Raw genomic sequence first — 54,818 nt, forward strand, 5'->3', positions numbered from 1 at the left:
GCCTGGTCGATCGTCCGCGCCAGCGCAATTTGCTGCTGATCGGCCTCGGCGGCGTCGGCATGATGGGCCTGTCATTCGCGCAGGCGATGTTCAAGCAGCCGATCACGGTTGCCGATCTCAGCCCCGCGGCGCGCGAGACCGCGCTGAAGAATGGCGCGGCGGCCGCCTATGACCCGGCAGAGCCCGATGTCGTCAAGCGCATGCTGAAGGAGAGCGACGGTGGCTTCGACGGCGTCGTCGACTTTGCCGGCAACGAGAAGTCGATGGCGTTTGCGGTGTCGACGGTCGCGCGCGGCGGCAAGATCGTGGTGTCCGGCCTGATGGGCGGCCAGTTCACGCTGCCGATGGTGCAGTGGGTGTACAAGCGCATGACCATCGAAGGCTTCATGGTGGGCACGCTGGCCGAAGGTCAGGAATTGATGGCGCTGGCCCGCGCCGGCAAGATCAAGCCGACGCCGATGAAGGAAGAGCCGATGGCCGATGTCCAGAAATGGATCGACGAGCTGCGCGCCGGCAAGGTCGTGGGACGCATCGTCTTGAAGAACTAGAGCATGATCCGGAAAATGTGACGCGGTTTTCCGAAAGATCATGCTGACACATGACGTCCCGCCGGTGCTGCTACCGCCGGCGGGTGCTGCCGCTCCGGTGGAACCCGCTTTCGAACGAAGCCATCGTTCGGTTCGTGTTCCGCAGCCACCGGCCCGCCGCAATTGCGGCACCCCGCGAGCCCCAATTAAGCCCTACCCGTTCCGGATTTGCGGCGCATTGCGACCCAACTCTTTGCCGAGATTGGGATCTCCAGCGTTTGCGTAAAAAAAGAGATACCGGGGACGCGTATGTCAAATCGTTCAGCGAAATTCGCTGCGGCGCTTGCCGCCAGCATGCTGGCCGGCGCCAGTTTCGGCGCCATGGCCCAGACCGCCGCCAATACGGCCAATAGCACCAACACGGCGGACACCTGTCTGTCCGCGCCCAAGGGAACCGCGCCTGCGGGAAGCCACTGGTTCTACCATCTCGATCGCAGCAAGAAGAAGTGCTGGTATCTAGGCGAGGCCAAGAACAAGGCGGCCAAGACGGCGACCACGACCGCACAGCAGCCGCCAGCGGCAGCCGCGCCCGATACCACAACGGCCGACGCGACGCCGCCACAGAGCCAGGCAGCGCCGCAGAGCCAGCCCGCGCCGCAGCAGCCGGCGATGCGCAAATCCGTCGCCGATGCCCATGCCGAATGGCCCTCACCGCAGGTCGCGGCCGTGCCTGCGCCAAGCGCCGACGCCACCCAGGCCGGTGGAACGGCAGCCGCGACCGATCCGGCAGCACCGGGTGCCAACGCCCAGCCGTCCGACGTGAACGCCAGGTGGCTGGATGCCTCGAGCATGGCCGGAACCAACGGAACCCGGCGCGCCGCGGACCCGCCGACCGTGGTCGCGCAGGCTGACGCGACACCGCAACAGGCGGCCGCGCCGGCGCCTGCCGCCACAGCCGAGGCGTCGGTGGAGAAATCATCGTCGACGCAGATGTTGCTGATCGTGATGGTTGGAGCGCTGGCGCTGGCCGGCATGGTCAGCGCGCTCGTGTTCGGGCTGACCCGCAGGCGCTCGGCGCCCTACCAGACCGAGGACGAGTGGCACGCGCCGTGGGATTCGCTGCACACCGAGCCGGCGCCCCCGATGGCAGTTGTCAGCCGGGACCGTCCGCTGCGTCTGTCCGAGGCTGCGCCGCGCCGCGCCGAGACACCCGTGCCGCGCCATGCCGAGACGCCTCCCGCTCCACGCCGCGCCGAGACGTCGGCTGCTCGCCGGGAGACTGCGCGCGATCGGGACCAAAGAGAGCAAGACAACAAGCAGATCGCCGCGATGCTGCAGCGGCTTGCGCGCAGCGCTGCAAACTAAGGCATGATCCGGAAAAGCGTGAAGCGGTTTTCCGAAAAGATCATGCCCCAACAAGAAGCCAAAGCGCGATGACGACCCAACCGGATTTCATCGCGCTTTAGCGTGCGCTGAAGGAAATGACCGTGATGCGATCCCCCGCGATCGCGTCACGGCTTCAACCTGCTACTTCTCGAGCTGACGCTGCAGGCCGCGCACGAATTCGGTGAGGCCGGTGCGGCGCTCGCGCTTGAGGCGCTCGGCCTTCAGGATCGACTGCACCTCGGCAAATGCATCGTCGACGTTGTGGTTGACGACGATGTAGTCGTATTCCGCCCAATGGCTCAGCTCATGACTGGCGCGGCTCATCCGTCCGCGGATGACCTCTTCCGAATCCTGCGCCCGGGTATGCAGCCGCTTCTCGAGATCGGCGGCCGACGGCGGCAGGATGAACACCCGCACCACGTCGGCGCTGGCTTTCTGGTGGAGCTGTTGCGTGCCCTGCCAGTCGATATCGAACAGAACGTCCCGCCCCACCGACAGGGCGGCCTCGACCGGCGCGCGCGGCGTGCCGTAGCGGTTGTCGAATACGGTGGCCCATTCGAGCAGTTCACCGTGCTCGACCATCGTCCCGAACTTCTTCTTGTCGACGAAGAAATAGTCGCGGCCCTCGACCTCGCCCGGCCGCATCGGCCGCGTCGTCGCCGACACCGACATCTTCAGGCCCGGCTCGTGCTCCAGCAGCATGCGCGACAGCGTGGTCTTGCCGGCGCCCGAGGGCGACGACAGGACGAACATCAGTCCGCGCCGCTCAACGCCGTCAAAACCCTGCGCCGTCATCATTCACTCCAGATTCTGTACCTGTTCGCGGAACTGCTCGACCACGTTCTTCATTTCAAGCCCGGTGTTGGTCAGCTCGACGTCATTCGACTTCGAGCAGCAGGTGTTCACCTCGCGATTGAATTCCTGGGCGAGGAAGTCGAGCCGGCGTCCGACCGGACCGCCCTTGCCGATCATCTCGCGTGCCTGGGCGATGTGCGAGGCGATGCGGTCGAGCTCCTCGCGGATGTCGGCCTTGGTGGCGATCAGGATCGCCTCCTGGTTCAGGCGGTCGGCATCGAAGCGGTCGGAGGTCTCGAGCAGGGCCGCGATCTGCTCGGCAAGCCGCGCCTTGATCGCCTCGGGCTTGCGGCCGGGAGCGGTCTCGGCGCGCTTGGCGAGCCGCTCGATCTCGTCCATCCGCTGCATCAGGATCTGCCCCAGCGCATCGCCCTCGCGGCGGCGCATCTCGACAAGGCTGCCGAGCGCCTGCTCGAAGGCCATCGCCGCCGCCTCGCGCGCCGCCTTGTCCTCGTCCTCGTTGCTCTCGGGCTCGACCACCTCGATGACGCCCTTGATGCCGAGCAGTCCGTCGATGCTCGGTGCCACCGCGTCGATCCGCTGCGCGAGCGTGCCGGCGACCTTCACCACGGCGGCGAGCACGTCCTCATTGATCCGGATCGTCTGCGCCGCGTCGGTGCGCTTGACGCTGAGATTGGCGTAGACCGTGCCGCGCGACAGCAGCTCGCCGGCCCGCTTCTTGGCAAGCGCTTCCAGTTCGTCCCAGCCCGGCGGAAGCCGCAACCGCAGGTCAAAGCCCTTGGCATTGACCGACTTCAGCTCCCACTCGAACGTATAGGGACCGCTTGCGCCATGGCTTCGGGCAAAGCCAGTCATGCTCGACAGCGCCATCGCGTGAACTCTCCAACAGAAGGATATGGGACTCACCCGGAGCCTGCGAGACTCGTGGGGAGCCGGTGCGACCTTAAAACGGATTCCGTGAAAGTGGAATTACGTTCCACCTCCGGAAACGCAGAGCTACAGCATGATCCGGAAAAGTGTGAAGCGGTTTTCCGAAAGATCGTGCTCAAACAAGAAGCTAAAGCGCGACGATCGCATCGCGCTTTAGCGCTGCACCACCGGCGGCGAATTGGTCTGCTGGGCTGCGCCCTGCCGACCGCGCGGCGGCTTCTTTTGATTGGTGGGCTTCGGCGTCGTCGCCGTGGGATTGGTGTCGGCGCCGGGCGCCGCGGCGGCAGGCGCCGGATCATCCGCGGGCTCGACCGTGTCATTCTGGATCTGCTTCTCCGACGCGCGCAGCTTGGCGACGTTCTTCGCGTGCTGGTCGTAGGTTTCGGTGAAGGCGTGGCCGCCGGTTCCATCGGCGACGAAAAACAGGTCGCGGGTACGCGCCGGGTTGGCGGTCGCCTCCAGCGAGGCGCGGCCGGGATTGGCGATCGGCCCGGGCGGCAGGCCGTCGATCACATAGGTGTTGTAGGGCGAGGGCTGCGTGATCTCGCTGCGCTTGATCGGACGGCCCAGCGTTCCCTTGCCGCCCACCAGTCCGTAGATGATGGTCGGATCGGACTGCAGCTTCATCCGCTGGCGCAGGCGGTTGACGAACACGGCGGCGACGCGGCTGCGCTCGTCGGCGCGGCCGGTCTCCTTCTCGACGATCGAGGCCAGCGTCACCAGCTGGTCCGGCGATTTCAGCGGCGTGTCGGTGTTGCGGCGTTCCCAGATTTCGGCGAGCACGCGCTTCTGCGCCTGCTGCAGGCGCTGGATCACCTGGTCGCGCGTGGTGCCGCGCGGGAATTTGTAGGTCTCCGGCAGCAGAGTGCCCTCGCGCGGGATCTCGCGCACCGAGCCGGTGAAGATGTCGTTGTCGGAGAGCCGCGTCACGATCTGCTCGGAAGTCAGGCCTTCCGGTATCGTGATGGCGTGCTGCACCACCTTGCCGTCGACGATGGTGGCGATGACGTCGCGCAGGCTGGCATTCTTCTGGAACGAATATTCGCCGGGCTTGAGATCGGAGCTTGCCTTCAGCGCGAACACGCCGCCGATGAAGACCCACGGGTTGACGTTGATCACGCCTTCACGCGAGAGCACGTCGGCGATGTCTCGCTTGCCGGCGCGCGCCGGGATGTTGACGATCTTGTCTTCCTGCAGCGGTCCCGGCGATTCCAGCGCCTGCTTGCCGTAGTAATACGTCGCTCCGGCGCCGATCATCAGGATGATCAGGATGGTGAAGATGGCATTGCCGACGATCACGAAGGGATTGCGGGCGCGATCCGAGCGCTTGGGCGGCGGCGGAAGCTGTTCGGGCTCCAGCGCGGCGCGTGGACTCCTCGGTGAAATGGGCGGCCTCTCACTCATCGATGCAAACCAATATCCTGCCGGTTGAATCGTGGCCGGACAAACCCCTGCCCTGCCAATAGCATACGCCCGCTATTAGGAGTCACCGCGGAATACGGCAAAACGGTGGACTAGTTCTAAAGACCTACTAATTGGTCACGCGCTGCACGATCACGGAGGCGTTTGTGCCGCCGAAACCGAAGGAATTGGACAGCGCCACATTGACGTCACGCTTGCGCGACGTATGCGGCACAAGATCGATCGCCGTTTGCACCGACGGATTGTCGAGATTGATGGTCGGCGGCACCACGTTATCGCGAATCGCCAGGATCGCGAAGATCGCCTCGATCGCGCCGGCCGCACCGAGCAGATGTCCGGTCGCGGACTTGGTCGACGACATCGAAACCTTCGAGGCCGCATTGCCGAGCAGACGCTCGACCGCGCCGAGCTCAATCTCGTCGCCGACCTGCGTCGAGGTGCCGTGCGCATTGATGTAGTCGAGGTCGGATGCCGCGAGGCCGGCGCGCTTCAGCGCCATGCTCATGCTGCGGAAGCCGCCATTGCCGTCCGGCGGCGGCGAGGTGATATGGAAGGCATCGCCCGACAGGCCATAGCCGGTGACCTCGGCATAGATCTTCGCGCCGCGGCGCTTCGCGTGCTCGTATTCCTCGAGCACGAGGACGCCGGCGCCCTCGCCCATCACGAAGCCGTCGCGATCCTTGTCATACGGCCGCGATGCCTTTTGCGGAGTGTCGTTGAAGCCGGTGGACAGCGCACGCGCCGCGCAGAAGCCGGCGATGCCGATGCGCGAGATCGGCGATTCGGCGCCGCCCGCGACCATCACCTCGGCGTCGCCGAGCGCGATCAGCCGCGCTGCGTCGCCGACCGCATGCGCGCCGGTTGAGCACGCCGTGACCACTGCATGATTGGGCCCCTTCAGGCCGTGCTCGATCGAGACGTAGCCGGAGGCCAGGTTGATCAGGCGGCCCGGAATGAAGAACGGAGAGACCCTGCGCGGTCCGCGCTCCTTCAGCAGCACCGCGGTCTCGGCAATGCCGGTGAGGCCGCCGATGCCGGAGCCGATCATCGTGCCGGTGGCGAACTGGTCCTCATCCGACTTCGGATGCCAGTTGGCATCGTCCAGCGCCTGCTTGGCCGCGCACATCGCATAGAGGATGAAGTCGTCGACCTTGCGCTGATCCTTCGGCTCCATCCACTGGTCGGGATTGAAGGTGCCGTTGGAGCCGTCGCCGCGCGGAATGTAGCAGGCGACCTGGCTCGGCAGGTCAGACACGTCGAACGTGTCGATCGTCTTGCCGCCGCTGTCTCCGGCGAGGATACGCGCCCAAGTTGCGTCAACGCCGCAGCCGAGCGGTGTAAGCATGCCCAGCCCCGTGACGACAACTCGTCTCATTTCCACGTCTCCGGCCAGCAATGCGCGGCTGATAATAAGAAGCCGGGGGACCGCTCGATCGCGGTCCGTCCGGCCCCGTCAAATTCGCGATCGGCGTCAGCTCTTCGCGTTCTTCTCAAGAAACTTGGTCGCGTCGCCGACGGTCAGAATGGTCTCCGCCGCGTCGTCGGGAATCTCGCAACCGAATTCTTCTTCAAATGCCATCACGAGCTCGACTGTGTCGAGGCTGTCGGCGCCGAGGTCATCGATGAAGCTCGCGCTATCGACCACCTTCTCGGGTTCGACACCAAGGTGCTCGACCACAATCTTCTTAACCCGCTCGCCAATCTCACTCATCGTTCAACCTCGTTGTTCCATTGGACCCGACCCCAAGACGATACGAGCCATCGTGGTCGTCTCGATTACTCAGTCGCGCATAGTCTTGATTCGGCCCGGTCGTAGCCGACTAAAGCCCCGGCGAACGGCAGGCGTCGCCACGCCAATATACAGGGTTTCAAAATCCTGCAATGGCGTTCTTTGCCCATCCATGGGGGGTTCAGCTACCATACTTCCAAAGCCTTGACTACACGCCTGAACCGGCTCTCGAAAACGGCTTTTCGCCGCATTGCGAGAGCCAGCAAGCAGCTCAAATCATAGCCATCCCGCCGTTGACGTGAATCGTCTGTCCGGTGACGTAGGCGGCCTCGTTCGAGGCCAGATAGACCGCCGCAGCGGCGATGTCCTCGGGCGTTCCGAGGCGCGCCGCAGGAACCTTCGCAAGGATGGTTTCGCGCTGCTTGTCGTTGAGCGCATCCGTCATCGGCGTCTTGATGAAACCCGGCGCGATGCAATTGGCGGTCACGCCGCGCTTGGCGTATTCGGCGCCTAGCGTCTTGATCAGGCCGATGATGCCGGCCTTCGACGCGGTGTAGTTGCCCTGCCCCGGATTGCCGGTGACGCCGACGATCGAGGTGATCGCGATGATGCGGCCGAAGCGCTTGCGCATCATCAGTTTGGTCGCGGCGCGCGCAAGGCGGAACGTCGCGGTCAGGTTGACCGCGATCACGTCGTCCCAATCCTCGTCGCGCAACTGCACGAACAGGTTGTCGCGGGTGATGCCGGCGTTGGCGATCAGGATGTCGACCTGCCCCATCGCGGCTTCCGCTGCCGGCACCAGCGCCTCGACGTCATCCTTGCTGGAGAGATTGCAGGGCAGCACGTGCACGCGCTCGCCGAGCTTGGCCGCAAAGCCGTCCAGCACCTCACGCCGCGTCCCCGAGATCGCGACCGTCGCGCCCTGCGCATGCAGCGCCTGCGCGATCGCGCCGCCGATGCCGCCGGTTGCGCCCGTGACGAGCGCCGTCTTGCCAGTCAGATCAAACATCGAATTCTCCTTCCGGCTGCTTCAAGCCGAAGCTGCGAGCGCGTCCTTGGCCGCAGCGATATCGTTCGGACCGCCGACGGACACGCCGACCGCGCCGTCGGCAATGCGCTTGACGAGGCCGCTCAGCACCTTGCCGGCGCCGATCTCGAAGAACCGCGTCACGCCCTGCCCTGCCATATAGGCAACCGACTCGCGCCAGCGCACCGTCCCCGTGACCTGTTCGATCAGGCGGCGGCGGATCTCGTCGGGATCGGTGATGGCGGAGGCCAGCACGTTGGAGACGAGCGGCGCCGCAGGCGCCTTGATGGTCACGCCGGACAGCGCCTCTGCCATCGCATCGGCCGCGGGCTGCATCAGCTTGCAGTGGAACGGCGCCGACACCGGCAGCAGCATGGCGCGCTTGGCGCCCTTGGTCTTGGCGATTTCGACCGCCCGATCGACCGCGGCCTTGTCGCCGGAGACCACCACCTGGCCGCCGCCATTGTCGTTGGCGGCCTGGCAGACTTGTCCCTGCGCCGCCTCGTTGGCGACCGCCACGGCGGTTTCGTAGTCGAGACCGAGCAGCGCGGCCATCGCACCGACGCCGACGGGCACCGCCTTCTGCATCGCGAGCCCGCGGGTGCGGAGCAGCCGCGCGGTGTCGCTGACGGAGAGGCTCCCGGCGGCGGCCAGCGCCGAATACTCGCCGAGCGAGTGCCCGGCAACGAAGGCCGCGTTGCGGCCGACCGAGAAGCCGGCCTCGCTCTCGAGCACGCGCAAAGTGGCGATCGACACCGCCATTAGCGCCGGCTGGGCATTTTCGGTGAGCTGCAATGTCTCACCGGGACCATCCCAGATGATCGCGGTCAGCTTCTCGCCCAGCGCGGAATCGACCTCGTCGAACACCGCCTTGGCCGCCGGAAAGGCGTCGGCCAGGGCCTTGCCCATGCCAACCGCCTGCGAGCCCTGCCCGGGAAACGTAAATGCTGCCGTCATCGGCGATCCCTACCTTGTTGAGCGTGATCTCCGCGCAGGCGCTTTACGCCTGCCGCAGGGGAAAACGGTATCCGCGTCGCGCAAAACGCGCCACAGCGGGTCCGGGCCACTCCTTGCAAACCAAGCCTTAACAACCAGCCTTGGCAATCAGGCCTTGGCAACCAAGCCATGGCAACCAAGCCATGGCAACCAAGCCATGGCAACCAAGCCATGGCAACCAAGCCATGGCAACCGGCCTCGGACCGGGCCGTAAGACACTGACGGAGGCGGTGCTGTCAAGCCGCGACGGAGGAACCCTGGGGATGCCGGTCCGGCTCCGGGCTAGAACCCGCCGGCATTCTGGTCGGCGTTAACCTTGGCGCCGGCCCTCGCCCGGCGTGCACTGTTGACCAGCTGGCCCGGACGATCCTCGTTGGCGGGCCTGGCGGTCGCAAGCCGCAGCACGGCGGCGTAGCCCGGCTGCACTTCCATCCGGCCAGCATAGCGGCTTTCGCTCAGGATGCGGTGGACGCGCGGCAGGTTGTAGCAGGGCACGTAGAACAGCAAATGATGCTCGAGGTGATAGTTCACGAAGTACGGCGCGATGAACAGACGCTCGAGGACGTTGGCCCGCGTGGTGCGGGTGTTGCGCAGGGGATCGGAGCTGTCAGGCACGACGGCGTGTTCGGCGATGTTGCGGATGCGCGTGATCACCATCATCCAGGTCAGCAGCGGCACCAGCCACAACAGCGGATAGGCCCACCACACGCCCGCGGCGGCGAGCCCCGCGAACAGCAGCGCGTTGGTGACGCATTGCGGCCCGAGCTTCTGCCAGAAGTTGGCGGCGCGCCGCGACAGCGGCCACTCCTTCGGCCCGATCGCATTGAGCAATTGCGCCTTGCGCTGCTGGTAGCCGGTCTGCCCGGTGATATCGCGGAAGAACTTTCGGCGGTAGCTCATCTTCGTGATCGGAAACGGCGCCGACAGCACGAGATCTGGATCATCCTCCTGCTGCGTCCGCGCATGATGCTGCAGATGATAGCGGCGATAGCCGCGGGTCTCCGCGAAGATCGGATAGGCGCAGAACCACTGGCTCAGCGTCAGATTGGTCCTCTCGTCCGCCGACAGACAGCCGTGCGCCCCGTCATGCATCAGGATCGCGAGCCCGAGCTGGCGCGAGCCGATGATCGCAACCGCGAGCAGATAGGTCAGCGGATTGGGCCACCACGCGACCAGCGCGATCGCGCCCAGGATCAGCGCCCAGGCGTGCACGATCAGGGCTGCGCCTTTCCACGTCGTGCGCTCGCGCACCGCGACCAGTTCGTCCTCGGTCAGGAAATCGCGGGCTCGCATGCGAAGCGCGGTCATGTGCTTGTCTCCCCGTCCGTTGAGGATGAAGTGTTGGGATCGCCGACCAGGCGCAACCGCGTCGCATCATTGGCCGACGTTGAAGTTGATGTCGCCTGCTCGCCGAGCGCGCGCAGCAATTCGCGGCACATTTCCTCGGAGCCACGGCCCATGGCGAAACCTTCGACGATCACGCCGATCGCAATTGCCCAGAACCGCCGCGAGCTCTCCTCGGGCGCGCGCAGCGAGCGCCAGCCATGGCGCTCGACCTGGCCCGCATAGGCGCGCGCGCCCTCGCTGTGCAGGCGCTCGATGGTGCGCTCGACGAGCGGCGCGAGATCCTGCCGGCGCCGCGTGAGGGTCAAGGCCTCCGCGAAAAAGGCAACCGTGTCGGTCGCGGTCACGGTCTCGGCCAGGGCGTGGGTGTAGTCCCGCGGGGTGTGGGCATTCAGGGCAGCCTGTTCGGTCGCGCGCGCGAGATAGAGCATGTCGCGGCTGGCGGCTTCGACGAACAGCGCTTCCTTGGTGCGGAAGTAATAGGTGATCTGGCTCGGAAAGGCGTCGGCGGCCGCGGCGATATCGGAGATCGAGGTGCCCGAGAGCCCGCGCTCCTTGAACAGGCGGCTGGCGGCATCAAGCAGCAGCGAGCGCATCTTGCGCCCCGCCGACCGCGTCGCGCGGACCGCGTGCTTCGGATCGGGCGCAGACATGCCGCTAGCGGTCTCCGAACCCATATCTCGTCCTCCCAGAGATATTTGTATGACATACAAACAAAGAAATCAACGGGAAAACGCCTGAGGTTGCGTCAAACTGCCTGGAGGGCTACGACGCCTCGCGCATCCGGAGGCCGAGAACCCTTGCTTTCGCGGCCAAAATCCGTATAAGCGCGCCATTCGTGGGCTCCGGCCGGGAGCTGAACGGACGGTCTCAGCAAACTCACCCGTTGATTTTGATGTGGCAGGGCCAGTCGGCCCGTCGTCCCGTGCTCCCGCCTTCTGAGCAGCTCGAGTCCTTTCCGAAGGTCTCGAAGGGCTTGTCGCCGGAAACCGCGCCAACACAGGAAAGGACAACCATGCCTCTTTATGAGCATGTTTTTCTCGCGCGTCAGGATGCGAGCACCCAGCAGGTGGATGAACTGACGGCCCAGATGACGGGGATCGTCGAACAGGGCGGCGGCAAGGTCACCAAGACCGAGAGCTGGGGCGTGCGCTCCCTCACCTACCGCATGAACAAGAACCGCAAGGCGCATTTCGTGCTGATGAACATCGACGCACCGTCGGCTGTGGTCACCGAGATCGAGCGCCAGGAGCGGATCAACGAAGACGTCATCCGCTATCTCACCGTGCGCGTCGAAGAGCACGAGGAAGGCCCGTCCGCGATGATGCGCAAGGCCGACCGCGATCGCGAGCGCGATGACCGTGGTGGTGGCTTCCGTGGCGACCGCGAAGGCGGCTTCCGTGGTGACCGCGATGGTGGTGGTTTCCGTGGCGACCGTGGCCCGCGCCGTCCGCGCGAAGAAGAAGCTGCGACCGAGGAGTAATGAATCATGGCTGATGCTGGTGCCCGCCGTCCGTTTTTCCGTCGTCGCAAGTCCTGCCCGTTCACGGGCGCGAATGCGCCGAAGATCGACTACAAGGACTCCAAGCTGCTGATGCGTTACGTCTCCGAGCGCGGCAAGATCGTGCCGAGCCGCATCACGGCCGTGTCCGCCAAGAAGCAGCGTGAGCTCGCCCGCGCCATCAAGCGCGCGCGCTTCCTCGGCCTGCTGCCTTACGTCATTCGTTAATTGACGACGGCCGGCGGCACGCGCCGCCGGCCGCTCATTCTCATAAGGCTTCCGGGTCGTCCGGTCGCCGATGGTTGGGGTTCTCGATGCAGGACCCCTAACCGCTCGAAGGGGGCGGGACAGCTGATGATCGGAATATTCACCGTTGCACTCGCAGCCGGCGCCGCGTCGGCGCTGATGTTCGCCTCGATCAGTTCGGGCGCGCTGATCTCCATATTGCTGTTCTATCTCGCATCGCTGCCGATCATGGTGGCGGCGCTCGGCTGGGGTCCCCTCACCGCCGCTATTGGTGGAGTGGGTGCGGCATCCGTGCTCGGCACGATCTTCGGCCTTCCCTACAGCATCGCGTTTGCCATGATGGTCGCCGTGCCCGGCTGGTGGCTCGGCCACCTCGCCCTGCTCGGACGGCCGATCGCGGGCGCAGCCGGCGACAGCGCCGAGCAGCAGCCGCCTGCGCTTGAATGGTACCCCGTCGGCCGCATCCTGCTCTGGATTGCAGCCTTCGCCATCGTTACCACGACCGCCGCGCTGCTCACGCTCGGTACCGATACCGACACCATCACCGGCACGCTACGGCGCGGCCTGCTCAAGATGCTCAGCGCCGGCGAAGCGCAGCCCAGCGGTGACATCGAACGGCTGGTCGACGCGTTGGTGATCTTCGCGCCGCTCGCGGCGACGGTCATCTCCATGGTGACGCTGACGCTGAACCTTTGGCTCGCCGGCAAGATCACGCAAACCTCCGGGCGACTGAACCGACCGTGGCCGGAGTTCCGTCGCACCGCGCTCCCCGCCGTGACGCTGGTCGCGCTGATCGTGGCGGTCGGCGCCAGCTTCGTCGGCGGCATGCTTGCGCTGCTGGCGCAGATCGTCGCGACGGCGCTCGTGATCGCCTATGCGCTGGTCGGCTTCGCGGTGCTGCACACCTTGACGCTGTCGCTCGCCAATCGCGGCTTCTGGCTCGGCGGCGTCTACGCCGTCGTCGCCATGTTCGGCTGGCCAATCGTGGCGATGTTCGCGCTCGGCATCGCCGACGCCGTGTTCGGGCTGCGCCGGCGCTATCTGCAAACAAGACCGCCGCCATTGCCCGCGGCCTGAGATTCGATCCAACCGCTTAAACCCGTACTTAGCATCCAAAGGAGAACGAAAATGGAAGTCATTCTGCTCGAACGCGTTGCCAAGCTTGGCCAGATGGGCGAAGTCGTGCGCGTCAAGGACGGGTTCGCCCGCAACTTCTTGCTGAAGCGCGGCAAGGCGCTGCGCGCCACCGAGGCGAACCGCGCCAAGTATGACGGCATGAAGGCCGAGCTCGAGGCCAACAACATCAAGGCCAAGGGCGAAGCGTCCGTGGTCGCCGAGAAGATCGACGGCCGCGACATCGTTATCATCCGCCAGGCTTCCGAATCCGGCCAGCTGTTCGGCTCGGTCACGGTGCGCGACATCGTCACCGCGCTGGCCGCCGACGGCGTGACGGTCTCCCGTCCGCAGGTCTGGCTCGACTCGCCGATCAAGGTGATCGGCGCGCAGAAGGTGACGATCGCGGTTCACCCCGAGGTCGAGACCAGCGTCACCGTGACGGTCGCCCGCTCCGCCGAAGAGGCCGAGCGGATCAAGCGCGGCGAAGACATCTCGACCCGCCAGGAAGACCAGGACGCTGCCGCCGAGGCGCTCGCCGCCGCCGGCGAATTCTTCGATCCGGAAGCCCAGCACGACGAGGAAGCCGCGCCGGCTCCGGCCGCCGAAGAGAAGTAAGCTTCTCTGCATCGCTCAACCGAAGAGAGCATCGGTTCTGAACCGATGCTCTCGATTCTGGTTTTGACGCGTGTTCTTCACGCGAACCGGTATCCAGTTCGCTCGAAAACGCTACGAAGCCCGGCCTCGATCAGGCCGGGCTTTGGATTCGTGCCGCCGCCTGATCGTCGAGCATGGCGATCGATGCCAAAGCGGTCGCGGTGTGCTTCTCCTTGCCGTCGATGACGCAGAACACGTCGGCCGCAACGACGGCGACCTGACGTCCCGGCTTGATCACGCGCGCCCGGCAGATCAGGCGATCGCCCGACGCCGGCGACAGCAGGTTCAGCTTGTACTCCGCCGTCAGCGCCGGCTGGCCGCGCGACGTCGCCGCTGCGATCGTGGTGGCGTTGTCGACCAGAAACGCCGTCACCCCGCCGTGAAACAGCCCGTGCTGCTGCAACAGCTCCGGACGGCGGTCGACCGCGAGCGTGCACGTGCCGCGCGACAGCTCGGCCACCTCGGCACCGACAAGACCCATGAAGCCCTGCCGGCCGACATTGTCGCGAATTCGTGTCGCGATCGGCGCAAAGTCCGGATCGGTCTCGCTCATGACGTTCCTCCTGCTCGCTCAGGCGCACCCGGCGCCACCACTGCGCGGATCGCGCAGGCGATCAGCGTCTCGACCTGTTCGCGCGGATCGCCGCTATGGCGTCCCGACAGCCAGGCGCGGCAGAAGATCTGCGCCGGCCCAATGATCTGGCTGAAGAACAGCACAGCGCTCATCGGCAGCAATTCGCCGCGCGCGAGCAGCGGCGCGCGCCAGCGCTCGATGCCATCGGTGAGTCGCGAATTCTCGGAGCGCTGCGCACCGCGCACCTCCTCGCCCCACTCGCTGCGTGAAATCTCGAACAGGAAGCGCGCCTCGCGCCTGAAGGTCACGACCCAATCGAGATGGGCGTGGATCAGCCGCGCGACGCCCTCGCCGGCGCCGCAGCTGTCGTCGACGGAGGTGATGATCGCGGCGTGATAGGCCTGCAGGATTTCCAGGAACAGGGTGCCGGCGAGCTCCTTCTTCGAGGTGAAGAAGTGGAAGAAGCTGCCGTTGGACGCGCGGGCGCAGGAGCGGATCTCGGCCACCGTCGCGCCCTCAAATCCGTCGCGGTCGAACACCGCCAGTCCCGCCGCCAGCAGATCTTCGCGCGCCGTGCTCAAGTCGTCCTCTCCTGACTAGATTAACACTCTAGAGCATCACTCTAATGATGGTCAAACGAATGCGCCGGACCTTGCGGCCCGGCGTTGGCGATTACTTCGAGGTCGGAGCTTCCGGCGGGCCGGAGCCTGGCGTCGTGGGCGGTGGCGGCGGCGGCGCCGTCGCAGTCACCGGCGGCGCGGCTGGCGCCGGAGCGGGAGATGCGGCTGCGGCCGGCTCGGATGCGGCAGGCGCAGCCGCCGCAGGCGCCGGTGTGACCTGCGGAACCGGATCGGATCGCACGGCAGCCGGTTCGCCGCCGCCATTGCTCTTCGGCGCGTCGACCTTTGCCGTGTCGGGCTCGGCGGCAGGCTTCGCCGGCTTCTCGGCTTCACCCTTGTCATCGTGCCGGGTGGACGTCTTGGGTTCGGTCTTGGGTTCTGTCTTGGACTCGTCGTTGGTCGCCGCGCCCTTGGGCGTCTCCTCGGACTTCGGCTCCTCGACGGGCTTGCCGCGGCGGCCGTGCTTCTGACGCGACGGCTTGCCCTCGCCCACGGCCTGCGGCGTCTGGCCGTCATCCGGCTTCGCGCCTTCCGGCGTCTCGCTCGGGCGCGCCATCCGCTTGCCGTGGCGGCCCGGACGCCCTTCGGGATTCAAGCCATCGGCATCGGGTTTGGCGCCTTCCTGCGGCGCTGCATCCTGGTGCCGTCGGCGGGCCGGACGCTCGGACGGCTGCTCCGGCGACTGGTTGGCTTCCTGCCGGCCGTCCCGGCCCTTGGCGCCCTCCTTGGTCCCCTTGGGTTGATCCTTGGCCTGATAGCGCGGGTCGTTGGCGCCGTTCGAAATCAGATAGGACGCAAGCACGCCGGCCATGTCGCTGGACGTCGTGTAGTGCTGGCGCAGGAAGCCCGGCAGCGAACCGGCCGGCACCGACTTCAGCAGGCCGCGCGGGCTCTTGTGGCAAGCAGCGCAGGTGCTTGCGAAGATCTGGGAGGGGCTCTTACCGGCCTCGAGGTTTTGCGCTTGCGCCGAAACGGCTGACAGGCAGCCAATCAGAAGCGCCACCGTCGCCAGACTGAGGGCTCGGCTCAACATTCCTTAAGTCTCCAGATTCCGGAAAAATCGCCGCCAGCGCCTGATGGATCGGCCGCGGCGGTCACCTTTTAGCCGATTATCGCGCGAATGGAAGCGCGCCCATGACGCATCCACGCAATTGTCACATTTTGGAATATCGGCTTTGACCACAACGCTATAGCGCGATCTAATTCCCTGCCTATCTTGAGGTTGGGGACACATTGGGGTGATCAGCTCCGGTGGTGTCGGTGTGCAGCTTGCCGCTCCGTTGGTGTTTCGATGGACCGATTGTTGCGATACTTCTTGGGGCGCTTCATCCGCCGCGGTTCGATCACGTTCACGACCGCGAGCGGCGCTCAATTCACCTGCGGTGACGGCACGGGCGTACCGGTCGCCGTGCGCTTCGTGACGCGGGCGGCCGAACTCCGCATCCTGGTCGATCCCGAACTGTATCTCGGCGAAGCCTTCATGGACGGTACGTTCGTGGTGGAGCAAGGCACCATCGCCGACGTGCTGGCGGTCCTGATGGGTCAGGCAGCCATGCTGCCGAACTTTGCCAGGCTGCAGGCCTGGGTACGCTTCCTCGGACGCCGCGCCCAGCAGATCAATGTGCGCGGCCGATCCAGGAGCAATGTCGCCCGTCATTACGATCTGGACGGCCGCCTCTATTCGCTCTTCCTCGACGCGGACAAGCAATACAGCTGCGCCTATTTCGAGACACCGGACGCGACGCTGGACGATGCCCAGCTCGCCAAGAAGCGTCACCTCGCCGCAAAGCTCCTGATCAAGCCCGGCCACCGCATCCTCGACATCGGTTCCGGCTGGGGCGGCCTTGGGCTCTATCTCGCCGAGATGAGCGGCGCCGACGTCACCGGCGTCACGCTGTCGACCGAGCAGCTGCAGATTTCCAGCGCGCGGGCGGCGGAGCGGAACCTGGCGCACTCCGCGCGTTTCCTGATGCAGGACTACCGCGACATCCCCGGACCGTTCGACCGCATCGTTTCGGTCGGCATGTTCGAGCATGTCGGGGTCGCCTTCTATGAAACCTTCTTTGCGCGCTGCGCCGAACTTTTGAGCGACGACGGTGTCATGGTGCTGCATTCGATCGGGCGCTCGACCGGCCCCGATGTCACCAGCCCCTGGATCCGGAAGTACATCTTCCCCGGCGGCTACATTCCGGCGCTGTCCGAGGTCATGCCGGCGATCGAGAAGGCCGGCTTGCTGATCTGCGACATGGAGATCCTGCGCCTGCACTATGCCGAGACGCTGAAGGCGTGGCGCGAGCGTTTCATGGCGCGGCGCGAGGAGGCCGTGCGGCTCTACGACGAGACCTTTGCCCGGATGTGGGAATTCTATCTGGCAGCCTCGGAGATGTCGTTCCGCGTGCAGAACATGATGAACTTCCAGCTGCAGCTCACCAAGCGCCAGGGCATCGTCCCGATCACTCGCGACTATATCGGCGGCGAAGAAGCCCGTCTGCGGCTGAAGGAGGCCGGCGCGGCCAAGCCCCGGCTGCAACTCGCCGGCGAATAGGTCTAACGGAACAGGTGCTGCTAGTTGCGCAGGCTGTAGACCGACCTGCAATGGGTAAAGGTCGGTGCGGGACGGGCCAGATGGGCCGCGGCGGCGGAAATCAACCGGGCATCGCAGGGAACATTGCGGACCTCCGGGCGCGCCGCCTGCTCCATGGCATCGACAAGCGAAGCCAGCCAGCGGCGGTCCATGCCATTTGCCCGGCCGAGCCCTGATCGCGCTGTCTGAAACTCCCGAGCCATCGCCGCCGTATCTTCCCTGAGCGGAGACAACCCGGAATCCGCCGGGTCGTTCCCGCGAACCTGCCGCAAAAAAAGTGCGGCGCATGTGATCTGCTTCACAGAGGTCTGTCCCGGGCTGTCGTAGTGGTCCGGAATGACCCGAGAAACACACCAGACGATGTTGGACCCGCAGCGCGATATCGCGACCGACTACGCCCTGATCGCCACTGGCGTGGTGGCCGCCTTGATCGCGCTGGCCTTCCTCATTTTGGTCTGAGGAATCGACGCCAACAGCCGCCTCGCCTCTCCATGGGTCCGCTCGCCTGGCAAAAGGTTCAGGCGGCGTCCGATTTTTGCCAACGACAGTGCTGATCGGCCGGGTCCCGCCCGGTTTCGGACAAAACCCCCGTCAAGCGGAATGCATCCGGCTGTTTCGGATTCACACCTCGCGTTGTGTGAATCGTGCATAAGAAACATCCGTCCTTTCGCTTCGTGCCGGGCTGGCGCTTCATCGCGGCCCCACATCCGAAAATCTCAGTAACGACGAAATCAGAAGAATAAGCTCGTCCATGGCCTTGATTGATTCGAACGTCCACAAGCTCGCGCCCGACGCCGCATCCCCGGCCTACCGGAGTGCGCCGCACAACATCGAAGCGGAACAGGGCCTGCTGGGCGCGATCCTGGTCAATAACGACGCCTTCTACCGGGTCTCCGATTTCCTGGAGCCGAAGCACTTCTTCGAGACCATCCATCAGCAAATCTATGAAACCGCCGGAAGCCTGATCCGGATGGGCAAGGTCGCGAACCCCGTGACCTTGAAGACGTTCCTGCCGGCCGAGCTCGACATCGGGGGCATGACGGTCGGCCAATACCTCGCCCGGCTTGCCGCCGAAGCGACCACCATCATCAACGCCCAGGACTACGGACGCACCGTTTACGATCTCAGCTTGCGCCGCAACCTGATCCAGATCGGCGAGGACATCGTCAACGTCGCCTACGACGCGCCGGTCGACTTCGCGCCGCGCGCCCAGATCGAGGATGCCGAGCGGCAGCTCTACGGCCTTGCAGAAACCGGCCGCTATGACGGCGGCTTCCAGCGCTTCGCACAGGCACTGACGATCGCGGTCGACATGGCGGCGAAGGCGTTCCAGCGCGACGGCAAGCTGTCGGGCATCTCGACCGGTCTGCGCGACCTCGACGCCAAGATGGGCGGCCTGCAGCCGTCCGACCTCATCATCCTCGCCGGCCGTCCCGGCATGGGCAAGACATCGCTCGCCACCAACATAGCCTACAACATCGCCAAAGCCTATGTGCCCGAGGTCCAGGCGGACGGCACCACCAAGGCAGTCAATGGCGGCTGTGTCGGCTTCTTCTCCTGCGAAATGAGCGGCGAACAGCTCGCCACCCGTATTCTCGCCGAGCGCACCGGCATCCCCTCGAGCCACATCCGCCGCGGCGGCATCAGCGAACTGGATTTCGAGAAGATCCGCGACTGTTCGATCGAGCTGCAATCGCTGCCCTTCTACGTCGACGAAACCGGTGGTCTCTCGATCTCGCAGCTCACCGCGCGGGCGCGACGGCTCAAGCGCCAGAAGGGCCTCGACCTGATCGTGATCGACTACATCCAGCTGCTGCAGGGCTCGGGCAAACGCGGCAACGACAACCGCGTGCAGGAAATCACCGAGATCACCACCAACCTGAAGGCGCTGGCCAAGGAACTGAACGTTCCGATCATCGCGCTGTCGCAGCTGTCGCGTCAGGTCGAAAACCGCGACGACAAGCGGCCGCAGCTGTCCGACCTGCGTGAATCCGGCTCGATCGAGCAGGACGCCGACGTCGTGATCTTCGTCTATCGCGAGGAATACTACCTCGCCAACAAGGAGCCGCGCGCGGGTACGCCGGAATATGAGAAGTGGCAGATGGACATGGACCTTGCCCACGGCAAGGCCGAAGTCATCATCGGCAAGCAGCGCCATGGCCCGACCGGCACGGTCGATCTGCACTTCGAAGCCAGCGTCACGCGCTTCGGCGACCTCGCACCCGACGGTCAGGTTCCGGATCACGGCCACTGAGATCCGGACTCGGTTGAACGACGCAGGGCACCCGCGTACAACTGAGCCATGAACATCGTGACTGACGCGAAATCGCAGCTGACACCCGAGGCCAGTTTGCTGGCGGCCCACCCGACCGCCAGCGGTATCCTCACCATCGACCTCGACGCCATCATCGCCAACTGGCGCAAGCTCGAGAAGACCGCGGTGCCGGCCGAATGCGCCGCCGTGGTCAAGGCCAACGCCTATGGCTGCGGCGCCGAGCAGGTTTCGCGGGCGCTGGCCAAGGCCGGCTGCAAGACCTTCTTCGTCGCCAGCGTCGAGGAAGCCGCCGCGGTGCGCGCGGCCGCTCCCGAGACGACGGTGTATTCGCTCGGCGGTTTCTTCCAGAACGGCGGCGACGCCTATGCCAGGATCGACTGCAAGCCGGTGATCGGCGATCTCAACGAGCTCGCCGAATGGGACGTGTTCTGCCGCCGCTCCGGCTGGTCCGGCGGCGCCGCCATCCATATCGACACCGGCATGAACCGGCTGGGGCTCACGGTCAGCGAGGCGCAGGGCATCATCCCGCGGATCAATGCCGGCGACCACGGCATTACGCTGGTCATGAGCCACCTCGCCTCCGCCGAATTGCTCAACAATCCCGCCAACGCCAAGCAGCTTGCGAGCTTCCGCGAGATCGCGAGCCTGTTCACCGGCGTGCCGGCCTCGCTGGCGAATTCTTCCGGCGTATTTCTTGGCGCGCAATTCCAATTCGAGATGGTGCGGCCGGGCTGCGCGCTCTATGGCGTCAATCCGACGCCGGAGGCCGACAACCCGATGCAGCAGGTGGTCGATCTCAAGGCGCGCATCGTGCAGATCCGCAACATCGACCGCGGCGAGACCGTCGGCTATGGCGGCACCTGGACCGCGCGCCGGCCGACCCGGCTTGCGATTGTCTCCGCCGGCTATGCCGACGGCTATTTCCGCGCCGCCAGCGCCAATGACGGCACCCGCGGCGCCGAGGTCGTGGTCGCCGGCAAGCGCTGCCCGATCGCCGGCCGCGTCTCGATGGACCTGATCGCGGTCGATGTCACCGACCTCGACAAGAATGCCGTGCGGCGCGGCCACATGGTGACGCTGATCGGCGAAGGCATCACGGTCGACGAGGTCGCGCATCATTTCGGCACCATCGGCTACGAGGTGCTGACCAGCCTCGGCCGCCGCTTCGTGCGCATCTACAAGGGCGGCGATGCCGTCGCCGCGAGAAGCGATACGGTCGCCGAAAGAAGCGACGCGGTCGCCGAGACGAGCGAGCCGGCTGCCGCGCCCGCAGCGCCGCCAGCCTTGCCAACAGCAGCGCCCGCTGCGCCGCCGCCATTGCCGGCCGCCGAGCCAACGGCGACGTCCACCTGACATGATCAAGGTTCGCGATTGCCGGTGCGCATGAAGATCGCGACCTTCAACATCAACAACGTCAACCGCCGCCTGCCCAACCTGTTGCGCTGGCTCAAGACCGCCAAGCCCGACATCGTCAGCCTGCAGGAGCTGAAGGCAAGCGACGCCGAGTTTCCCGCGGCCGCGATCGAGCAGGCCGGCTACGGCGCGGTGTGGCAGGGACAGAAGACCTGGAACGGCGTCGCCATCCTCGCGCGCAAGGCCGAGCCGGTGCTGATCCGCACCGCCCTGCCCGGCGATGCCGGCGATCATGAAGCGCGCTACATCGAGGCCGCGGTGCGCGGCATCGTCGTCACCAGCCTCTATCTGCCGAACGGCAATCCGCAGCCCGGGCCGAAATTCGATTACAAGCTCGCCTGGTTCAAGCGGCTGCGCATCCACGCCGCCAAGCTGCTCAAGCAGGACGTCCCGGTGGTGCTCGCCGGCGACTACAATGTCGCGCCGACGCCCTTCGACATCTACCCGACGCGCTCCTGGGACAAGGATGCGCTGATCCAGCCGAAGAGCCGCGCCGCCTTCAAGGCGCTGGTCGATCAGGGCTGGTGCGATGCGATCCGCACCCTGCATCCGGACGCACCGATGTTCACCTTCTGGGACTACAAGCGCCAGCGCTGGCGACGCGATGCAGGTCTCCGGCTCGATCATCTCCTGCTCAGCCCCGCAGTGGCGCCGCGGCTTGTGAAAGCCGGCGTCGACCGCGCCATCCGCGGCGAGGACGGCGCCAGCGATCACGCGCCGGCGTGGGTGGTGTTGAGGTGATGCACCGGCATCGCGCCTCGTGACAATCAGCATGATGGTGTTCGCGACGTGGACCGGCTGATGCCGCACACACCGCCGTCGTCCCGGCGCAGGCCGGGACCCATAACCACAGGATTGGCTTGGTAGGGAAAGCTGTGGCCCCAGCGTCGTGCAACAATCACCTTCGGTGGCTATGGGTCCCGGCCTGCGCCGGGACGACATCGAGTTTGTTGCGCGAGCTGCGGGGGCTTGCGCGGTCGGGCAACTCAGAGGTATGGGGCGATCACACCTCACCGGAGCGCGCAGGTGGGCTTCCTCTTCGTCCTCATCGTCGGCCTGGTCGCCGGCACCATTTCCGGCATCGTCGGCACCGGCTCGTCGATCATGCTGATGCCGGTGCTGGTCTATCAGTACGGGCCGAAGCAGGCGGTGCCGATCATGGCCGTCGCCGCCGTGATGGCCAATCTGTCGCGCATCCTCGCCTGGTGGCGCGAGGTCGACTGGCGTGCATGCATCGCCTATTCGATCACGGGCATTCCGGCCGCCGCACTCGGCGCGCGCACCTTGCTCGCCCTGCCCTCGCATGCGGTCGATATCGCGATCGGCGTATTCCTGATCGCGATGGTGCCGGTGCGACACTGGCTGGCTCGGCACAGGCTGAAGGCCAATCTCTGGCATCTTGCAACCGGCGGCGCTCTCATCGGCTATCTCACCGGCATCGTGGCCTCGACCGGTCCGCTCAGCGTGCCGCTGTTCCTGTTCTACGGTCTCAGCAAGGGCGCGTTCCTCGCCACCGAAGCCGCAAGCTCGCTCGGGCTCTATGTCAGCAAGTCGGTGACGTTCGAGCGCTTCGGCGCACTGACGCCGGACATCGCACTGAAGGGCCTGATCGCCGGCGCCTCGCTGATGGCCGGCGCCTTCATCGCCAAGCGCTTCGTGCTGCAGCTGAAGCCGGAGTCATTCCGCCTGATCATGGACGGCATCATGCTGGCGGCGGGCACGGCGTTGCTGCGGTCTGCAATGACGCAGTAAAATTCCGACATCGACTGCGTGAGACCAGGCCTTGGGCAAACGGATTTCACCGTGACGAACACCAACATCCTCCCGATGACGACGTAATTCTACGGGGCTTTGCGCATCGGGTGGCGTGTACCCCGAAAGAGTTTTGTTGAGCGCTCACCTTCCGTTGTTATCCGGATTGCCACCATCCGGCCACTGCGTTTATGACAATCTCATTACTTGCACTTGATCGTTTGCGGAAAAGAACTTTGCTCCAGCAGGCATCACAGGGTTGATCGACGACCCGGATGCGAGTCCCGAGAGTTCAGGCGACACGAGTTCAGCGACACATGGCGTGCAGATCGGGCGCAGAGCCCGGCGCCTGATGTCGCCGATGTCGGCCTGACGAATTCGAGATCGCAAGTCGAAGCATTGGGAGTCGCGGGTTGTCAAAGCCCACGACAGGCGGGAAAGGCAGGCGCGCGATGCGCAAGATGATGATCACGACTGCAGCGATTGTGACGTTGGCGGTTGCCGGCTCGGCGTTCTGGCCGACGGCAAAGCCCGATGTCGCGCAGTTCGGCGACAGCGTTTACGAGACGATCTGGGTCTGGCGCATTCCGGCCTACGCCAACAATCCGTCCTGGCGGGTTCGCTGGAGCTGGAGCGATCCGTTGCGCGCGCAGGCGAGATGCTGCCGGGCTCTGCCGACGAGTTTGACGCCGCGCGAGAATCCGCCGCTGCTGCTGTCGAGGCGGGACCTCCACGTTTGACCGCGCGTGCAAGCGAGAGCGGTTCCCTTGCGCGAAAGCGCATTTGATTCAAATTCTCGCTGTAGTTGAACTTACTTTTTATCCTTAACCAGAAACCTGATCTTTGATTTACATCTGCAAGATGCGGTTTACCCTGTCTCCGCAAGCACAGCGGATTCAGGGACAACAACAAGATGCGCCAGCCAAGCCTCACCCTGTGGTTGACCGTGTTTCTGGCGGCACAAGGTTTGAGCGTCGCGGCAGACGATACAAGACCGGGACAACCGGGTGCCGTTGCCGCCGCTGACCGCGTCGCATGTTCCCTGCAGCCGAAAAGCGAGGAACCGTCCGATCCGTCGTCGACCTCGGCAATTCCCCACGCCGAAAAATTCGTCGCGCGGGAACATTTCAAGGAGGACATCGCCTCGAGCGCGCCGGTCAGGATTTCCTGGTTGGGCGCGACCTTCGCGCAGCGCTTCACGAACAAGGTCGAGGACGATAGCGCCGGCGCATCGTTGCAGACCTTCATCCTCAGCGCAGCCTCGAGCGACAAGGAGATCCTCGCCAAACTGGGTCAGAGCCACGAGAGCAGGCTGGCCGACGTCTGGTGCGCGTTGAGGCGACAGCCCAGCGGCAGCACCGGCCCGCTGGAAGTCAGCGCCAAGCCGAACGTGTTTTACGTCCGCGACAGCGCCGGAGAGCTTGGTGCCGTCGACGTGCTGTGGGGCGGCGTCGGCTGGGAAATCGGCGCAAGCCCGATCGGAGACAAGCCGCGCTGGCCGGGCGGAACGCGGGTGTTCTCGCGCTGAGCCGGCCCCGCCATCGGGCGCTCCGTCTTCGATGGATCGTGCGCGGCGGCCGAACCGTGTTATGCATCGTGCTCGATAGCGCGACTCACCTGCTCCATGGCCAAATCCACCCTCTCCTTCGTCTGCCAGAACTGCGGTGCGGCGTATAATCGCTGGCAGGGCAAGTGCGACTCCTGCGGCGAGTGGAACACGCTGGCCGAGGAAGACACCACAGGCTCGGTGCCGGTCTCGATCCGCAGCAAGCGCAAGGGGCGCACGTTTGCGCTGGAATCGCTGTCCGGCAAGACCCAGGACGCGCCGCGGCTGTCCTCCGGGATGGCCGAGCTCGACCGCGTCACCGGCGGCGGCTTCGTCCGCGGCTCGGTGCTGCTGGTCGGCGGCGATCCCGGCATCGGAAAATCGACGCTGCTGACCCAGGCGACCAGCATGATGGCGCGTGCCGGCCACCGCGCGGTCTATATCTCCGGCGAAGAGGCGGTCGCCCAGGTGCGGCTGCGCGCCGAACGGCTCGGGCTCGCGGACGCGTCGGTGCAGCTGGCTTCGGAAACCTCGGTCGAGGACATCGTAGCGACGCTGTCGGAAGGCGCGGTGCCGCGCCTGATCGTGATCGACTCGATCCAGACCATGTGGACCGACACGGTGGAATCCGCGCCCGGCACGGTGACCCAGGTCCGCGCCTCCGCGCAGGCCCTCATTCGCTTTGCCAAGAAGACCGGTGCCGCGATCATCCTGGTCGGCCATGTGACGAAGGACGGCCAGATCGCCGGCCCCCGCGTGGTCGAGCACATGGTCGATGCGGTGCTGTCGTTCGAGGGCGAAGGCTCGCAGCAGTTCCGCATCCTGCGCTCGGTGAAGAACCGTTTTGGCGCAACCGACGAGATCGGCGTGTTCGAGATGACCGGTCTCGGCCTGCGCGAGGTCACCAACCCCTCGGAATTGTTCCTCTCCGAGCGCGAGCTCGGCAGCCCCGGCACGGCGGTGTTCGCCGGCATCGAAGGCACCCGTCCGGTGCTGGTCGAATTGCAGGCGCTGGTGGCGCCGACCTCGCTCGGCACGCCGCGCCGTGCCGTGGTCGGCTGGGATCCGAGCCGGCTGTCGATGGTGCTCGCGGTGCTGGAAGCGCATTGCGGCGTCAAATTGTCCGGACATGACGTCTATCTCAATGTCGCCGGTGGCCTGCGCATCCAGGAGCCGGCCGCGGACCTTGCCGCGGCTGCCGCGCTGGTCTCCTCGCTGGTGAATGCGCCGCTGCCGACGGATGCGGTCTATTTCGGCGAGATTTCGCTGTCGGGCGCGATCCGACCGGTGGCGCAGACCCCGGCCCGGCTCAAGGAGGCCCTCAAGCTCGGCTTCGCTCGCGCCATCCTGCCCGAATCGGCCCGCGGCGAGAGCGGCGGCGATTCAGGGCTCACCCTCAACAGCGTCGGCAATCTCACCACGCTGGTCGCCGAAATTGCGGCACGCGGTACGCCAAGAGGCGACCGGGGAACGCCAAGAGGCGACCGGGGAACACCGCGAGGCGACCGGCGCGACCCGGGCGGCTCCGGAGGCCCTGATGCGGCTGAGAAAAATGCCACACCGGCCCGATTCCGTCGCGAGACCGGCTAAAGCGGGCGTGACGTATCAGCCCCCCGCCGCTATACATCCGCCGCGCGGGACAGGTGGCGCTCTGGCCTTGCCGGATGCCCCCAATGCGCCTCAGTTAGGACGGCACCGACTTTGCCGATTCGCGAGAGCCCTTAACAACGTAAGCCCTTAACAACGTAAGCCCTTAACAGCGTACCGAAACGTACCCAGCGGACCTGACAAGCCGATGCCCATAACGATACTTGATCTCGTCCTGCTCGGCGTGATGCTGATTTCGGGCCTGCTCGCGATGGTGCGCGGCTTCATGCGCGAGATCCTGTCGATCGCGGCCTGGGGCGCCGCCGCGCTGGTCACGCTGTATGCGTTCTCGAAGCTTCTGCCGACCGCCAAGACCTACTTCAACAACGACACGGTTGCGGCCGTGGTCGTGGTGGCCGGCGTCTTCATCGGCACGCTGATCGTGGTCTCGATCGTCACGGTGCGGATCTCGGACATGATCCTGGATTCCCGGATCGGCGCGCTCGACCGCACCCTCGGCTTCCTGTTCGGGCTCGCCCGCGGCCTTTTGATCGTGGTCGTGGCGTTCATGTTCTTCACCTGGCTGGTTCCGGACAAGCAGCGGCCCGATTGGGTGACCGGGGCGAAGTCCCGGGTGGTGCTGCAGGGAACCGGGGATTGGCTGATGTCGCTCTTGCCTGACGACCCCGAGAACACCATCTTAAAGAAGTTCAAGAAGAATAAGCCAGACGACGATTCTGCGGCCGATACCAATGATCAGGCGACGCCGGCGTCGGGTGATGGCTATAGCAAACCTGCGCGTGACAGCTTGAAGAAGCTGATCGAGAAACCCGCGGGCCGATAAACTATTTGGGCCCTTACGAGAGGCGATGAACGAGATGCAGACCCCTTCGGATCATACCGACCAAATGGATCTCGACCTCGGCCCGCTCGAACTACAAGACCCTCTCAGATATCACCCGGATCTCGATGGCGACACGCTCCGCGAGGAATGCGGCGTGTTCGGCATCTTCGGCCATCCCGAGGCCGCCGCGATCACCGCACTCGGCCTGCACGCCCTGCAACACCGCGGCCAGGAAGCTGCCGGCATCGTCTCCTTCGACGGCAGCCGCTTCCACAGCGAACGCCGCCTCGGCCTGGTCGGCGACGCCTTCTCCCGCCGCGAGGTGATCGAGCGCCTGCCCGGCAACGCCGCGGTCGGCCATGTCCGCTACTCCACCACCGGCGGCACCATCCTGCGCAACGTGCAGCCGCTGTTCGCCGAGCTCAGCGCCGGCGGCTTTGCGGTCGGCCACAACGGCAACCTCACCAATGGCCTGACCTTGCGCCGCGAGCTGGTCAAGGGCGGCGCCATGATGCAGTCGACCACCGACACCGAGGTGATCCTGCATCTCGTGGCGCAGTCCAAGCGCACCCGCTTCATCGACCGCTTCATCGAGGCGCTGCGCACCATCGAAGGCGCCTATGCGCTGGTCGCGCTGACCAACAAGAAGCTGGTCGGCGCGCGCGACCCGCTCGGCATCCGCCCGCTGGTGCTCGGCGATCTCGACGGCCGTCCGATCCTGACCTCGGAGACCTGCGCGCTCGACATGATCGGCGCGAAATACGTCCGCGACATCGAGCCCGGCGAGATCATCGTGTTCGACGAGACCGGCGCGCACAGCCACAAGCCGTTCCCGCCGAAGCCGGCCCGGCCCTGCATCTTCGAATACATCTATTTCGCCCGGCCGGATTCGATCGTCGGCGGCCGCTCGGTCTACGACGTGCGCAAGGCGTTCGGCGCCCAGCTCGCACGCGAGAGCCATCCCGAGGTCGACGTCGTGGTGCCGGTGCCGGATTCCGGCGTGCCCGCCGCGGTCGGCTACAGCCAGTATTCCGGCGTGCCGTTCGAGCTCGGCATTATCCGCAACCACTATGTCGGCCGCACCTTCATCCAGCCGACCCAGAGCGTGCGCGAGCTCGGCGTGCGCATGAAGCATTCGGCCAACCGCGCCGCGATCGAGGGCAAGCGCATCATCCTGATCGATGACAGCCTCGTGCGCGGCACCACCTCGAAGAAGATCGTGCGCATGATGCGCGACGCCGGCGCCCGCGAGGTGCATTTCCGCCTCGCCTCGCCGCCGATCCTCTATCCTGATTATTACGGCATCGACCTGCCGGACCGCGGCGGCCTGCTCGCCGCGACTCACTCGCTCGAGGAGATGCGTGACATCATCGGCGCCGACTCGCTCGCCTTCCTGTCGATCGACGGCATGTACCGCGCGATGGGCCATGAGGGGCGCGACCCGGCAAATCCGAGATTCGCCGACCATTGCTTCACCGGCGCCTACCCGACCCACCTGACCGACCAGAGCGAAACCGAGGCGCCGCCGCGCCAGCTCTCGCTGCTGGCGGAGGCGAGCTGACGCGAAGCGTCATCCTGGGGCGATGCGCAGCATCGAACCCGGGATCTCGAAATTGTCTTGCGTTCTTGCCTCAAATTTCAAGATTCCGGGTCTGGTCCTTCGGACCATCCCGGAATGACGGTGTGTTTTGGCCACGGCCGGGCTTGTCCCGGCCATTTCTGTCTGTAATACCCGCCGCCAGACCACGGACGGACAGACATGACAAAACCCCTCGCCTCCCGGATTGCCCTCGTGACCGGCGCCTCGCGCGGCATCGGCTATGCGACCGCGGTCGCACTCGCCAAAGCCGGCGCGCATGTCGTGGCGGTGGCGCGCACGCAAGGCGGGCTGGAAGAACTCGACGACGAGATCCGCAAGGCCGGCGGCAGCGCCACCCTGGTGCCGCTCTCGCTCACCGATTACGACGGCATCGCGCGGCTCGGCCTCGCGCTGCATGAGCGCCACGGCAAGCTCGATATCCTGGTCGGCAATGCCGGCACCGCAGGGCCGTCGTCGCCGCTCGGCCATATCGAGCTGAAGCCATGGAACGACGTATTTGCGATCAACGTCACCGCCAACTTCCAGCTGATCCGCTGCATGGACCCGCTGCTGCGCCAGTCCGACGCCGGCCGCGCGGTGTTCGTGACGTCGGGCGTGGCCCACAAGGCCAACGCCTATCTCGGCCCCTATGCGGCCTCGAAGGCCGCGCTGGAGGCATTGGTGCGCTCCTGGGCCAACGAGACCGCCAACACAAAGCTCCGCGTCAACCTGTTCAGCCCCGGCCCGATCCGCACCCGGATGCGCGCGCAGGTGTTTCCCGGCGAAGACCCGATGACGCTGGATACGCCCGACATGGCCGCCGAATTCATCGTGCCGATGTGTTCGCCCGCGTGGACCGAGACCGGCAAGCTCTACGACTACAAGGCGCGCACGCTGCGGACCTTCCAGCCGCCGGCGTGAGGAGTTGCAGGCGGGCCGCGCCTTCGATTGTCATCCCCGCGAATGCGGGGATCCAGTATTCCAGAGACGATAGCGTTTGAATCGAGACGCCGCGGCGTACTGGATCGCCCGGTCCAGCCGGGCGATGACACCTTTTATGACGCGTCGGCTTGCCTTTCCCTTGCGATTGACTCCTTCTCCTCCCCACGATTGACTGCGCTCCCCAGCGGAACCACCGCCAAGAAAAATCTCGGGAGGCAACCAATGACGCCGACGTTCAATCGCGCGCGCTCCATTCTGTCCGGATTGTTTCTCTCCTCCTGCATCGCATCATCGGCCCTTCTCGCTCTGCACGTGCCCGCCAGCGCCGGCGATGTCCCGACCTTCGCGGTCGATGCGTCCTGGCCAAAGCCGCTGCCGAACAACTGGATCCTCGGCCAGGTTGGCGGCATCACGGTGGATTGGCAGGGCCACATCTGGATGATCCACCGGCCGCGCTCGCTGACCGACGACGAAAAGGGCGCGAGCCTCAACCCGCCGCGCTCGAAATGCTGCATCTCGGCGCCGCCGGTGCTCGAATTCGACGCTGACGGCAATCTGCTGCGGTCCTGGGGCGGTCCGGGTGACGGCTATGAGTGGGTTGGCCGCGAGCACGGCATCGAGGTCGACGAGCGCGGCTTCGTCTGGATCGGCGGCAACGCCGACAATGACAATGCGATCCTCAAGTTCACCCTCGACGGCAAGTTCGTCGCGCAGATCGGCTCGATCGCACCGAGCAAGGGCAGCAATGACACCACACAGCTTGGCAAGCCCGCAGAGACCGCGATCGACAAGGAGGCCAACGAGATCTACGTCGCCGACGGTTACGGCAACCGGCGCGTCATCGTGTTCGATGCCACCACCGGCGCCTACAAGCGGCACTGGGGCGCCTATGGCAACAAGCCCGATGACGCCAAGCAGCCGCCCTACGATCCGAAGGCGCAGGTCGCGCAGCAGTTCGGCAATCCCGTGCACTGCGTGAAAATCGCCAATGACGGACTGGTCTATGTCTGCGACCGCATCAACAACCGCATCCAGGTGTTCAGGAAGGACGGCAGCTTCGTGAAGGAGTTCTTCTTCGAGAAGAGCACGCTCGGCAACGGCGCGGTGTGGGACATCGCGCTCTGGCCCGATCCCAAGCAGACCTACCTGCTCTCCCCGCCGACGGCGAGAACAACGAGATCCGCATCATCAGGCGTGACGACGGCGCGGTGGTCGGCAGCTTCGGCCGCAACGGCCGCAACGCCGGGCAATTCCACTGGGTGCACGCGCTCGCGGTCGACGCCAAGGGCAACGTCTATACCGCCGAGGTCGACACCGGAAAGCGGATCCAGAAATTCAAGCTGACCTCCGACGCGCTCAAGTAAGGGTTTCACCGGATGACGCTTCGACGCAGGCCCACCCGGCTTTAGGCGGATTGCCGCCTCCCCCGGGAAAGGGTAAGCGGGAACTTGAGCGACCGGCAAAAAGGCTCCGCAAGAGGGCTGTCCGGGCTTTAGACAGTGGAGGGAATTTCATGACAACGACGTTTGCGCGGCGCTGCGCCGCGCTTCTTGCTTGCGCCGCACTCGGCTTCTCAACCTCTGCGTTCGCGCAGGACAAGACCGTCAAGATCGGCGTGCTGAACGATATGTCGAGCCTCTATGCCGACATCGGCGGACCGAACTCGGTGGTCGCGATCAAGATGGCTGTGGAGGATTCCGGCCTGCTCAAGAAGGGCTGGAAGATCGACGTCCTGAGTGGCGACCACCAGAACAAGCCCGACGTCGGCGTCAACATCGCTCGGCAATGGGTCGACAACGAGAAGGTCGATGCGATCGCCGATACGCCGAACTCCGGCGTGGCGCTTGCGGTCAACAATCTCGTCAAGGAAAAGAACATCGTCCTGCTGAATTCGGGCGCGGCGACCGCCGACCTCACCGGCAAGGCCTGCACGCCGAACACGATTTCATATACCTACGACACCTACATGCTGGCCAACGGCACCGGCAAGGCACTGACGAAGGCCGGCGGCGACACCTGGTTCTTCCTGACGGCCGACTATGCATTCGGCCACGCGCTTGAGCGCGACACCACCGCGGTCGTCAACGCCAATGGCGGCAAGGTGCTCGGAAGCGTCAAGCATCCGATCAACACCGCCGATTTCTCGTCGTTCCTGCTGCAGGCACAATCGTCCAAGGCCAAGGTGGTCGGCCTCGCCAATGCCGGCGGCGACACCACCAACGCGATCAAGCAGGCGGCCGAATTCGGCATCGTTTCCGGCGGCCAAAAACTTGCGGCGCTGCTGCTGTTCATCAACGACGTGCATTCGCTCGGGTTGAAGACCGCGCAAGGCCTGACGTTCACGGAATCCTTCTACTGGGACATGAACGACCAGACCCGCGCCTGGTCGAAGCGGTTCTCCGCCCTCGCCAACAAGAACGCAATGCCGTCGATGACCCAGGCCGGCAACTACGCGATGGTGCTGCACTATCTCAAGGCGATGGAAGCGCTCGGCGGCAATCCGCATGACGGCGCCAAGGTCGTCGCCAAGATGAAGGAATTGCCGACCGACGATCCGCTGTTCGGCAAGGGCCCGCTGCGCGCCGACGGCCGGCGCCTGATTCCGGCCTATCTGTTCGAGGTGAAGAAGCCCGAAGAGTCCAAATACCCCTGGGACTATTACAAGCTGATCGCCACGATCGCGCCGGAAGACGCCGCGAAGCCGCTTGAGGCCAGCGACTGTCCGCTGGTGAAGAAGTGACCGCGTAGCGGTCATTCCGGGGCGCGCAACGCGCGAACCTCAGATGCGCAATTGCGCATCGGGGAATCTCGAGATTCCGGGTTCGACGCTGCGCATCGCCCCGGAATGACTTTTAGCACCTTCTTACTTCGCAGCCGACTTCGCCTTGACGGGCGCTGGCAGCGACGCCCATTCCCTGTCGGCGCGCGGGCCGCCGACATCGCCGGTCAGGCCGACGAGCTGGCCCGGCTGCACGTCCAGCGTCTGCGTCCAGGTCTGGGTCTGGCACAGCAGCTTGAGCAGGCATCCCTTGAGCTTCAGCCGGTCGGACCTGTCGCGCCACAGCGAGACCGCATAGGACTTGCCGTCCTCGGCGTTGTAGATGTCGCCGTCGAACTTGCCCTCCGGCGTCAGCTTCAATCCGAGGATCAGCTGATGGCCCAGCAGCGCACGCGTCCGCTTGTCGGGGTCGGGATTGAAGCTGTCGCGGAACGGCTGGCCGTGTGAATCAAGCGGATCCTTCATCCACACGATGAAGCCGCAGATGCGGTCGCGCGCGGTGCCGCAGCGCTCGAGGCGGATGCGTGCGCGGCCGTCTTCGGTCAGCCAGGTGCCGCTGGGATCGGCCGGGGCGATCGTTTCGGCGCGGCCGGTCGAGCTCATCAGCAAGGCAGCGACGAGGCTGCGCAGAAACATGCGAACCAGAAAGTTCATGGTAAAGGACCTTTCAGTGTCGGGATGGTTTGCGGACGCGCGAGGCGCGCCTCACTTCAATTGCGCCATGAATGCATCGGCGCCCTTGTCGATGCCGGCGGTGGCCGCGGCGAGATCGCCGACGCTGGCCTTGATGTCGTAGGCGTTGGGATATTGCTTGCTGACATAGGCGCCGAGCAGGCGCGAGGTCGAGCTGTCGAACATCTCGACGGCATAGATGACGGAGCCCGTCATCGTGCCCTCGCCGTCGCGCGCGGCCTGCACGCCGTTGTAGACCGCGCCTGCCAGATCGAAACGCGACAGCGTGCCGAGGACCGGCGTGTTGGCGACCGCGCCGGTCAGCGTCAGCCGCAGGCGGAACGTGTTCGGCCCGCGCGTGTTCACCAGCGTGAAGCGGCCGCGCAGCTTGTCGGCGAAGCGGGTCTGCATGTAGGCGGCGAGCGTCTGCTTGTCCTTCTCGGACATGTCGCCGAACTGATGATCCGCGCCGCGATAGATCACGACCGGATCGATCATCACCTTGTTGTAGCTCCGCCAGTCGACCGGCGGCGCATAGCGATACGGCACACGCCCCGAAGAATCGGACGTGTCCGGCGTCATGTAGGCCGACGATGCCACATCCGAATAGGCCACCGGCGTGACGGCGGCACATCCTCCGGCGAGGACGCAAAGCGCCATCGCTCCCAGACCGCGCGCGGCGATCGAGCTCTCCATTCCAATCTCCTCATCCGACCCTAATGCCGAAGAGCAGCTCGGCCGCAGCCGCGTCCGGGGCTGAAAGTACGGCTGCGGCCGTCACTGCCGATCTGGCTCGCCGTCGCGGCGCCGCCAGATCTTGCCTCAGTGCGACGAACTGTAAAACCGACCAGTTGGTTTGTAAAGTTGCAATTGCCGGAACCGCGTTAGAAAAATGCGGCGGTCGAAATGTCGTGCTGGCTGGCGAGGCCGCTTCGCGAATGGCGGCCGCGCGTTGTCACAAACCCGAGATATCTCGTGTGGTACGGCAGAAATCGCCGGGGGATTTCAGGGGCCCGGTGCCGATCCAACGCCGCCAAGCGATCCATATTCCGCTTGGGCGGCGTTGCGCTTTCGAAAGCGCTCGAAATTCAGCCGCGCTTGCGCGCCGATGCCGGCTTTGCGGCCGGTGCGCCGGCAGGCCGCGGCGATGCCGCGCGTGCCGCCGTCGCCCGGGACGGCTTTGTTGCCTCGGTCGCCCCCTGCTCCATCGCGGTCCACTTGCTGTTGTCGAGCAATCGCTCGAACAGGCGATCGCGCTCCGCGTCCGACAGCGACGACAGGCCGAACAACGAGCTCAGCAGCAGACCCCGCGCCGCCGCCCAGCGCAGCAGCGCCAGATCGGGATCCCTCGCCTCGGCCTTCATCAGCGCGACCTTCTTGATGTCGACATCGCGCGGCATCGCCATCAATTCGGGATTCTCGTTCATCGCCGCCAGCAGTGCGAACGCCCCTGCCCGCGGCGTCGAGATCGCCTCCCGCAGCGTCGCGATCTGCGCCGACAGTTCGGGCTGGTCCGTGGTCCCGCGCACCTTTTCGATGTAGCGGTTCGAGAATTCCTCGAAATGCGCCATCTGCTGCTCGAGCAAGGCGCGCAGCACCGCTTCCTTGGTACGGAACTGATGCATCACGCCGCCCTTGCTGAGACCGCTCTCGCGCGCAATCGCGTCCAGCGTCAGGCGCCCCGGACCATCGCGCGTCACGATGGTGATCGCGGCGTCAAGTGCGGCGTTACGGGAGCGTTCCGAGCGGGAAGGATTATCCATGGTGTACTCAGGAAGGAGTCGCTTGAGATCACAGTATCTCAGCGGCTTCGGTCAATCTCAAGCGCCGCATCTGATCTGCGAGGCAGCGCGAACGACGCCCGCGAAATGGCGGTGCCGGCCTCGAAAGACGCATCAATTTCAGGAATCGGTCATCGAGCCATCCGATCGCTCACGCGCACAAGCGAACCTTCTGCAGCAGGCCATGAAGGAAGCCGTAGGCCATCCGGCCGACGACCCTTTCCCCTCGACCGCGCGCGCGAGCGACGGACTGCGCGTCGGCATAACTGGCCGCGACGATCGTCCCGTGCCTGCCGCCATCGAGTTTCAGGTCGGTCAGGTAGACAAGGCCGCGCGACGTCAACAGCGCCGCCTGCGCGTCGCTGAAGCGGGTCAATTCATCGCAGATATCAACGGCCTCGTCGGTCACCATGCTGCTCCTGGCAGAGCGCCCCGGAGCGAGGCGCGCGTCTTCAACCGGTATCAGCCTTATACAAACCAACCGGATGGTTTGTAAACAGGCAAAATGACGCAATCCTCCCGATGTAGCCGGTCCGGACGCATGTCGGATCGGCGCGCTCGCATTCGTCCTCGAACCATCAGCCGGCACTCGGAGCACGCGAGCGATGACACAGCAGAAACAGACGGCGGAAACCGAAATCAGAACGCTCATCGACGCCTGGACGGACGCCGTCCGCCGACGCGACTATCCCGGCATCTTCGCCCATCACGATCAGGACATCGTGATGTTCGACGTTCCGCCGCCGTTGCAGTCACGCGGATTGGACGCGTACAGCAAGACATGGGACCTGTTCTTCAGGTATCACCGCCCCTCCTACGCCTTCGATATCGAGGAGATCGCGATCACGGCCGGCGATGACGTGGCCTTCGCGGTCGCGGTGATGCGATGCGGGCCACCTGATGCCACGTTCCAGTTCAGGCTCACGATCGGGCTGCATAAGGTCGCCGGCGAGTGGCGCGTCATCCACGAACACCATTCGGTGCCGGCGACGGAATAGAACGTCTCGCGGTGGATGCGTTCGGCGGTTTGGCCGCCCTAAGCTTTCTTCGCCGTCGCGCGCCAGGCGATGGCGAGCGCGAGCAGCAGCAGGGCGCCGGCCAGATAGAACGGCGCGCCGGGCATCTTGAGCGGCACGTTGTCGCCGATGAAATAGGCGAAGGTCAGCGTGAACAGGAACGGGCCGATCAATTCCGACATGCTCTGCACGCTGGATGTCGCGCCCTGCTGGTCGGCGGCGACGAGCTGCGTCGTCAGCGCCTGCGTCGCAGCGCCCGAGAGGCCCCACAGCGCCATCACGGGAATGCCGATCCAGAACAGCTGGCCGGTCGGCGCGGCGCCGAAGATCACGAAGCCCAGGGCGCCGCAGACGAGGCCGAGGAACAGCGCGTTGCGCTCGCCGAGGCGGTGCACGATCGGGCCGATCGCCGCGCCCTGCACGATCATGCCGCAGAGGCCGACCAGCGCCAGCGTCGCGCCGACGGTGCCGGTGTCCCAGCCGTAGCGATAGGTGGCGTAGAGCACGAACACCGAGGGCAGCACGACATGCGCGAGCTGGCCGAAGAACGTCGCCAGCGACAGGCCGGCGAGCGTCCGGTTCGAGCGCAGGAAATGCAGCGCGCCGATCGGATTGGCGCTCTTCCATTTGAACGGCGCGCGCCGCTCCACGGGCAGCGACTCCGGCAGAATGAACAGGCCATAGAGCCCGTTGACGAAGCTCAAACCCGCCGCCGCCCAGAACGGCAGCCGCGGATCGATCTCGCCCAGCAGGCCGCCCAGCGCCGGTCCGAGGATGAAGCCCGCGCCGAAGGCAACGCCGATCTTGCCGAACATCGCGGCGCGCTGCTCCGGCGCGGTGACGTCGGCGATATAGGCGAACACGGTCGAGATGCTCGACGAGGTGATGCCCGAGATCGCCCGCCCGATGAACAGCCAGATCAGGTTCGGCGCCAGCGCCATCAGCACATAGTCGGCGGCGAGGCCGAAATTCGACAGCAGCACCACCGGCCGGCGGCCGAAGCGATCGGACAGCGCACCGAGGATCGGCGAGCAGACGAACTGCATCAAGGCCCAGATCGAGCCGAACACGCCGAAGATGCGCGCCGCATTTGCGGTGTCGTTGTTGACGAATCCTTCGATCAGCTTGGGCAGGATCGGGATGATGATCCCGAGCGCGAGCATGTCGAGCAGCAGGGTGATGAAGATGAAGATCACCGCGCCGCTGCGCGGTTGCGCTACAGCAACCGTGTCACTCCCCGACCCTTCGCTCACGACGGCCGTTTGCGCTTGTGGGCGAACGGATTGGCCTTCTCGCGCAGCGTGATCCGGATCGGCGTGCCCGGCAGATCGAAGGTCTCGCGCAGCGAGTTGATGAGGTAACGCAGATAGGATCGCGGGATCGCGTCGGCGCGCGAGCAGAACAGCACGAAGCTCGGCGGGCGCGCCTTCACCTGCGTGATGTAGTTCAGCTTCAGCCTGCGGCCCGAGACCGCCGGCGGCGGGTTGGCCTGGATCGCCTGCTCGAACCAGCGATTGAGCGCCGAGGTCGGCAAGCGCCGATTCCACACCGCATAGGCCTCCTGGATCGCCGTCATCAGGCGGTCGATGCCCTCGCCCATCAGGCCGGAGACGGCGACGATCGGCGCGCCCTTGACCTGCGGCAGCCAGTGGTCGGCATCGGTGCGCAGCTGCGAGATCTGGTTGGGCTTGCGCTCGACGAGGTCCCATTTGTTGACCGCGAGCACGATGGCGCGGCCTTCGCGCTCGATCAGGTCGGCGATGCGCAGGTCCTGCTCCTCGAACTTGTTCTGCGCGTCCATCATCATCACGACGACTTCGGCAAAGCGCACCGCCCGCAACGCGTCGGCGACCGAGAGCTTCTCCAGTTTCTCCTCGATCCGCGAGCGGCGGCGCAGGCCGGCGGTGTCGAACACCCGGAACTGGCGGCCCTGCCAGGTGATCTCGACCGCGATGGAATCGCGCGTCGTGCCGGCCTCGGGACTGGTCAGCAGCCGCTCCTCGCCGAGCAGATGGTTGATCAGCGTCGACTTGCCGGCATTGGGCCGGCCGACGATGGCGACGCGGATCGGGCGCTGCGCGGCCTCCTCCTCCGAGATGTCCTCGTCGTCCGCGAGCTCGTCGTCGTCCTCCGGTGTCTCCGGCACCAGCGCGCTCAGCGCCTCGTGGAGGTCGCCCATGCCCTCACCATGCTCGGCCGAGATCTGGACGGGATCGCCGAGCCCGAGCGCGTAGGATTCCATCGCGCCGATCTCGCCATGCTTGCCCTCGGCCTTGTTGGCGACCAGCACCACCGGCTTGTTGGCCTTTCGCGCGAAGTCGGCGAAGGCACGGTCGGTCGGCGTCAGGCCGACGCGGGCGTCGATCACGAACATCAAGGCGTCGGCGAGCTCGATCGCGGTTTCGGTCTGCTCCTGCATCCGCGCCGTCAGCGAACCCTTGGCGCCTTCGTCCAGACCTGCGGTGTCGATGATGGTGAAGTCGAGATCGTAGAGCCTGGCCTGGCCCTCGCGGCGGTCACGCGTCACGCCGGGCTCGTCATCGACCAGCGCGAGCTTCTGGCCGACCAGCCGGTTGAACAGCGTCGACTTTCCGACATTGGGCCGGCCGATAATGGCGATGGTAAAAGACATGGATTATCCAGGCGCCGCGGCGCGGCGCGCGCCAACGAATTTAAGCAGGAGCCTAGCGGCTAAATCCGCCGCTCGGTAGCGGTGCGGGGAAGGCGCCGCCGGATTGTTGCGTGGTCTGGGTCTGCTGGGCCGGCGCCGCAGGCTGCGCCTGCTGGTCGTCGGCGGGTGGCGCGGTGGTGCGGCGGCGGACGATCTTCTTCGGCTCCGGCGGCAGCGCGGCGGGCGCGCCCTCCTCAGCTGCGGCATCGGGCGCAGCCGCCTGATCTGCGGCCGGCGCTGCCCTGCCCTTGGCGTGCTTCTTGGCGCCCTTCGGCGGCTCCGGCGGCGGGGCCGGCTGGGCGGCGGCGGCTGCCGCGGCGTTCTGCTGATCGAGCTGCTCCTGCTGCGAGCCCTTGTACAATTCCTTCGGCACGCCCTGATCGAGGCCGGGCACGCCTTCGGGGAATACCGGCTTGCGGTCGCCCTGCAGCTTCTTCTTGGTATCGAGGAAGTCGAGCAGGTCGCTCGGATCGAAATTGGACATGCCGCCACCGCCGCAACCCGCCAGCACGCTGCAAAGCGCTGTCAGAACTGCGGCTGCGATCAGGCGTTGCGAGCGGCGCATGGTCGATCTCTCACTCAAACTCGGGTTTTGTCTGGGCATGATCTCCGCGCAAACGCTTCGCGTTTGTCGCGAGGGAAAACCGGTTCCCACTTTTGCAGATCATGCCTCCTCAGCTCTTGGCGACCGGCGGCAACAGTGCCTGCAGCGCCTCGGCGCGCGAGCGCATGCTCGGCGGCGTCTCGCCGTCATTGGCAATCTGGTCGAGCCACTGCCGCGCAGCGGTGGCATCGTTGGCGCGCCAGGCCGACAGCGCCAGCAGCTCGCGCGCGGAATGGCGGAACGTCGAGTCCTTCGCCGTTGCCGTCGCCTCGAGCCGTTGCAGCATGTTCGGATAGGTCGTGGTCTCCATCAGGATCTGCGCGGCGCGGATCCGCGCCAGGTCCTGCTCGGGACCGCCGACGCTGCGGTCGGCTGCGATCTCGTCATAGAGCTTCGCGGCAGCCGGCTGATCGCGGGTCGCGACCTCGGCGGCCATGCGCAGCCGCGCCAGATTGCGGTAACCCGACGGCGCCTTGGTGATGAGGGCGGCAAAGGCGGCCTCCGCCTCGGCATGCTTGTTCTGATCGGACAGTTCGACAGCGCGGTCGAACGCCGCGCCGGCCTCGGCGGCCTTCCCGGCCTCGAGATACTGGTAGCCGCGCCAGCCACCGACGCCCGCAACGATCAGGATCGCCAGGGCGATGATAAAGAGCGAGTACTTGTCCCACAGCTTCTTGAGCTGATCGCGACGGACTTCCTCGTCGACTTCGTTAAATAATTCAGACACTTAAGGCTATCCCATCCCCTCGGGACCGCTGCCATCGGTGGGGCCCAGCCCCTACCCGATCCCCACATCGCGGCGGCGTTACCCTAATGGTGTGGCGGAGGCAAGGCAAAGCGAGGCGGATCAAAGTGTTAACCGGGGACGTTTGCGGCTACGCGACGGGACTGCATAGGCTCCCTCTCCCGCTTGCGGGGGAGGGTTGGGGTGGGGGTGTCTCCGCGAGTCGGAGCAGAGATAGAGTCCCATTGGCGCGAGAGCCCCCACCCGCCGCGCTGCGCGCGCCGACCTCCCCCGCAAGCGCAAGCGGGAGAGGTGCACCGAGTTAGCGGAGGGCACGTTGGCGTCGCACTACGGCGCCCCCGCCGGCAAGCTCTCCCTGATCTGGCGCTTGATCACCTTGCCGTTGGCGTTGCGCGGCAGCGGCTCTGATGTCAGCGCCATGGTCTCCGGCACCTTGTAGTCGGAGAGCCGCTCGGCGCACCAGGCGCGCAGGCTCTCCGCATTCACGTCCGTGCGGGTCACGATCACGGCGTGCACGCGCTCGCCGAGCACCGGGCACGACTTGGCGATGATCGCGCTCTCGACCACGGCCGGATGGCCGGCCAGGACGGACTCGACCTCGGCGGAATAGATCTTCAGGCCGCCGCGGTTGATCATGTCCTTCTGGCGGTCGAACACGCGGACGAAGTTCGCGGCGTCGATCGAACCGAGATCGCCGGAATGCCAGAAGCCGGCCGTAAAACTCTCCGCGGTTGCCTTCGGATTGTTCCAGTAGCCCTTGATGACCGAGGCGCTGCGGATCCAGAGCTCGCCGATCTCGCCGCGCGTCAGTTCGCGGCCGTCGGCGCCCATCACGATGATCTCGGCGCCGGGGCACGGCAGGCCGACGCTGTCGATATGGGCGGCGGTGAGTTCGCCCGGCATCAGCGTCGAGGGCGACGTGGTCTCGGTCGCGCCGTAGCAATTCGCAAGCTTCAGACCGGGAATCTTGGCGTCGAGTTTTTCGATGGTTGCGACCGGCATCGGCGCGCCGCCGAAGCCGCCGATCCGCCAGCTCGACAGGTCGTAGCTGTCGAAATCCGGCTGCATCAGGCAGAGATTGTACATCGCCGGCACCATCACCGTGTAGGTGACGCGCTCGCGCGCCGCGACCTTCAGATATTCCGAGGCCTTGAACTCCGGCATGATGATCAGCGCGCCGGCGCAGCGTGCCATCGTGGTGATGTTGGCGACCGCGCCGGTGACATGCGCGAGCGGGACCGCCGCGATCGAGCGATCAGCCCTGGTCAGCTTCAGGCACGAGGCGAACACCATCGAGGAGTGGATGATGTTGCAATGGGCGAGCATGGCGCCCTTCGGCCGGCCGGTGGTGCCCGAGGTGTAGAGGATCATCGCGGTGTCCTCTTCCCGCACCTGTGCCGGCGCCTGGGCCTGGGCGTTGTCGGCGAGGCCAGCGAATTGCGATGCGCCGTCGTCGCTGACGGAGATGCGATGCTTGAGGCCGGGAATGTCGGCCGCATCGGGGATGCGGTCGGCAAGCCTGGCCTCATAGACCAGAAGAGTGGCGCCGCAATCGTTCAGCACATAGGCGATCTCGGGCTTCTGCTGGCGCGTCGAGAGCAGCACCGTGACCAGCCCGGCATGCGCCGCGGCGAACATCGTCAGCACGAATTCGATGCGGTTGCCGAGCAGGATCGCGACGCGGTCGCCGGGCGCAAGGCCGAGTTTGGCAAAGCCCGCCGCGACCTTGGCCGATTTCTCCGCGACCTCGCGCCAGCTCAGGCGCGTCGCGCCGCAGACCAGCGCCTCGCCGTCGCCGTTCTGCGCAACGGCGTCCGCGATCATCGCCCACAGGCTGCCGGGCCGCTCCGGGAAAGCCGGCACGACGCGATCACCGAAGCGCGGCTCGAGCCGCATCGGCGGAATTGCGTGCTGCGACCAGTCCATGCGCGCCCCGTCAGCTCTTCTTCATGCCGTAGACGTGCTCCGGCCCAGGGAATGCGCGGCTCTTCACGTCGCGCGCATAGCCCGCGATCGCCTCCTCGATCATCGGACCGAGATTGCCATAGCGGCGCACGAATTTCGGCGCCCGCGGCGACAGGCCGAGCATGTCCTCCAGCACCAGCACCTGGCCGTCGCAGGCCGCGCTGGCACCGATGCCGATGGTGGGCACGGCGATCGACTGCGTGATCTTGCGCGCCAGCGGTTCGGCGACCGCCTCGACCACGATCGAGAACGCGCCCGCCTCCGCGATCGCCTTGGCGTCGTTCTCGATCGGCGCCCAGCTCTCCTCCTCGCGGCCCTGCGCGCGGAACGAACCGAGCGTGTTGATCGACTGCGGCGTCAGACCGATGTGGCCCATCACCGGAATGCCGCGGTCGGACAGGAACGCCACCGTCTCCGCCATCCGCGCGCCGCCCTCGAGTTTGACCGCGCCGCACAGCGTTTCCTTCATGATCCGCACCGCGGACTGGAACGCCTGCTCCTTCGAACCCTCATAGGAGCCGAATGGCATATCCACCACGACGAGCGCGGCTTGCGAGCCGCGCATCACCGCGCGGCCCTGCAGGATCATCATGTCGAGCGTCACCGGCACCGTGGTCTCGAAGCCGTGCATGACGTTGCCGAGGGAATCGCCGACCAGGATGGCGTCGCAATGACGGTCGACCAGCGCCGCGGTGTGCGCATGATAGGACGTCAGCATCACGATCGGCTCGCCGTTCTTGCGGGCGCGCAGATCGGGCGCGGTCTTGCGCTTGATGGCGGATTGAACAGACATAGTCAGGCTCCCATGACAGGCACGCCGATCACGACCGGGTGGAACGCAAACGCCAGCGCCAGATAGACGATGACACCGACCGCGATCGCGATCAGGTCGTTGGTTGGGCCGCCCACCGGAATCGGCGGCGCGCCGGCATCCGCACGGCGCTTCAGCGAGATGCGGTCATAGACCGCCCAGCCGAGAAACGAGCCGAACAGGATGATCGAGCCGAGGTCGCCATTTGCGAGCAGATGCGCGAACGCCCACAGCTTCACGCCGGCGAGCATCGGATGCTTCAGCGTGGTGTAGATGCGGCCGCGGATATAGGAGGCGACGACGAGGATGACGGCGGGTAGCATCAGCGCCACCGCGATGTGCTTGAACGCTGTCGGCGGCGTCCAGACGTCGATCCATCCGGTCGCGCGATAATGCGCAAAGCCCCAGATGATCAGCACGAGCCCGGCCGCGGAGGCGAGCGAATAGGCGATCTTGTAGACGCCCTCGCCCATCGCCTTGATCAGGCCGGCGCGCATCTCGCGCAGGCTCGTCAGCACATGGACGCCGAGGAACAGCACGAGACCCAGGATCATGACGAGCAGTCCCACGATGTTCCTCCCCTGATCGATCAATGCCTTCGCGTATCACCTTCGGGCCGCGAAAAGCAATGCGCTGCACTCTACACCGTCATTCCGGGGCGCGCTGAAAGCGCGAACCCGGAATCTCGAGGTAATCGGGCGCGCAAGCCAACCTCCAGATTCCGGGTTCGATGCTTCGCATCGCCCCGGAATGACGGTGCCATCAAGGCTTGTCGGCCGATTTGGCCAGTTCGCGGTTGTCGACATAGCGGATCATGATCGGCCGGCCGGCCAGCGCCCCGCCCAATCCGCCGGTGAATTTCAGCGGCAGGCAGGCATCCAGCGAGGCATTGATCGCGTTGAGGTAGGTGGTGCGGGTGTCGGCCGGGATACCCCGCGTCGAAAATGTCAGGCGCGGCGTGCCGATCATCTCGCCGGTTCGCTTGAAGCTGAAGCGCACCGACATCTGCATGCCCTCGCGCGCGTCGTCCGACGGCGGCGGCGCCCAGCAGGCGCGCAGCGCGGCGAAGAGATCGCCGATGGTATCGAGATCATGATCCGGCTTGCGGTACTTCTCGGCCTGATCCTGCGGCGGCACCGTGAGGATCGTGAGCTGGAGATTTTCGCCGTACGGATAATCGATCTCGGGCAGGCACGGCCCGTGGTTGAACACGCTGCAATAGGATGGGATGCAGGGTCCGCTGTCGAGCACGCTGCAGGGCGTGTGTGCGAACGGCACCGGGTTGGTCTGATGCCGCTGCCGGGCGGAGGCCGAGCCCGCGAGGGCAAAGGCCAGCACGGCAAAAGCGAGGCAGATGGCGACGCGTCGGAGCATTTAGATGGACCCGGATTGCGCTTCCGGGGAAAATGGTGCCGCGGCCGGAGCGCATCAAGCGGGGCCGTGTTCACGTCCTCGCGCTTTTCGCTCCACAACCCCCGCTGTCATCGCCCGGCTCGACCGGGCGATCCGGTATTCCAGAGACGGCGGTGATTGAACGGATGAGCCTCGGCGTACTGGGTCCCCCGGTCGAGCCGGGGGACGACACCGAAGATGCGGCGCGATGCGTATGCCGCGCTACGCCTTCTTCTTCACGTCCTTGACGTTGGAGAAGGTGATGCCCTCGGCGCGCTCGCGGGTGTAGCCGAGATAGAACTCGTTCTTGGCCATGAACACGGGATCGCCGTCGACGTCGTCGGCGATGCCGGAATTGTTGGCGGCGACGAACGCGTCGAGCTTCTTGCGGTCGTCGGATGATATCCAGCGCGCCAGCGAGAATTCGGAGATCTCGAACTCGACCGGCAGCGAATATTCCGCATCGAGCCGCGCCTTCAGCACGTCGAGCTGCAGCGGGCCGACCACGCCGACCAGCGCCGGCGCGCCGTCGCGCGGGCGGAACACCTGCACGACGCCCTCCTCCGACATCTGCTGCAAGGCTTCCTTCAGCTTCTTCGCCTTCATCGCATCGGTGAGCCGAACGCGGCGGACGATTTCCGGCGCGAAGCTCGGCACGCCGACGAAGGTCAAATCCTCGCCCTCGGTCAGGGTATCGCCGATCCGCAGCGTGCCGTGGTTCGGAATGCCGACGACGTCGCCGGCAAAGGCCTCGTCGGCGACCGAGCGGTCCTGCGCGAAAAAGAACTGCGGGCTCGACAGGCTCATGTTCTTGCCGGTGCGTACCAGCTTGGCCTTCATGCCGCGGCTGAGCTTGCCCGAGCACAGCCGGGCGAAGGCGATGCGGTCGCGGTGGTTCGGATCCATGTTGGCCTGGATCTTGAACACGAAGGCGCTCATGCGCGGCTCGGCGGCCTCGACCTTGCGCAAATCCGAGTCTTGCGCGCGCGGCGCCGGCGCGAACTTGCCGAGGCCTTCCAGCAAATCGCCGACGCCGAAATTGCGCAGCGCGCTGCCGAAATAGACCGGCGTCAGATGGCCTTCGCGGAATGCCGCGAGTTCGAACGGCTTGCAGGCCTCCGACGCCAGCGCGAGCTCGTCCTTGACTTCGGCGACGTCGAGATTGGGGTTGCGCTTGCCGAGATCGGCGATGTCGATCTGCTCGGTGGCGCCGGTCTTGGCGCCGCCGCCCTCGAGCAGCCGCACGCCGCCGTTGACGACGTCATAGGTGCCGAGGAAGTCGCGGCCGCGGCCGACCGGCCAGGTCATCGGCGTGGTGTCGAGCGCCAGCGTCTTCTCGATCTCGTCCAGGAGCTCGAACGTGTCGCGGCTCTCGCGGTCCATCTTGTTGATGAAGGTGATGATCGGGATGTCGCGCAGCCGGCACACCTCGAAGAGTTTTCGCGTGCGCGCCTCGATGCCTTTCGCGGCGTCGATCACCATGACCGCGGAATCGACCGCGGTCAGCGTGCGATAGGTATCTTCCGAGAAGTCCTCGTGGCCCGGCGTGTCCAAGAGGTTGAACACGAGGTCGTTGAACTCGAAGGTCATCACCGAGGTGACGACCGAGATGCCGCGCTCGCGCTCGATCTTCATCCAGTCCGAGCGCGTGTTGCGCCGCTCGCCCTTGGCCTTGACCTGGCCCGCGAGATTGATGGCGCCGCCGAACAGCAGCAGCTTTTCCGTCAGCGTGGTCTTGCCGGCATCCGGGTGCGAGATGATCGCAAAGGTGCGCCGTCGCGCCACTTCCTCTGAAAGTGGCGAGCGGGACGGCGATTCGGCTGAAACTGAAATGTCGGACATGGCGGGGCATTTGGCAGGGAAAACGGGCGCAATCAAGGGCGTTTTGTCGCAATGCGGAACGGCCGCACCATCCCCATATAGGCACCGGAAGGACGACCTTCTCCTCACCATACCATTCGCGGGGACGACCCTGCCTTATCCGGAGGGTTCGTGATGGCTTGGACCATTCTGTTCACCGCTGGCCTGCTCGAGATCGGTTGGGCGATCGGGCTGAAATATACCGAAGGTTTCTCGCGGCTGGTACCGTCGGTGCTGACGCTGGCGGCGATGGCCGGCAGCGTGATCCTGCTCGGCCTCGCGCTCAAGACGCTGCCGATTGGAACCGCCTATGCGGTCTGGACCGGGATCGGCGCGGTCGGCACCGCGGCGCTCGGCATCATCCTGCTCGGAGAACCCGCGACCGCGATGCGGCTGGCCAGCATCGGACTGATCGTTGCCGGCATCGTCGGGCTGAAGCTGGTCGGCTGATGACTTCCTTGGGACGCGTTTTCCTAACGCGAACCGGCTTCCACTTCGCTCGAAAACGCTACTTCAGAATCTGCACCGCCCAATAGCTCGCGGCTGCGACCGCAGCCGACGCCGGGATCGTGATCACCCAGGCGTAGACGATCGAGCTCGCCACATTCCAACGCACGGCGGAGAGCCGCCGTGCGGCGCCGACGCCGACGATGGCGCCGGTGATGGTGTGCGTGGTCGATACGGGAACCCCGAGATAGGTCGCCATGAACAGCGTCGCGGCGCCGCCGGTTTCGGCGCAAAAACCCTGCATCGGCGTCAGCTTGGTGATCCGCAGCCCCATGGTGCGGACGATCCGCCAGCCGCCCATCAGCGTGCCCAGCGCCATCGCGCTCTGGCAGGCCAGCACCACCCAGAACGGAATCTCGAAGGTGTCGCCGAGATGGCCCTGCGAATAGAGCAGCACGGCGATAATGCCCATGGTCTTCTGCGCGTCGTTGCCGCCATGGCCGAGCGAATAGAGTGACGCCGAGGCGAATTGCAGGATGCGGAAGGCGCGATCGACCGCGAACGGCGTCGAGCGCACCGAGAGCCAGGACACGATCGCAACCAGCACCAGCGCCAGCAGGAAGCCGACCAGCGGCGACAGCACGATCGCGAGCAAGGTCTTGGAGAGCCCGCTCCACACCGCCGCCGAAATCCCCGCCTTCGCCATGCCGGCGCCGACCAGGCCGCCGATCAGCGCGTGCGAGCTCGATGACGGAATGCCCAGCGCCCAGGTGATCACGTTCCAGACGATCGCGCCGACCAATGCTGCGAAGATCACGGTCGCATCCACCACCGACGGCTCGATGATCCCGGTGCCGATGGTATTGGCAACGTGCAGGCCGAATACCAGGAACGCGACGAAGTTGAAGAACGCGGCCCAGAACACCGCGTATTGCGGCCGCAGCACGCGGGTCGAGACGATGGTCGCGATCGAGTTCGCGGCATCGTGCAGGCCGTTCAGGAAGTCGAACAGCAGCGCGACCGCGATCAGGATGGTCAGAATTGGAAGACCCAGCGTGGCGTCCACGTGATGCCCCGCTCTACACTTGCTCGATCACGATCGAGTTGATCTCGTTGGCGACGTCGTCGAAACGGTCGGCCACCTTCTCGAGATGGTCGTAGATCTCCGCGCCGACGATGAAGTCCATCGTGTTGGCGTTGCGGTGCTTCAGGAACAGCTCCTTGAGCCCGATATCATGGAGATCGTCGACCCGGCCCTCGAGCTTGGTCAGTTCCTCGGTGATCTGGGTCAGCATCGAGACGTTCTGGCCGATGCCCTGCAGCAAGGGCAGCGCGCGGACCACCAGATTGGCGCATTCCACGATAAGCGTGCCGATCTCGCGCATCGGCGGCTCGAACTCGCGCACCTCGAACAGCATGACCGCCTTTGCGGTCGCCTGCATCTGGTCGACCGCATCGTCCATCGAGGTGATCAGGTTCTTGATATCGCCGCGATCGAACGGGGTGATGAAAGTGCGGCGAACCGCGGTCAGGACCTCGCGGGTGACGCTATCGGCGTCGTTCTCGAACTGATTGACGCGCTGGCAAAAGACGGGCGTCTCCTCCCCGCCCTTCAGCATGTCCTGCAACGCCAATGCGCACTGCACGGAGGTCTGGGCGTGGCGGGCGAACAGGTCGAAAAAGCGCTCTTCCTTGGGCAGAAAGGCGCGAAACCACCGCAGCATGTCTCAGTTCCATCATTCCGGGACAGCCCTTTTAGCGGCTGTCACAGAACTGTCATAGAGCATCTGGCGGGGAAAGCACCGGGATCGACCGCCCAAACGGGCGGTCGTCCACCGCTATGTCGGCCGAAAATCGCCGAGACCTGCCCTACAGCGACCGCCGCAACAAATGGGCCAGCTCACCGACCAGGCCGCGCCGGAACAGCAGCACGCAGGCCACGAAGATCACGCCCTGGATCACCGTCACCCACTGGCCGAAGCCGGCGAGATACTGCTGCATGGCGATGATCACGAAGGCGCCGACCACCGGGCCGAAGATGGTGCCGAGACCGCCGACCAGCGTCATCAGCACGATTTCACCGGACATCGACCAGTGCACGTCGGTGAGCGAGGCATTCTGCGCCACGAACACCTTCAGCGAGCCGGCAAAGCCCGCCAGCGTGCCCGACAGGATGTAGGCCAGCATCTTGTACTGGTCGGTCTTGTAGCCGAGCGAGATCGCGCGCGGCTCGTTCTCGCGGATCGACTTCAGCACCTCGCCGAACGGCGAGTTGATGGTGCGGTAGATCAGCAGGAAGCCGGCAAGGAAGCCGACCAGCACGACGTAATAGAGCACCAGCGGCTTCGACAGGTCGAAGATCCCGAGCAGGTGGCCCTGCGGGATGCCCTGGATGCCGTCCTCACCATGGGTGAACGGCGCCTGCAGGTAGATGAAGTAGAGCAGCTGCGACAGCGCCAGCGTGATCATCGAGAAATAGATGCCTTGGCGGCGGATCGAGATGAAGCCGGTGACCAGGCCGAGCAAGGCCGCGGCCGCGGTGCCGACCAGGATGCCGAGCTCCGGCGACAGCCCCCACACCTTCAGCGCGTGCGCCGAGACGTAGCCGGCGGTGCCGAGGAACATCGCGTGGCCGAACGACAGCAGGCCGCCATAGCCGATCAGGAGGTTGAAGGCGCAGGCGAGCAGCGCGAAGCACAGCGCCTGCATGACGAAGAACGGATAGATCCCCGTCCACGGCACGATCGCCAGCAACAGCGCCATCGCGGCGAATACGATCATCTCGTCGCGCATCGCGCGCGGCGTGATCGGAAGTGTATCGTCGGTCAATGCTGACATATCAAGCCGCCCGTCCCGTCAGTCCCGTTGGCTTCACCAGCAACACCACCACCATCAGGACAAACACCACGGTGTTGGAGGCCTCGGGATAAAAATACTTGGTCAGTCCCTCGATCACGCCGAGCGCGAAGCCGGTGATGATCGAGCCCATGATCGAGCCCATGCCGCCGATCACGACCACCGCGAACACCACGATGATGAGATCGGCGCCCATCAGCGGGCGGACCTGGTTGATCGGCGCCGACAGCACGCCGGCGAGCGCGGCGAGACCGACGCCGAGCCCGTAGGTCAGCGTGATCATGCGCGGCACGTTGATGCCGAATGCGCGCACCAGCGTCGGGTTCTCGGTGGCGGCGCGCAGGTAGGCGCCGAGCTGCGTCTTCTCGATCAGGAACCAGGTGGCAAGGCACACCACGAGGGAGAAGATGACGACCCAGCCGCGATAGATCGGCAGGAACATGAAGCCGAGATTGACGCCGCCCTTGAGCTGATCCGGGATCGAGTAAGGCAGGCCCGAGGAGCCGAAATAGTTCTGGAACACGCCCTGCACGATCAGCGCGATGCCGAACGTCAGCAGCAGTCCGTAGAGATGGTCGAGGCCGGTCAGCCATTGCAGCATGGTCCGCTCGAGGATCATGCCGAAGATGCCGACCACGACGGGTGCGATGATCAGCGCCCACCAGTAATTGATGCCGCCCAGGTTGAGCAGGAAATACGCCACGAAGGCGCCCATCATGTAGAGCGCGCCATGCGCGAAATTGATGATGTTGAGCATGCCGAAGATGACGGCGAGCCCCAGACTGAGCAGCGCGTAGAACGAGCCGTTGATCAGTCCCACCAGAAGCTGTGCGTAGAGAGCCTGCATCGAATGAGCTTTCGCTAGATAGATGAAGCCCGCCGGCCACGCGCATGGCCGGCGGGCATGATCGTCACTTCTTCAGAAGCGGGCAGGTGCTCTTGTCGAGCGGCGTGAAGGCCTGGTTGCCCGGCACGGTGCCGACCAGCTTGTAGAAGTCCCACGGTCCCTTGGACTCCGAGGGCTTCTTCACTTCGAACAGATAGGCGTCGTGGGTGACGCGGCCGTTGGCCTCGACCTCGCCCTTGCCGAACAGCGGATCGTCGGTCGGGATCGTCTTCATCTTCGCGATCACCTTGGCGCCATCATGCGGATTGCCGCCGAGCGCTTCCAGCGCCTTGAAGTAATGGATGAGGCCCGCATAGACGCCGGCCTGCACCATGGTCGGGGGCGCGCTGTTCTTCATCCGCTCCGAGAAGCGCTTGGAGAAGGCGCGGGTCTTGTCGTTGAGGTCCCAGTAGAACGTCTCGGTGAAGTTGAGGCCCTGCGCGGTCTCGAGCCCGATCGCCTTGACGTCGGTGAGGAACAGCAGCAGCGCCGCGAGCTTCTGGCCGCCCTTGACGATGCCGAACTCGGCCGCCTGCTTGATCGAGTTGGTGGTGTCGCCGCCGGCATTGGCGAGGCCGATGATCTTGGCCTTGGAGGCCTGCGCCTGCAGCAGGAAGGAGGAGAAGTCAGCGGTGTTGAGCGGATGCTTGACGCCGCCGACCACCTTGCCGCCATTGGCGGTGACGACGGCCGTGGTGTCGCGCTCGAGCGCCGCGCCGAACGCGTAATCCGCGGTGAGGAAGAACCAGGTGTCCCCGCCCGCCTTCACCAGCGCCTGGCCGGTGGCGTGGGCGAGCATGTAGGTGTCGTAGGTCCAGTGCACGGTATTCGGCGAGCACTGCGCGTTGGTGAGATCCGAAGTGGCGGCGCCCGAATTGATGTAGACGCCGTTCTTTTCCTTCACGACGTTGTTGACCGCGAGCGCGACGCCGGAATTCGGCACGTCGACGATGGTGTCGACCTTGTCGACGTCGAACCACTGGCGGGCGATGGTGGTGCCGATATCGGGCTTGTTCTGGTGATCGCCGGAGATCAGGTCGATGGTCCAGCCCTTGGCCTTGAGGCCGGAGTCCTCGATCGCCATCTGCGCCGCCAGCGTCGAGCCGGGGCCGGCGAGATCGGCGTAGAGGCCGGACTGATCCGACAGCGCGCCGATCTTGACCGTCTTGTCGAGCTTTTCCTGGGCGGAGGCGACGCTTGCAGCCGAGAGCACCATCGCGGTGCCGAGCAGGAGCGCCGAAATCTTGTTCTTCATGTCGTATTCCCTCGTCTTAAATTTTCTGGTTCTGGCGATATCAGACGCCGAGATAGGTATGGAGCTTGTCCATGTTGGCCGACAGCTCGGAATTGGCGAAGCCGTCGATCACCTTGCCGTGCTCGACAATGTAGTAGCGGTCCGCAACGGTCGAGGCGAAACGGAAATTCTGTTCGACCAACAGGATGGTGAATCCCTGCGACTTCAGGCGCGCAATGGTGTGCCCGATCTGCTGGATGATGACCGGCGCCAACCCTTCGGTCGGCTCGTCCAGCATCAGGAAGCGCGCGCCGGTCCGCAGGATGCGCGCGATCGCCAGCATCTGCTGCTCGCCGCCCGAGAGCTTGGTGCCCTGGCTGGTGAGGCGCTCCTTCAGGTTGGGAAACAGCGTGAAGATCTGGTCGAGCGGCAGGCCGCCCGGGCGCACCACCGGCGGCAGCAGCAGGTTCTCGCGCACGTCGAGGCTGGCGAAAATGCCGCGCTCTTCGGGACAGAATGCGATGCCGAGCCGCGCGATCCTGTCCGAGGTGGCGCGGATGATTTCCTGATTGTCGAAGCGGATCGAGCCGGAGCGCTTGCCGATGACGCCCATCACCGACTTCAACGTGGTGGTCTTGCCGGCGCCGTTGCGGCCGAGCAGCGTCACCACCTCGCCGGCCTTCACGTTGAAATTGATGCCGTGAAGGATGTGGGATTCGCCGTACCAGGCCTGCAGATCCTTGACCGTCAGCACGTCGGCGCCGGCCGCAGCCACGGGCTTCTCCGCCAGTTTTGCCTCAGCCATGACCCGCTCCCAGATAGGCTTCCTTCACGCGCTCGTCCTTGGAGAGGTCGGCGTAGTTGCCCTCCGCCAGCACCTGCCCGCGCGTCAGCACGGTGATGATGTCGGAGAGGTTGGCCACCACCGAGAGGTTATGTTCGACCATCAGGATGGTGTATTTCGCGGAGATCCGCTTGATCAGCGCCGCGATCTTGTCGATGTCCTCGTGGCCCATGCCGGCCATCGGCTCGTCGAGCAGCATCATCTCGGGGTCGAGCGCGAGCGTCGTTGCAATTTCAAGTGCGCGCTTGCGGCCGTACGGCATCTCGACCGCCGGCGTGTTGGCGAATTCGCTCAAGCCGACGTCGTTCAGGAGCTCGTGGGCGCGCGGATTGAAGCGGTCGAGCACGCTTTTCGAACGCCAGAAATCGAACGACGAACCGTGTTGCCGCTGCAGCGCCACGCGAACGTTCTCGAGTGCCGTCAGATGCGGAAATACCGCTGAAATCTGAAACGAACGGACCAGCCCGAGGCGCGCCACGTCGGCCGGCGGCATCGCGGTGATGTCGTGGCCCTTGTAGCGAATCTGGCCTGCCGACGGCTTCAGGAATTTGGTCAGCAGATTGAAACAGGTCGTCTTGCCGGCGCCGTTCGGCCCGATCAACGCATGGATACTGCCCCGACGCACTTTCAACGCGACGTCGCGAACGGCGAAGAAACCCGCGAATTCCTTGGTCAATCCGCTGGTTTCGAGGATGAACTCATCGGCCAAATAGATTCCCCCATACGCCATCGCTGCGAAGCCCCTCGCCCGCGTGGCCAGCTTTTTTCGTGTCCGACAGGCGTCCGATCCGTCTTGGAAACCGTCCGGGGCCTGTCGCCTCCGGGCCGGAATATGCCGTCATCTGCGGCGGTTACGCAAGGTGGAAAGCTGTGCAGTGCGGCATCCGCGTGACCGGTTCCGGTTGATCCTTAGTCGAATGGCATTTCGGCGCGCTTTGCGCCTCGGGAAAGCGGTCGTTAACGGTGTTTTGCTCCGGACTCCCACTTTCATAGAATATTTCCGCGCCTCGGCGAAGCTCCGGCCATTGCATGATGAATGGCCAGAGCCTTGCATTTCGAGCGCGCCAGTTCTTCGGTCGTCAAGTCGATCCCGCAACGTGATGTCCTCGGCACGTGGCTGCGACTTTATGCCCGCGGCCAAACCATCCCGCACATCGATGAACTTGTCCTTGGCCGCATCCCGTTCGGGGATGTGCTTGAATTCGGCTAGCCGATGCAATTCAGAAGCGCCGATCCATCGGTGGTCAAGTCGATCACGCAGCGTGTGCTGCTGAACGCCTGGCTGCGCGCGCTGCGCATGCCGGACGCGCTTCCCCTGTTGTGCGACTTCCATACCGAGGGCAGCGCCGACGAGCGCGCCGACATGATGGGCTTTGACGTGGTCGGCAGTGGCGAGGCCGCGCGTTTCCTGATTACGCAGCAAGGCGCGAGGCTGACGACGGTCTATGGCAACGAGCACGTCGAACCGCGGCTGCGCACCAACCGCTATCTTGACGATGCGATCGGACCCGAGCGCTACGCGGGGGTCGTCCTGTCCTATCGTGCCTGCCTGGCGCGCAAGCGCCCGACCTACACCGTTGCGACGGTCGCCGACGCCGAGGGCAAGGAGGTTTCCTATGAACGGCTGCTCTTGCCGTTCGGACGTGGCGATGCCGTCGAGCACATCATCGGCTCGTACAAGGCGATCAGCATCGAGGGCGGCTTCCGGCTGCACAATCTGATGGGCGTGAAAGCGAAGGCCGTCCCGATCGTCACCGTGCGCGCGGTGATCGACCGCAGGTTCGTGCCCGCAGATCGTCCGACGAGCCAGGATTCGGTCGAGTTGATCTAGACGCGTCGCTTCACGCGAAGCGCTAACCTCATCGCTGGAAGCGCCTCAACCCTTCTTGCGTGCCTTCGCCGGCACTTCCTTGGCATAAATGTCCGGCTTGAAGCCGACGACGCGCTTACCCCCGAGATCGAGCACCGGACGCTTGATCATCGAGGGCTGCTCGGCCATCAGCGCCAGCGCCTTGCGCTCGTTCAATTCTTCCTTGTCGGCTTCGGGCAGCTTCTTGAAGGTCGTGCCGGCGCGGTTGAGCAGCATTTCCCAGCCGACCTCGTCGCTCCATTGCTTGAGTTTGTCCTTGGCGATCCCGGCGGTCTTGTAGTCATGGAAGTCGTAGGCGACGCCGTGATCGTCGAGCCAGGCCCGCGCCTTCTTCATGGTGTCGCAGTTCTTGATGCCGTAGATGGTGATGGTCAAAGCCGTTCCCCGCATGCGATTGCGGCGGGGAAACTATCCTCACTGCAACGGCAACGCTAGATCAGACCGCGCCGCGAGGACGTGAAGAAGGCGTAGTGCCATGCTCGGTGTCGTCCCCCGGCTCGACCGGGGGACCCAGTACGCCGCGGCATCTCCGTGATCGGTGCATGGCGCTCGCCAGAAACACCGCCGTCGTCCTGGCGAAAGCCAGGACCCATAACCACCGCAGTTGATTGTGAATGGGATCGCGGCCCAGCGTCGCGCAATGACTGAGATTTGGGATAATGGGTCCTGGCTTTCGCCAGGACGACGATGAGGGCGGTTGATCGCACTCAGTGCGCGTAGTGTGTAAAGACGAAATCGTGATCGCTGGCATGGGCCTCGTGGCAGGCGAAACACGTCTCGTGCTGGGCGGCATCGACCGGCTTGCCGTCGATGAAGCGGCCAAAGCCCCAGCCGCCGGTCGCGGCATATTTGGCGGAGTCCTTGACCATCACCTGGACCGTGGTCGCCGGCCCCGTGACGAAGGCGCCGTCGAGGCCTGCAACCGGCTTGCGCTTCCAGGCGAGTTTGACCAGCACGGTGCCGTCGGGGAAACGC

The 54,818-nt window shown here is 65.3% G+C and carries 58 protein-coding genes and 1 pseudogene (1 of these 59 running past the window's edge); 24 read left to right on the plus strand and 35 right to left on the minus strand.

The features are described 5' to 3' along the window. On the plus strand, positions 1 to 548 hold a 548-nt coding region (locus PMN64_RS10355; protein ID WP_411780612.1), incomplete at its 5' end, for a zinc-binding dehydrogenase. 288 nt (positions 549 to 836) lie between these two features. Beyond that, entirely contained in the window at positions 837 to 1,892 is a 1,056-nt protein-coding gene (locus PMN64_RS10360; RefSeq protein WP_411780613.1) for a hypothetical protein, read from the plus strand. Between the two features lie 162 nt (positions 1,893 to 2,054). Here the strand turns inward: PMN64_RS10360 and gmk are convergent, their stop codons facing one another. From gmk to PMN64_RS10405, 9 genes are all read right to left on the minus strand, one after another. Then, positions 2,055 to 2,708 carry a guanylate kinase gene (gmk, locus tag PMN64_RS10365; RefSeq protein ID WP_411780614.1) on the minus strand — a complete coding sequence of 218 codons (654 nt, stop codon included), beginning with the start codon at positions 2,706 to 2,708 and terminating at the stop codon, positions 2,055 to 2,057. Between the two features lie 3 nt (positions 2,709 to 2,711). Then, positions 2,712 to 3,599: a YicC/YloC family endoribonuclease gene (locus tag PMN64_RS10370; protein ID WP_172648060.1), complete on the minus strand. Its 888-nt coding sequence runs from the start codon at positions 3,597 to 3,599 to the stop codon at positions 2,712 to 2,714. A gap of 213 nt (positions 3,600 to 3,812) precedes the next feature. After that, positions 3,813 to 5,063, minus strand: a complete 1,251-nt coding sequence (mltG, locus tag PMN64_RS10375) for an endolytic transglycosylase MltG (RefSeq protein ID WP_016844279.1) — start codon at positions 5,061 to 5,063, stop codon at positions 3,813 to 3,815. A 127-nt stretch (positions 5,064 to 5,190) separates the two neighbouring features. Next, entirely contained in the window at positions 5,191 to 6,456 is a 1,266-nt protein-coding gene (fabF, locus tag PMN64_RS10380; protein ID WP_028344799.1) for a beta-ketoacyl-ACP synthase II, read from the minus strand. Positions 6,457 to 6,552: 96 nt separating this feature from the next. Then, entirely contained in the window at positions 6,553 to 6,792 is a 240-nt protein-coding gene (locus PMN64_RS10385; protein ID WP_002716125.1) for an acyl carrier protein, read from the minus strand. A 289-nt stretch (positions 6,793 to 7,081) separates the two neighbouring features. Beyond that, positions 7,082 to 7,819, minus strand: a complete 738-nt coding sequence (gene fabG, locus PMN64_RS10390) for a 3-oxoacyl-[acyl-carrier-protein] reductase (RefSeq protein ID WP_024581467.1) — start codon at positions 7,817 to 7,819, stop codon at positions 7,082 to 7,084. 21 nt (positions 7,820 to 7,840) lie between these two features. Further along, positions 7,841 to 8,794, minus strand: coding sequence for an ACP S-malonyltransferase (gene fabD, locus PMN64_RS10395; RefSeq protein WP_225159083.1), 954 nt, complete (start codon positions 8,792 to 8,794; stop codon positions 7,841 to 7,843). Between the two features lie 321 nt (positions 8,795 to 9,115). Continuing rightward, positions 9,116 to 10,141: a fatty acid desaturase family protein gene (locus PMN64_RS10400; protein WP_028344797.1), complete on the minus strand. Its 1,026-nt coding sequence runs from the start codon at positions 10,139 to 10,141 to the stop codon at positions 9,116 to 9,118. Further along, positions 10,138 to 10,854, minus strand: a complete 717-nt coding sequence (locus tag PMN64_RS10405) for a TetR/AcrR family transcriptional regulator C-terminal domain-containing protein (protein WP_411780615.1) — start codon at positions 10,852 to 10,854, stop codon at positions 10,138 to 10,140. Before PMN64_RS10405 ends, PMN64_RS10400 begins: the two co-directional genes overlap by 4 nt. A 338-nt stretch (positions 10,855 to 11,192) precedes the next feature. On the opposite strand from PMN64_RS10405, the gene rpsF reads away from it, so the two are divergent. The 4 genes from rpsF to rplI all read left to right on the plus strand — a co-directional run bounded on the left by rpsF (position 11,193) and on the right by rplI (position 13,655). After that, positions 11,193 to 11,660, plus strand: a complete 468-nt coding sequence (rpsF, locus tag PMN64_RS10410) for a 30S ribosomal protein S6 (RefSeq protein ID WP_026192679.1) — start codon at positions 11,193 to 11,195, stop codon at positions 11,658 to 11,660. Between the two features lie 6 nt (positions 11,661 to 11,666). Then, positions 11,667 to 11,906 carry a 30S ribosomal protein S18 gene (gene rpsR / locus PMN64_RS10415; RefSeq protein ID WP_016844287.1) on the plus strand — a complete coding sequence of 80 codons (240 nt, stop codon included), beginning with the start codon at positions 11,667 to 11,669 and terminating at the stop codon, positions 11,904 to 11,906. Between the two features lie 126 nt (positions 11,907 to 12,032). Further along, positions 12,033 to 13,001 carry a hypothetical protein gene (locus PMN64_RS10420; protein ID WP_411780616.1) on the plus strand — a complete coding sequence of 323 codons (969 nt, stop codon included), beginning with the start codon at positions 12,033 to 12,035 and terminating at the stop codon, positions 12,999 to 13,001. A 51-nt stretch (positions 13,002 to 13,052) separates the two neighbouring features. Beyond that, entirely contained in the window at positions 13,053 to 13,655 is a 603-nt protein-coding gene (rplI, locus tag PMN64_RS10425) for a 50S ribosomal protein L9 (RefSeq protein ID WP_212057593.1), read from the plus strand. Positions 13,656 to 13,785: 130 nt separating this feature from the next. Here the strand turns inward: rplI and PMN64_RS10430 are convergent, their stop codons facing one another. The 3 genes from PMN64_RS10430 to PMN64_RS10440 form a co-directional block, all read right to left on the minus strand. Further along, on the minus strand, positions 13,786 to 14,247 hold the full coding sequence (locus PMN64_RS10430) for a PaaI family thioesterase (protein WP_137482783.1): 462 nt from the start codon (positions 14,245 to 14,247) through the stop codon (positions 13,786 to 13,788). Beyond that, a complete protein-coding gene (locus tag PMN64_RS10435) occupies positions 14,244 to 14,849 on the minus strand; it encodes a TetR/AcrR family transcriptional regulator (protein ID WP_411780617.1) in 606 nt (201 codons plus the stop codon). The genes PMN64_RS10430 and PMN64_RS10435 overlap by 4 nt, the downstream gene beginning before the upstream one ends. 91 nt (positions 14,850 to 14,940) lie before the next feature. Beyond that, positions 14,941 to 15,921 (minus strand): hypothetical protein, encoded by a 981-nt coding sequence (locus PMN64_RS10440; RefSeq protein WP_411780618.1) that lies wholly within the window; start codon positions 15,919 to 15,921, stop codon positions 14,941 to 14,943. A 258-nt stretch (positions 15,922 to 16,179) separates the two neighbouring features. Here PMN64_RS10440 and PMN64_RS10445 point away from each other — a divergent pair, with 258 nt between their 5' ends. Continuing rightward, the gene (locus tag PMN64_RS10445; protein WP_411780619.1) at positions 16,180 to 17,433 is read left to right on the plus strand and encodes a class I SAM-dependent methyltransferase; all 1,254 of its coding nucleotides are present in this window, start codon (positions 16,180 to 16,182) and stop codon (positions 17,431 to 17,433) included. Between the two features lie 20 nt (positions 17,434 to 17,453). Here the strand turns inward: PMN64_RS10445 and PMN64_RS10450 are convergent, their stop codons facing one another. Then, positions 17,454 to 17,774 (minus strand): hypothetical protein, encoded by a 321-nt coding sequence (locus PMN64_RS10450; RefSeq protein ID WP_411780620.1) that lies wholly within the window; start codon positions 17,772 to 17,774, stop codon positions 17,454 to 17,456. A gap of 34 nt (positions 17,775 to 17,808) precedes the next feature. Between PMN64_RS10450 and PMN64_RS10455 the strand changes: the two genes are divergently transcribed. The 13 genes and pseudogenes from PMN64_RS10455 (at position 17,809) to PMN64_RS10515 (ending at position 32,150) form a co-directional block, all read left to right on the plus strand. After that, positions 17,809 to 17,931, plus strand: coding sequence for a hypothetical protein (locus PMN64_RS10455; RefSeq protein ID WP_256520498.1), 123 nt, complete (start codon positions 17,809 to 17,811; stop codon positions 17,929 to 17,931). Positions 17,932 to 18,223: 292 nt separating this feature from the next. After that, positions 18,224 to 19,726 carry a replicative DNA helicase gene (locus tag PMN64_RS10460; RefSeq protein WP_028344789.1) on the plus strand — a complete coding sequence of 501 codons (1,503 nt, stop codon included), beginning with the start codon at positions 18,224 to 18,226 and terminating at the stop codon, positions 19,724 to 19,726. A gap of 48 nt (positions 19,727 to 19,774) precedes the next feature. Beyond that, on the plus strand, positions 19,775 to 21,100 hold the full coding sequence (gene alr / locus PMN64_RS10465) for an alanine racemase (protein ID WP_411780621.1): 1,326 nt from the start codon (positions 19,775 to 19,777) through the stop codon (positions 21,098 to 21,100). Positions 21,101 to 21,130: 30 nt separating this feature from the next. Next, a complete protein-coding gene (locus tag PMN64_RS10470) occupies positions 21,131 to 21,901 on the plus strand; it encodes an exodeoxyribonuclease III (protein ID WP_411780652.1) in 771 nt (256 codons plus the stop codon). A 285-nt stretch (positions 21,902 to 22,186) separates the two neighbouring features. After that, the gene (locus tag PMN64_RS10475; protein WP_411780622.1) at positions 22,187 to 22,912 is read left to right on the plus strand and encodes a sulfite exporter TauE/SafE family protein; all 726 of its coding nucleotides are present in this window, start codon (positions 22,187 to 22,189) and stop codon (positions 22,910 to 22,912) included. Between the two features lie 452 nt (positions 22,913 to 23,364). Continuing rightward, positions 23,365 to 23,652, plus strand: a complete 288-nt coding sequence (locus tag PMN64_RS10480) for a hypothetical protein (protein ID WP_225159092.1) — start codon at positions 23,365 to 23,367, stop codon at positions 23,650 to 23,652. Between the two features lie 173 nt (positions 23,653 to 23,825). Continuing rightward, on the plus strand, positions 23,826 to 24,440 hold the full coding sequence (locus tag PMN64_RS10485) for a hypothetical protein (protein ID WP_028344785.1): 615 nt from the start codon (positions 23,826 to 23,828) through the stop codon (positions 24,438 to 24,440). 96 nt (positions 24,441 to 24,536) lie between these two features. Beyond that, positions 24,537 to 26,048 carry a DNA repair protein RadA gene (gene radA, locus PMN64_RS10490; RefSeq protein ID WP_411780623.1) on the plus strand — a complete coding sequence of 504 codons (1,512 nt, stop codon included), beginning with the start codon at positions 24,537 to 24,539 and terminating at the stop codon, positions 26,046 to 26,048. Between the two features lie 205 nt (positions 26,049 to 26,253). Next, positions 26,254 to 26,889 (plus strand): CvpA family protein, encoded by a 636-nt coding sequence (locus PMN64_RS10495; protein WP_026192677.1) that lies wholly within the window; start codon positions 26,254 to 26,256, stop codon positions 26,887 to 26,889. Positions 26,890 to 26,914: 25 nt separating this feature from the next. Beyond that, on the plus strand, positions 26,915 to 28,450 hold the full coding sequence (purF, locus tag PMN64_RS10500) for an amidophosphoribosyltransferase (RefSeq protein ID WP_411780624.1): 1,536 nt from the start codon (positions 26,915 to 26,917) through the stop codon (positions 28,448 to 28,450). Positions 28,451 to 28,648: 198 nt separating this feature from the next. Continuing rightward, complete coding sequence (locus PMN64_RS10505) at positions 28,649 to 29,389, plus strand: SDR family NAD(P)-dependent oxidoreductase (RefSeq protein WP_411780625.1); 741 nt, start codon at positions 28,649 to 28,651, stop codon at positions 29,387 to 29,389. 243 nt (positions 29,390 to 29,632) lie between these two features. After that, positions 29,633 to 30,774 (plus strand): annotated as a pseudogene (locus tag PMN64_RS10510) (hypothetical protein). A 149-nt stretch (positions 30,775 to 30,923) separates the two neighbouring features. Next, positions 30,924 to 32,150 (plus strand): ABC transporter substrate-binding protein, encoded by a 1,227-nt coding sequence (locus PMN64_RS10515; RefSeq protein ID WP_411780626.1) that lies wholly within the window; start codon positions 30,924 to 30,926, stop codon positions 32,148 to 32,150. A gap of 123 nt (positions 32,151 to 32,273) precedes the next feature. On the opposite strand, the gene PMN64_RS10520 is transcribed toward PMN64_RS10515, so the two are convergent. The 4 genes from PMN64_RS10520 to PMN64_RS10535 all read right to left on the minus strand — a co-directional run bounded on the left by PMN64_RS10520 (position 32,274) and on the right by PMN64_RS10535 (position 35,051). Then, on the minus strand, positions 32,274 to 32,843 hold the full coding sequence (locus PMN64_RS10520) for a DUF2147 domain-containing protein (RefSeq protein ID WP_411780627.1): 570 nt from the start codon (positions 32,841 to 32,843) through the stop codon (positions 32,274 to 32,276). Positions 32,844 to 32,894: 51 nt separating this feature from the next. Further along, positions 32,895 to 33,557, minus strand: coding sequence for a DUF3313 domain-containing protein (locus tag PMN64_RS10525; RefSeq protein ID WP_310883182.1), 663 nt, complete (start codon positions 33,555 to 33,557; stop codon positions 32,895 to 32,897). 392 nt (positions 33,558 to 33,949) lie between these two features. Then, entirely contained in the window at positions 33,950 to 34,624 is a 675-nt protein-coding gene (locus PMN64_RS10530) for a TetR/AcrR family transcriptional regulator (RefSeq protein ID WP_411780628.1), read from the minus strand. Between the two features lie 169 nt (positions 34,625 to 34,793). Next, positions 34,794 to 35,051, minus strand: a complete 258-nt coding sequence (locus PMN64_RS10535) for a hypothetical protein (protein ID WP_411780629.1) — start codon at positions 35,049 to 35,051, stop codon at positions 34,794 to 34,796. Positions 35,052 to 35,247: 196 nt separating this feature from the next. Between PMN64_RS10535 and PMN64_RS10540 the strand changes: the two genes are divergently transcribed. Next, complete coding sequence (locus tag PMN64_RS10540; RefSeq protein ID WP_411780630.1) at positions 35,248 to 35,640, plus strand: YybH family protein; 393 nt, start codon at positions 35,248 to 35,250, stop codon at positions 35,638 to 35,640. Positions 35,641 to 35,678: 38 nt separating this feature from the next. On the opposite strand, the gene PMN64_RS10545 is transcribed toward PMN64_RS10540, so the two are convergent. The 9 genes from PMN64_RS10545 to PMN64_RS10585 all read right to left on the minus strand — a co-directional run bounded on the left by PMN64_RS10545 (position 35,679) and on the right by PMN64_RS10585 (position 45,688). Further along, a complete protein-coding gene (locus tag PMN64_RS10545; protein ID WP_411780631.1) occupies positions 35,679 to 36,911 on the minus strand; it encodes an MFS transporter in 1,233 nt (410 codons plus the stop codon). After that, positions 36,908 to 38,290, minus strand: coding sequence for a ribosome biogenesis GTPase Der (der, locus tag PMN64_RS10550; protein WP_411780632.1), 1,383 nt, complete (start codon positions 38,288 to 38,290; stop codon positions 36,908 to 36,910). Before der ends, PMN64_RS10545 begins: the two co-directional genes overlap by 4 nt. Positions 38,291 to 38,342: 52 nt before the next feature. Next, entirely contained in the window at positions 38,343 to 38,894 is a 552-nt protein-coding gene (locus PMN64_RS10555; RefSeq protein WP_411780633.1) for a hypothetical protein, read from the minus strand. A gap of 109 nt (positions 38,895 to 39,003) precedes the next feature. Then, the gene (locus PMN64_RS10560) at positions 39,004 to 39,660 is read right to left on the minus strand and encodes a tetratricopeptide repeat protein (RefSeq protein WP_411780634.1); all 657 of its coding nucleotides are present in this window, start codon (positions 39,658 to 39,660) and stop codon (positions 39,004 to 39,006) included. A gap of 345 nt (positions 39,661 to 40,005) precedes the next feature. Continuing rightward, a complete protein-coding gene (locus PMN64_RS10565; RefSeq protein WP_411780635.1) occupies positions 40,006 to 41,604 on the minus strand; it encodes a class I adenylate-forming enzyme family protein in 1,599 nt (532 codons plus the stop codon). A 10-nt stretch (positions 41,605 to 41,614) separates the two neighbouring features. Next, positions 41,615 to 42,436 (minus strand): 3-methyl-2-oxobutanoate hydroxymethyltransferase, encoded by an 822-nt coding sequence (gene panB, locus PMN64_RS10570; protein ID WP_411780636.1) that lies wholly within the window; start codon positions 42,434 to 42,436, stop codon positions 41,615 to 41,617. Between the two features lie 2 nt (positions 42,437 to 42,438). Next, positions 42,439 to 43,023, minus strand: a complete 585-nt coding sequence (locus PMN64_RS10575) for an NnrU family protein (protein WP_411780637.1) — start codon at positions 43,021 to 43,023, stop codon at positions 42,439 to 42,441. 193 nt (positions 43,024 to 43,216) lie between these two features. After that, positions 43,217 to 43,828: a hypothetical protein gene (locus PMN64_RS10580; RefSeq protein ID WP_411780638.1), complete on the minus strand. Its 612-nt coding sequence runs from the start codon at positions 43,826 to 43,828 to the stop codon at positions 43,217 to 43,219. A gap of 240 nt (positions 43,829 to 44,068) precedes the next feature. Then, positions 44,069 to 45,688: a peptide chain release factor 3 gene (locus tag PMN64_RS10585; protein ID WP_411780639.1), complete on the minus strand. Its 1,620-nt coding sequence runs from the start codon at positions 45,686 to 45,688 to the stop codon at positions 44,069 to 44,071. 153 nt (positions 45,689 to 45,841) lie between these two features. Here PMN64_RS10585 and sugE point away from each other — a divergent pair, with 153 nt between their 5' ends. Further along, the gene (gene sugE / locus PMN64_RS10590) at positions 45,842 to 46,156 is read left to right on the plus strand and encodes a quaternary ammonium compound efflux SMR transporter SugE (RefSeq protein ID WP_016839884.1); all 315 of its coding nucleotides are present in this window, start codon (positions 45,842 to 45,844) and stop codon (positions 46,154 to 46,156) included. Between the two features lie 58 nt (positions 46,157 to 46,214). Here sugE and PMN64_RS10595 read toward each other — a convergent pair whose 3' ends face one another. The 7 genes from PMN64_RS10595 to PMN64_RS10625 all read right to left on the minus strand — a co-directional run bounded on the left by PMN64_RS10595 (position 46,215) and on the right by PMN64_RS10625 (position 52,682). Further along, complete coding sequence (locus PMN64_RS10595; protein ID WP_038383666.1) at positions 46,215 to 47,219, minus strand: inorganic phosphate transporter; 1,005 nt, start codon at positions 47,217 to 47,219, stop codon at positions 46,215 to 46,217. Between the two features lie 13 nt (positions 47,220 to 47,232). Continuing rightward, entirely contained in the window at positions 47,233 to 47,877 is a 645-nt protein-coding gene (locus PMN64_RS10600) for a DUF47 domain-containing protein (RefSeq protein WP_028344763.1), read from the minus strand. A 145-nt stretch (positions 47,878 to 48,022) separates the two neighbouring features. Continuing rightward, positions 48,023 to 48,991 carry a branched-chain amino acid ABC transporter permease gene (locus PMN64_RS10605; protein ID WP_304499932.1) on the minus strand — a complete coding sequence of 323 codons (969 nt, stop codon included), beginning with the start codon at positions 48,989 to 48,991 and terminating at the stop codon, positions 48,023 to 48,025. Position 48,992: 1 nt separating this feature from the next. Continuing rightward, on the minus strand, positions 48,993 to 49,856 hold the full coding sequence (locus tag PMN64_RS10610; RefSeq protein WP_016839880.1) for a branched-chain amino acid ABC transporter permease: 864 nt from the start codon (positions 49,854 to 49,856) through the stop codon (positions 48,993 to 48,995). A gap of 64 nt (positions 49,857 to 49,920) precedes the next feature. Further along, positions 49,921 to 51,150 carry an ABC transporter substrate-binding protein gene (locus PMN64_RS10615; RefSeq protein WP_411780640.1) on the minus strand — a complete coding sequence of 410 codons (1,230 nt, stop codon included), beginning with the start codon at positions 51,148 to 51,150 and terminating at the stop codon, positions 49,921 to 49,923. A 40-nt stretch (positions 51,151 to 51,190) separates the two neighbouring features. Continuing rightward, positions 51,191 to 51,934 carry an ABC transporter ATP-binding protein gene (locus PMN64_RS10620; RefSeq protein ID WP_018271255.1) on the minus strand — a complete coding sequence of 248 codons (744 nt, stop codon included), beginning with the start codon at positions 51,932 to 51,934 and terminating at the stop codon, positions 51,191 to 51,193. Continuing rightward, positions 51,927 to 52,682, minus strand: coding sequence for an ABC transporter ATP-binding protein (locus PMN64_RS10625; protein ID WP_016839877.1), 756 nt, complete (start codon positions 52,680 to 52,682; stop codon positions 51,927 to 51,929). The genes PMN64_RS10620 and PMN64_RS10625 overlap by 8 nt, the downstream gene beginning before the upstream one ends. A gap of 327 nt (positions 52,683 to 53,009) precedes the next feature. On the opposite strand from PMN64_RS10625, the gene PMN64_RS10630 reads away from it, so the two are divergent. After that, on the plus strand, positions 53,010 to 53,183 hold the full coding sequence (locus PMN64_RS10630) for a hypothetical protein (protein ID WP_411780641.1): 174 nt from the start codon (positions 53,010 to 53,012) through the stop codon (positions 53,181 to 53,183). A gap of 3 nt (positions 53,184 to 53,186) precedes the next feature. Further along, complete coding sequence (locus PMN64_RS10635) at positions 53,187 to 53,804, plus strand: hypothetical protein (protein WP_304499929.1); 618 nt, start codon at positions 53,187 to 53,189, stop codon at positions 53,802 to 53,804. A gap of 45 nt (positions 53,805 to 53,849) precedes the next feature. On the opposite strand, the gene PMN64_RS10640 is transcribed toward PMN64_RS10635, so the two are convergent. Both PMN64_RS10640 and PMN64_RS10645 read right to left on the minus strand, forming a co-directional pair. Next, a complete protein-coding gene (locus PMN64_RS10640) occupies positions 53,850 to 54,218 on the minus strand; it encodes an ArsC family reductase (RefSeq protein ID WP_411780642.1) in 369 nt (122 codons plus the stop codon). Positions 54,219 to 54,550: 332 nt separating this feature from the next. Next, positions 54,551 to 54,818, minus strand: partial view of a cytochrome P460 family protein gene (locus PMN64_RS10645; protein ID WP_411780643.1) — the 3' portion only. 242 nt of this gene lie beyond the right edge of the window; only the last 268 of its 510 coding nucleotides appear in the window; the start codon falls outside the window, past its right edge; its stop codon occupies positions 54,551 to 54,553.

Source organism: Bradyrhizobium sp. UFLA01-814 (assembly GCF_046718885.1).
In the GTDB taxonomy this organism is placed as follows: domain Bacteria; phylum Pseudomonadota; class Alphaproteobacteria; order Rhizobiales; family Xanthobacteraceae; genus Bradyrhizobium; species Bradyrhizobium elkanii.

What these genes read in the sequence shown, in the direction of transcription:
- PMN64_RS10360 (WP_411780613.1), top strand. Translation starts at nt 837, where the DNA reads ATGTCAAATCGTTCAGCGAAATTCGCTGCGGCGCTTGCCGCCAGCATG.
- gmk (WP_411780614.1), bottom strand. Translation starts at nt 2,708, where the DNA reads ATGACGGCGCAGGGTTTTGACGGCGTTGAGCGGCGCGGACTGATGTTC.
- PMN64_RS10370 (WP_172648060.1), bottom strand. Translation starts at nt 3,599, where the DNA reads ATGGCGCTGTCGAGCATGACTGGCTTTGCCCGAAGCCATGGCGCAAGC.
- mltG (WP_016844279.1), bottom strand. Translation starts at nt 5,063, where the DNA reads ATGAGTGAGAGGCCGCCCATTTCACCGAGGAGTCCACGCGCCGCGCTG.
- fabF (WP_028344799.1), bottom strand. Translation starts at nt 6,456, where the DNA reads ATGAGACGAGTTGTCGTCACGGGGCTGGGCATGCTTACACCGCTCGGC.
- PMN64_RS10385 (WP_002716125.1), bottom strand. Translation starts at nt 6,792, where the DNA reads ATGAGTGAGATTGGCGAGCGGGTTAAGAAGATTGTGGTCGAGCACCTT.
- fabG (WP_024581467.1), bottom strand. Translation starts at nt 7,819, where the DNA reads ATGTTTGATCTGACTGGCAAGACGGCGCTCGTCACGGGCGCAACCGGC.
- fabD (WP_225159083.1), bottom strand. Translation starts at nt 8,794, where the DNA reads ATGACGGCAGCATTTACGTTTCCCGGGCAGGGCTCGCAGGCGGTTGGC.
- PMN64_RS10400 (WP_028344797.1), bottom strand. Translation starts at nt 10,141, where the DNA reads ATGACCGCGCTTCGCATGCGAGCCCGCGATTTCCTGACCGAGGACGAA.
- PMN64_RS10405 (WP_411780615.1), bottom strand. Translation starts at nt 10,854, where the DNA reads ATGGGTTCGGAGACCGCTAGCGGCATGTCTGCGCCCGATCCGAAGCAC.
- rpsF (WP_026192679.1), top strand. Translation starts at nt 11,193, where the DNA reads ATGCCTCTTTATGAGCATGTTTTTCTCGCGCGTCAGGATGCGAGCACC.
- rpsR (WP_016844287.1), top strand. Translation starts at nt 11,667, where the DNA reads ATGGCTGATGCTGGTGCCCGCCGTCCGTTTTTCCGTCGTCGCAAGTCC.
- PMN64_RS10420 (WP_411780616.1), top strand. Translation starts at nt 12,033, where the DNA reads ATGATCGGAATATTCACCGTTGCACTCGCAGCCGGCGCCGCGTCGGCG.
- rplI (WP_212057593.1), top strand. Translation starts at nt 13,053, where the DNA reads ATGGAAGTCATTCTGCTCGAACGCGTTGCCAAGCTTGGCCAGATGGGC.
- PMN64_RS10430 (WP_137482783.1), bottom strand. Translation starts at nt 14,247, where the DNA reads ATGAGCGAGACCGATCCGGACTTTGCGCCGATCGCGACACGAATTCGC.
- PMN64_RS10440 (WP_411780618.1), bottom strand. Translation starts at nt 15,921, where the DNA reads ATGTTGAGCCGAGCCCTCAGTCTGGCGACGGTGGCGCTTCTGATTGGC.
- PMN64_RS10445 (WP_411780619.1), top strand. Translation starts at nt 16,180, where the DNA reads ATGGACCGATTGTTGCGATACTTCTTGGGGCGCTTCATCCGCCGCGGT.
- PMN64_RS10455 (WP_256520498.1), top strand. Translation starts at nt 17,809, where the DNA reads ATGACCCGAGAAACACACCAGACGATGTTGGACCCGCAGCGCGATATC.
- PMN64_RS10460 (WP_028344789.1), top strand. Translation starts at nt 18,224, where the DNA reads ATGGCCTTGATTGATTCGAACGTCCACAAGCTCGCGCCCGACGCCGCA.
- alr (WP_411780621.1), top strand. Translation starts at nt 19,775, where the DNA reads ATGAACATCGTGACTGACGCGAAATCGCAGCTGACACCCGAGGCCAGT.
- PMN64_RS10470 (WP_411780652.1), top strand. Translation starts at nt 21,131, where the DNA reads ATGAAGATCGCGACCTTCAACATCAACAACGTCAACCGCCGCCTGCCC.
- PMN64_RS10480 (WP_225159092.1), top strand. Translation starts at nt 23,365, where the DNA reads ATGCGCAAGATGATGATCACGACTGCAGCGATTGTGACGTTGGCGGTT.
- PMN64_RS10485 (WP_028344785.1), top strand. Translation starts at nt 23,826, where the DNA reads ATGCGCCAGCCAAGCCTCACCCTGTGGTTGACCGTGTTTCTGGCGGCA.
- radA (WP_411780623.1), top strand. Translation starts at nt 24,537, where the DNA reads ATGGCCAAATCCACCCTCTCCTTCGTCTGCCAGAACTGCGGTGCGGCG.
- PMN64_RS10495 (WP_026192677.1), top strand. Translation starts at nt 26,254, where the DNA reads ATGCCCATAACGATACTTGATCTCGTCCTGCTCGGCGTGATGCTGATT.
- purF (WP_411780624.1), top strand. Translation starts at nt 26,915, where the DNA reads ATGAACGAGATGCAGACCCCTTCGGATCATACCGACCAAATGGATCTC.
- PMN64_RS10505 (WP_411780625.1), top strand. Translation starts at nt 28,649, where the DNA reads ATGACAAAACCCCTCGCCTCCCGGATTGCCCTCGTGACCGGCGCCTCG.
- PMN64_RS10515 (WP_411780626.1), top strand. Translation starts at nt 30,924, where the DNA reads ATGACAACGACGTTTGCGCGGCGCTGCGCCGCGCTTCTTGCTTGCGCC.
- PMN64_RS10520 (WP_411780627.1), bottom strand. Translation starts at nt 32,843, where the DNA reads ATGAACTTTCTGGTTCGCATGTTTCTGCGCAGCCTCGTCGCTGCCTTG.
- PMN64_RS10525 (WP_310883182.1), bottom strand. Translation starts at nt 33,557, where the DNA reads ATGGAGAGCTCGATCGCCGCGCGCGGTCTGGGAGCGATGGCGCTTTGC.
- PMN64_RS10530 (WP_411780628.1), bottom strand. Translation starts at nt 34,624, where the DNA reads ATGGATAATCCTTCCCGCTCGGAACGCTCCCGTAACGCCGCACTTGAC.
- PMN64_RS10540 (WP_411780630.1), top strand. Translation starts at nt 35,248, where the DNA reads ATGACACAGCAGAAACAGACGGCGGAAACCGAAATCAGAACGCTCATC.
- der (WP_411780632.1), bottom strand. Translation starts at nt 38,290, where the DNA reads ATGTCTTTTACCATCGCCATTATCGGCCGGCCCAATGTCGGAAAGTCG.
- PMN64_RS10555 (WP_411780633.1), bottom strand. Translation starts at nt 38,894, where the DNA reads ATGCGCCGCTCGCAACGCCTGATCGCAGCCGCAGTTCTGACAGCGCTT.
- PMN64_RS10565 (WP_411780635.1), bottom strand. Translation starts at nt 41,604, where the DNA reads ATGGACTGGTCGCAGCACGCAATTCCGCCGATGCGGCTCGAGCCGCGC.
- panB (WP_411780636.1), bottom strand. Translation starts at nt 42,436, where the DNA reads ATGTCTGTTCAATCCGCCATCAAGCGCAAGACCGCGCCCGATCTGCGC.
- PMN64_RS10580 (WP_411780638.1), bottom strand. Translation starts at nt 43,828, where the DNA reads ATGCTCCGACGCGTCGCCATCTGCCTCGCTTTTGCCGTGCTGGCCTTT.
- PMN64_RS10585 (WP_411780639.1), bottom strand. Translation starts at nt 45,688, where the DNA reads ATGTCCGACATTTCAGTTTCAGCCGAATCGCCGTCCCGCTCGCCACTT.
- sugE (WP_016839884.1), top strand. Translation starts at nt 45,842, where the DNA reads ATGGCTTGGACCATTCTGTTCACCGCTGGCCTGCTCGAGATCGGTTGG.
- PMN64_RS10600 (WP_028344763.1), bottom strand. Translation starts at nt 47,877, where the DNA reads ATGCTGCGGTGGTTTCGCGCCTTTCTGCCCAAGGAAGAGCGCTTTTTC.
- PMN64_RS10605 (WP_304499932.1), bottom strand. Translation starts at nt 48,991, where the DNA reads ATGTCAGCATTGACCGACGATACACTTCCGATCACGCCGCGCGCGATG.
- PMN64_RS10610 (WP_016839880.1), bottom strand. Translation starts at nt 49,856, where the DNA reads ATGCAGGCTCTCTACGCACAGCTTCTGGTGGGACTGATCAACGGCTCG.
- PMN64_RS10615 (WP_411780640.1), bottom strand. Translation starts at nt 51,150, where the DNA reads ATGAAGAACAAGATTTCGGCGCTCCTGCTCGGCACCGCGATGGTGCTC.
- PMN64_RS10620 (WP_018271255.1), bottom strand. Translation starts at nt 51,934, where the DNA reads ATGGCTGAGGCAAAACTGGCGGAGAAGCCCGTGGCTGCGGCCGGCGCC.
- PMN64_RS10630 (WP_411780641.1), top strand. Translation starts at nt 53,010, where the DNA reads ATGGCCAGAGCCTTGCATTTCGAGCGCGCCAGTTCTTCGGTCGTCAAG.
- PMN64_RS10635 (WP_304499929.1), top strand. Translation starts at nt 53,187, where the DNA reads ATGCAATTCAGAAGCGCCGATCCATCGGTGGTCAAGTCGATCACGCAG.